This is a genomic window from Actinomyces succiniciruminis, from assembly GCF_900002405.1.
Classification (GTDB): Bacteria; Actinomycetota; Actinomycetes; order Actinomycetales; family Actinomycetaceae; genus Actinomyces; species Actinomyces succiniciruminis.
Genome location: NZ_LK995500.1, coordinates 6,424 through 59,787, shown reverse-complemented (window position 1 = coordinate 59,787; position 53,364 = coordinate 6,424). Strand labels below are relative to the sequence as shown.

53 protein-coding genes and 2 pseudogenes are annotated in these 53,364 nt (G+C 69.1%); 30 read left to right on the top strand and 25 right to left on the bottom strand.

Translation table 11 applies throughout. From position 1 onward, the window contains the following. Positions 1–454 precede the first annotated feature (454 nt). From BN1056_RS07665 to gatC, 4 genes are all read right to left on the bottom strand, one after another. Positions 455–1,840: an NAD-dependent malic enzyme gene (locus BN1056_RS07665; protein WP_073328150.1), complete on the bottom strand. Its 1,386-nt coding sequence runs from the start codon at positions 1,838–1,840 to the stop codon at positions 455–457. A gap of 208 nt (positions 1,841–2,048) precedes the next feature. After that, positions 2,049–3,545: an Asp-tRNA(Asn)/Glu-tRNA(Gln) amidotransferase subunit GatB gene (gene gatB, locus BN1056_RS07660; RefSeq protein WP_210580172.1), complete on the bottom strand. Its 1,497-nt coding sequence runs from the start codon at positions 3,543–3,545 to the stop codon at positions 2,049–2,051. A gap of 1 nt (position 3,546) precedes the next feature. Continuing rightward, positions 3,547–5,091: an Asp-tRNA(Asn)/Glu-tRNA(Gln) amidotransferase subunit GatA gene (gatA, locus tag BN1056_RS07655; RefSeq protein WP_210580181.1), complete on the bottom strand. Its 1,545-nt coding sequence runs from the start codon at positions 5,089–5,091 to the stop codon at positions 3,547–3,549. A 5-nt stretch (positions 5,092–5,096) separates the two neighbouring features. Further along, positions 5,097–5,402 (bottom strand): Asp-tRNA(Asn)/Glu-tRNA(Gln) amidotransferase subunit GatC, encoded by a 306-nt coding sequence (gatC, locus tag BN1056_RS07650; protein WP_210580170.1) that lies wholly within the window; start codon positions 5,400–5,402, stop codon positions 5,097–5,099. Positions 5,403–5,760: 358 nt separating this feature from the next. Between gatC and BN1056_RS07645 the strand changes: the two genes are divergently transcribed. After that, entirely contained in the window at positions 5,761–7,617 is a 1,857-nt protein-coding gene (locus BN1056_RS07645; RefSeq protein ID WP_210580168.1) for a L,D-transpeptidase, read from the top strand. 87 nt (positions 7,618–7,704) lie between these two features. Here BN1056_RS07645 and ligA read toward each other — a convergent pair whose 3' ends face one another. Next, positions 7,705–10,122 carry an NAD-dependent DNA ligase LigA gene (gene ligA, locus BN1056_RS07640; protein WP_210580166.1) on the bottom strand — a complete coding sequence of 806 codons (2,418 nt, stop codon included), beginning with the start codon at positions 10,120–10,122 and terminating at the stop codon, positions 7,705–7,707. A 160-nt stretch (positions 10,123–10,282) separates the two neighbouring features. Between ligA and BN1056_RS07635 the strand changes: the two genes are divergently transcribed. Together BN1056_RS07635 and BN1056_RS07630 are read left to right on the top strand one after the other, a co-directional pair. Then, a complete protein-coding gene (locus BN1056_RS07635; protein ID WP_210580164.1) occupies positions 10,283–13,552 on the top strand; it encodes an FtsK/SpoIIIE domain-containing protein in 3,270 nt (1,089 codons plus the stop codon). Between the two features lie 236 nt (positions 13,553–13,788). Beyond that, a complete protein-coding gene (locus BN1056_RS07630) occupies positions 13,789–14,037 on the top strand; it encodes a WhiB family transcriptional regulator (RefSeq protein ID WP_067939003.1) in 249 nt (82 codons plus the stop codon). Between the two features lie 77 nt (positions 14,038–14,114). Here the strand turns inward: BN1056_RS07630 and BN1056_RS07625 are convergent, their stop codons facing one another. Continuing rightward, positions 14,115–15,575, bottom strand: coding sequence for a sensor histidine kinase (locus tag BN1056_RS07625; RefSeq protein WP_210580163.1), 1,461 nt, complete (start codon positions 15,573–15,575; stop codon positions 14,115–14,117). 117 nt (positions 15,576–15,692) lie between these two features. Here BN1056_RS07625 and BN1056_RS07620 point away from each other — a divergent pair, with 117 nt between their 5' ends. The 4 genes from BN1056_RS07620 to BN1056_RS07605 all read left to right on the top strand — a co-directional run bounded on the left by BN1056_RS07620 (position 15,693) and on the right by BN1056_RS07605 (position 18,348). Next, a complete protein-coding gene (locus tag BN1056_RS07620; protein WP_210580162.1) occupies positions 15,693–16,190 on the top strand; it encodes a DUF2505 domain-containing protein in 498 nt (165 codons plus the stop codon). Positions 16,191–16,311: 121 nt separating this feature from the next. Further along, entirely contained in the window at positions 16,312–16,758 is a 447-nt protein-coding gene (locus BN1056_RS07615) for an OsmC family protein (RefSeq protein WP_210580161.1), read from the top strand. 106 nt (positions 16,759–16,864) lie between these two features. Further along, on the top strand, positions 16,865–17,761 hold the full coding sequence (locus tag BN1056_RS07610; protein WP_210580160.1) for a thymidylate synthase: 897 nt from the start codon (positions 16,865–16,867) through the stop codon (positions 17,759–17,761). Further along, the gene (locus BN1056_RS07605; protein ID WP_210580159.1) at positions 17,758–18,348 is read left to right on the top strand and encodes a dihydrofolate reductase; all 591 of its coding nucleotides are present in this window, start codon (positions 17,758–17,760) and stop codon (positions 18,346–18,348) included. Before BN1056_RS07610 ends, BN1056_RS07605 begins: the two co-directional genes overlap by 4 nt. An 86-nt stretch (positions 18,349–18,434) precedes the next feature. On the opposite strand, the gene BN1056_RS07600 is transcribed toward BN1056_RS07605, so the two are convergent. From BN1056_RS07600 to BN1056_RS07590, 4 genes and pseudogenes are all read right to left on the bottom strand, one after another. Then, positions 18,435–19,850, bottom strand: a complete 1,416-nt coding sequence (locus tag BN1056_RS07600; protein WP_210580158.1) for a sugar porter family MFS transporter — start codon at positions 19,848–19,850, stop codon at positions 18,435–18,437. Then, positions 19,847–20,671 carry a TIM barrel protein gene (locus BN1056_RS07595; protein WP_210580156.1) on the bottom strand — a complete coding sequence of 275 codons (825 nt, stop codon included), beginning with the start codon at positions 20,669–20,671 and terminating at the stop codon, positions 19,847–19,849. The genes BN1056_RS07600 and BN1056_RS07595 overlap by 4 nt, the downstream gene beginning before the upstream one ends. Then, positions 20,668–20,943 carry a Gfo/Idh/MocA family oxidoreductase gene (locus BN1056_RS15080; protein ID WP_425306115.1) on the bottom strand — a complete coding sequence of 92 codons (276 nt, stop codon included), beginning with the start codon at positions 20,941–20,943 and terminating at the stop codon, positions 20,668–20,670. Before BN1056_RS15080 ends, BN1056_RS07595 begins: the two co-directional genes overlap by 4 nt. Next, positions 20,933–21,703, bottom strand: a pseudogene (locus BN1056_RS07590) (Gfo/Idh/MocA family oxidoreductase); the annotation flags it as partial. The gene BN1056_RS15080 and the pseudogene BN1056_RS07590, both read right to left, overlap by 11 nt. Before the next feature lie 278 nt (positions 21,704–21,981). Here BN1056_RS07590 and BN1056_RS07585 point away from each other — a divergent pair. After that, positions 21,982–23,031, top strand: a complete 1,050-nt coding sequence (locus BN1056_RS07585; RefSeq protein WP_210580152.1) for a LacI family DNA-binding transcriptional regulator — start codon at positions 21,982–21,984, stop codon at positions 23,029–23,031. A 67-nt stretch (positions 23,032–23,098) separates the two neighbouring features. Here the strand turns inward: BN1056_RS07585 and BN1056_RS07580 are convergent, their stop codons facing one another. Genes BN1056_RS07580 through BN1056_RS07565 form a run of 4 tightly spaced genes read right to left on the bottom strand, consistent with a single transcriptional unit; the run spans position 23,099 to position 26,215 of the window. Further along, positions 23,099–24,040, bottom strand: a complete 942-nt coding sequence (locus tag BN1056_RS07580) for an ABC transporter substrate-binding protein (protein ID WP_210580180.1) — start codon at positions 24,038–24,040, stop codon at positions 23,099–23,101. Then, entirely contained in the window at positions 24,031–24,708 is a 678-nt protein-coding gene (locus BN1056_RS07575; protein ID WP_073328124.1) for an ABC transporter permease, read from the bottom strand. Before BN1056_RS07575 ends, BN1056_RS07580 begins: the two co-directional genes overlap by 10 nt. Next, a complete protein-coding gene (locus BN1056_RS07570) occupies positions 24,705–25,364 on the bottom strand; it encodes an ABC transporter permease (RefSeq protein ID WP_210580150.1) in 660 nt (219 codons plus the stop codon). The genes BN1056_RS07575 and BN1056_RS07570 overlap by 4 nt, the downstream gene beginning before the upstream one ends. Further along, positions 25,361–26,215 (bottom strand): ABC transporter ATP-binding protein, encoded by an 855-nt coding sequence (locus BN1056_RS07565; RefSeq protein WP_210580179.1) that lies wholly within the window; start codon positions 26,213–26,215, stop codon positions 25,361–25,363. Before BN1056_RS07565 ends, BN1056_RS07570 begins: the two co-directional genes overlap by 4 nt. A gap of 158 nt (positions 26,216–26,373) precedes the next feature. On the opposite strand from BN1056_RS07565, the gene BN1056_RS07560 reads away from it, so the two are divergent. Together BN1056_RS07560 and BN1056_RS07555 are read left to right on the top strand one after the other, a co-directional pair. Continuing rightward, positions 26,374–26,967 carry a PadR family transcriptional regulator gene (locus BN1056_RS07560; RefSeq protein WP_210580149.1) on the top strand — a complete coding sequence of 198 codons (594 nt, stop codon included), beginning with the start codon at positions 26,374–26,376 and terminating at the stop codon, positions 26,965–26,967. Positions 26,968–26,987: 20 nt separating this feature from the next. After that, the gene (locus BN1056_RS07555) at positions 26,988–27,998 is read left to right on the top strand and encodes a zinc-binding dehydrogenase (protein WP_210580148.1); all 1,011 of its coding nucleotides are present in this window, start codon (positions 26,988–26,990) and stop codon (positions 27,996–27,998) included. 16 nt (positions 27,999–28,014) lie between these two features. Here BN1056_RS07555 and BN1056_RS07550 read toward each other — a convergent pair whose 3' ends face one another. Further along, complete coding sequence (locus tag BN1056_RS07550) at positions 28,015–28,602, bottom strand: SGNH/GDSL hydrolase family protein (protein WP_244671578.1); 588 nt, start codon at positions 28,600–28,602, stop codon at positions 28,015–28,017. Between the two features lie 326 nt (positions 28,603–28,928). On the opposite strand from BN1056_RS07550, the gene BN1056_RS07545 reads away from it, so the two are divergent. Continuing rightward, positions 28,929–29,815, top strand: a protein-coding gene (locus BN1056_RS07545) for an IS5 family transposase (RefSeq protein WP_210580147.1) whose coding sequence is annotated in 2 segments (ribosomal slippage) — positions 28,929–29,120 and positions 29,123–29,815 — 885 coding nt in all. Because the reading frame shifts where the segments join, the coding sequence is not laid out codon by codon here. Between the two features lie 64 nt (positions 29,816–29,879). On the opposite strand, the gene BN1056_RS07540 is transcribed toward BN1056_RS07545, so the two are convergent. The 5 genes from BN1056_RS07540 to BN1056_RS07520 all read right to left on the bottom strand — a co-directional run bounded on the left by BN1056_RS07540 (position 29,880) and on the right by BN1056_RS07520 (position 34,980). Further along, positions 29,880–30,284: a DUF1304 domain-containing protein gene (locus BN1056_RS07540; RefSeq protein ID WP_244671577.1), complete on the bottom strand. Its 405-nt coding sequence runs from the start codon at positions 30,282–30,284 to the stop codon at positions 29,880–29,882. Positions 30,285–30,385: 101 nt separating this feature from the next. Then, positions 30,386–30,832, bottom strand: a complete 447-nt coding sequence (locus BN1056_RS07535; RefSeq protein WP_210580145.1) for a VOC family protein — start codon at positions 30,830–30,832, stop codon at positions 30,386–30,388. 145 nt (positions 30,833–30,977) lie between these two features. Continuing rightward, on the bottom strand, positions 30,978–32,405 hold the full coding sequence (fumC, locus tag BN1056_RS07530) for a class II fumarate hydratase (RefSeq protein ID WP_073328112.1): 1,428 nt from the start codon (positions 32,403–32,405) through the stop codon (positions 30,978–30,980). 149 nt (positions 32,406–32,554) lie between these two features. Next, positions 32,555–33,469 (bottom strand): purine-nucleoside phosphorylase, encoded by a 915-nt coding sequence (locus tag BN1056_RS07525; protein WP_210580144.1) that lies wholly within the window; start codon positions 33,467–33,469, stop codon positions 32,555–32,557. Beyond that, on the bottom strand, positions 33,466–34,980 hold the full coding sequence (locus BN1056_RS07520) for a purine-cytosine permease family protein (protein WP_210580142.1): 1,515 nt from the start codon (positions 34,978–34,980) through the stop codon (positions 33,466–33,468). The genes BN1056_RS07525 and BN1056_RS07520 overlap by 4 nt, the downstream gene beginning before the upstream one ends. Before the next feature lie 284 nt (positions 34,981–35,264). Here BN1056_RS07520 and BN1056_RS07515 point away from each other — a divergent pair, with 284 nt between their 5' ends. From BN1056_RS07515 to BN1056_RS07465, 11 genes and pseudogenes are all read left to right on the top strand, one after another. Next, positions 35,265–35,678, top strand: a complete 414-nt coding sequence (locus BN1056_RS07515; RefSeq protein ID WP_210580141.1) for a hypothetical protein — start codon at positions 35,265–35,267, stop codon at positions 35,676–35,678. A gap of 36 nt (positions 35,679–35,714) precedes the next feature. Then, positions 35,715–35,921, top strand: coding sequence for a hypothetical protein (locus BN1056_RS07510; RefSeq protein WP_210580139.1), 207 nt, complete (start codon positions 35,715–35,717; stop codon positions 35,919–35,921). A 2-nt stretch (positions 35,922–35,923) separates the two neighbouring features. Further along, positions 35,924–36,202 (top strand): hypothetical protein, encoded by a 279-nt coding sequence (locus BN1056_RS07505; protein WP_210580138.1) that lies wholly within the window; start codon positions 35,924–35,926, stop codon positions 36,200–36,202. A gap of 9 nt (positions 36,203–36,211) precedes the next feature. Then, complete coding sequence (locus BN1056_RS07500; RefSeq protein ID WP_210580137.1) at positions 36,212–36,442, top strand: hypothetical protein; 231 nt, start codon at positions 36,212–36,214, stop codon at positions 36,440–36,442. A gap of 22 nt (positions 36,443–36,464) precedes the next feature. Then, positions 36,465–36,848 (top strand): annotated as a pseudogene (locus BN1056_RS07495) (single stranded DNA-binding domain-containing protein); the annotation flags it as partial. 12 nt (positions 36,849–36,860) lie between these two features. Then, positions 36,861–37,040 carry a hypothetical protein gene (locus BN1056_RS07490; RefSeq protein WP_210580136.1) on the top strand — a complete coding sequence of 60 codons (180 nt, stop codon included), beginning with the start codon at positions 36,861–36,863 and terminating at the stop codon, positions 37,038–37,040. A gap of 36 nt (positions 37,041–37,076) precedes the next feature. Further along, the gene (locus tag BN1056_RS07485; protein WP_210580135.1) at positions 37,077–37,748 is read left to right on the top strand and encodes a hypothetical protein; all 672 of its coding nucleotides are present in this window, start codon (positions 37,077–37,079) and stop codon (positions 37,746–37,748) included. After that, positions 37,745–38,539, top strand: a complete 795-nt coding sequence (locus tag BN1056_RS07480) for a ParA family protein (protein WP_210580134.1) — start codon at positions 37,745–37,747, stop codon at positions 38,537–38,539. Before BN1056_RS07485 ends, BN1056_RS07480 begins: the two co-directional genes overlap by 4 nt. Continuing rightward, a complete protein-coding gene (locus BN1056_RS07475) occupies positions 38,536–38,901 on the top strand; it encodes a hypothetical protein (protein ID WP_210580133.1) in 366 nt (121 codons plus the stop codon). The genes BN1056_RS07480 and BN1056_RS07475 overlap by 4 nt, the downstream gene beginning before the upstream one ends. Before the next feature lie 133 nt (positions 38,902–39,034). Further along, positions 39,035–39,874, top strand: coding sequence for a tyrosine-type recombinase/integrase (locus BN1056_RS07470; RefSeq protein ID WP_210580132.1), 840 nt, complete (start codon positions 39,035–39,037; stop codon positions 39,872–39,874). Positions 39,875–40,743: 869 nt separating this feature from the next. Beyond that, positions 40,744–41,307 carry a recombinase family protein gene (locus BN1056_RS07465; protein ID WP_210580131.1) on the top strand — a complete coding sequence of 188 codons (564 nt, stop codon included), beginning with the start codon at positions 40,744–40,746 and terminating at the stop codon, positions 41,305–41,307. Here the strand turns inward: BN1056_RS07465 and BN1056_RS07460 are convergent. Together BN1056_RS07460 and BN1056_RS07455 are read right to left on the bottom strand one after the other, a co-directional pair. Beyond that, positions 41,288–41,551 carry a helix-turn-helix transcriptional regulator gene (locus BN1056_RS07460; RefSeq protein WP_210580130.1) on the bottom strand — a complete coding sequence of 88 codons (264 nt, stop codon included), beginning with the start codon at positions 41,549–41,551 and terminating at the stop codon, positions 41,288–41,290. The two genes, BN1056_RS07465 and BN1056_RS07460, sit on opposite strands and share 20 nt — an antisense overlap. Before the next feature lie 317 nt (positions 41,552–41,868). After that, positions 41,869–42,339 carry a hypothetical protein gene (locus tag BN1056_RS07455; RefSeq protein WP_210580129.1) on the bottom strand — a complete coding sequence of 157 codons (471 nt, stop codon included), beginning with the start codon at positions 42,337–42,339 and terminating at the stop codon, positions 41,869–41,871. Between the two features lie 266 nt (positions 42,340–42,605). Between BN1056_RS07455 and BN1056_RS07450 the strand changes: the two genes are divergently transcribed. The 5 genes from BN1056_RS07450 to BN1056_RS14695 all read left to right on the top strand — a co-directional run bounded on the left by BN1056_RS07450 (position 42,606) and on the right by BN1056_RS14695 (position 47,555). After that, positions 42,606–43,448: a hypothetical protein gene (locus BN1056_RS07450; protein ID WP_210580128.1), complete on the top strand. Its 843-nt coding sequence runs from the start codon at positions 42,606–42,608 to the stop codon at positions 43,446–43,448. A 294-nt stretch (positions 43,449–43,742) separates the two neighbouring features. Further along, positions 43,743–44,099: a hypothetical protein gene (locus BN1056_RS07445; protein WP_210580127.1), complete on the top strand. Its 357-nt coding sequence runs from the start codon at positions 43,743–43,745 to the stop codon at positions 44,097–44,099. Further along, entirely contained in the window at positions 44,096–45,679 is a 1,584-nt protein-coding gene (locus BN1056_RS07440; RefSeq protein ID WP_210580126.1) for a hypothetical protein, read from the top strand. The genes BN1056_RS07445 and BN1056_RS07440 overlap by 4 nt, the downstream gene beginning before the upstream one ends. 83 nt (positions 45,680–45,762) lie before the next feature. Beyond that, positions 45,763–46,590, top strand: coding sequence for a glutaredoxin domain-containing protein (locus tag BN1056_RS14700; protein ID WP_244671576.1), 828 nt, complete (start codon positions 45,763–45,765; stop codon positions 46,588–46,590). Then, positions 46,587–47,555: a C40 family peptidase gene (locus BN1056_RS14695; protein ID WP_244671575.1), complete on the top strand. Its 969-nt coding sequence runs from the start codon at positions 46,587–46,589 to the stop codon at positions 47,553–47,555. The genes BN1056_RS14700 and BN1056_RS14695 overlap by 4 nt, the downstream gene beginning before the upstream one ends. A 60-nt stretch (positions 47,556–47,615) precedes the next feature. On the opposite strand, the gene BN1056_RS07425 is transcribed toward BN1056_RS14695, so the two are convergent. Together BN1056_RS07425 and BN1056_RS07420 are read right to left on the bottom strand one after the other, a co-directional pair. Beyond that, the gene (locus tag BN1056_RS07425) at positions 47,616–49,037 is read right to left on the bottom strand and encodes a MinD/ParA family ATP-binding protein (protein WP_210580125.1); all 1,422 of its coding nucleotides are present in this window, start codon (positions 49,035–49,037) and stop codon (positions 47,616–47,618) included. Positions 49,038–49,052: 15 nt separating this feature from the next. Continuing rightward, positions 49,053–49,307, bottom strand: a complete 255-nt coding sequence (locus BN1056_RS07420; RefSeq protein ID WP_210580124.1) for a hypothetical protein — start codon at positions 49,305–49,307, stop codon at positions 49,053–49,055. Positions 49,308–49,579: 272 nt separating this feature from the next. Here BN1056_RS07420 and BN1056_RS07415 point away from each other — a divergent pair, with 272 nt between their 5' ends. From BN1056_RS07415 to BN1056_RS07405, 3 genes are read left to right on the top strand one after another with little or no spacing between them, the layout of a single operon-like run. Beyond that, the gene (locus tag BN1056_RS07415; RefSeq protein WP_210580123.1) at positions 49,580–49,990 is read left to right on the top strand and encodes a MobC family plasmid mobilization relaxosome protein; all 411 of its coding nucleotides are present in this window, start codon (positions 49,580–49,582) and stop codon (positions 49,988–49,990) included. Next, positions 49,987–51,789, top strand: a complete 1,803-nt coding sequence (locus tag BN1056_RS07410; RefSeq protein WP_210580122.1) for a relaxase/mobilization nuclease domain-containing protein — start codon at positions 49,987–49,989, stop codon at positions 51,787–51,789. Before BN1056_RS07415 ends, BN1056_RS07410 begins: the two co-directional genes overlap by 4 nt. A gap of 38 nt (positions 51,790–51,827) precedes the next feature. Continuing rightward, entirely contained in the window at positions 51,828–52,220 is a 393-nt protein-coding gene (locus BN1056_RS07405) for a DUF4913 domain-containing protein (protein WP_210580121.1), read from the top strand. Positions 52,221–52,266: 46 nt separating this feature from the next. Here BN1056_RS07405 and BN1056_RS07400 read toward each other — a convergent pair. Then, positions 52,267–53,364, bottom strand: a 1,098-nt coding sequence (locus BN1056_RS07400; RefSeq protein ID WP_210580120.1) for a hypothetical protein, incomplete at its 5' end; no start/stop codon positions are given.

Below are 53,364 nucleotides of genomic sequence, written 5' to 3'. Positions count from 1 at the left end.
CAAACAAACACGACACACTATCGAGATCCCAAACAACACACCCAGTCGAAGCTCCGAACCGTCTTCCGATCGGCCCTTCACTCCGGCGAGCAGCATCCGCTATCTTATGAGGAAACTTGATCGGCGTCAAGGCCGGGGAGCATCTCCCCGATCACAGCCGGTTCCTCGCGGATGCGTGGCCGCGCGGCCCGTTCCCGGTTCGGGAACCGCGTCCGACGCAGCGGGCTGTACTTTATCGCCACGGCGCGGGGCGACGTCAAATCCCGCCGCTATGAACTGGACCACGCGGTGCGACGCCGGTCCATCGCGCGCGGCAGATGCAGCGGTGGGCTGCTGGCTCCCCCGATGTCGAGGTCGAGCCAACAGCCCACGCTTCCCTGCGGTCGCCGGCCGAGCCGCCGGAGTCATCCGCCGATCCAGTTGTCACGGCGCCCGCGTTACGGGTTCCCGTGCGTCAGACGGTGGCGAACTTGCGCACCGCCTTGGCAACCGCCGCCGCAACACGCTTGTCGAAGGCACCGGGAATGATGTACACGGGGCTCAGTTCCTCATCGGCAATGACACCGGCGATGCCCGTGGCAGCAGCGCGCAGCAGCTCCACGGAGATCTCGGTGATGCCGGTGTCAAGCAGCCCCCGGAACAGGCCGGGGAAGGCCAGCACGTTGTTGATCTGGTTCGGGAAGTCGCTGCGCCCGGTGGCGACCACGGCGGCGTAGTCGGCCGCACCCACGGGGTCGACCTCCGGGGTGGGGTTGGCCATGGCGAAGACGATCGCATTCTCGTTCATGACCGCCAGGTCCTTGGGCTCGAGCAAGTTTCCACTCGACACACCGATGAATACGTCGGCCCCCTTCAGGCCCTCCTTGAGGGTACCGGAGACGTGCCGCGGGTTGGTGTTCTCCGCCAGCCACTTGCGGTGCTCGTTCATGCCCTCGGTGTGCTCGCTGTTGAGTGCGCCCGAGCGGCCGTAGCCGACGATGTCCGTAGCGCCATGCGCCATGAGCAGCTTGGCGATGGCGGAGCCCGCCGCACCGACGCCGGAGAGCACGATGCGCACGTCCTCGATCTTCTTGCCAACGACCTTCAGCGCGTTGATCAGTGCCGCCAGAGTGACGATGGCGGTGCCGTGCTGGTCATCGTGGAAAACGGGAATGTCGAGTTCCTCGCGCAGGCGCGCCTCGATGTCGAAACACTTGGGCGCGGCGATGTCCTCAAGATTGATGCCGCCGTAGGCGGGGGCGATCGCCTTGACGATCTTGATGATTTCCTCGGGATCCTTGGTGTCCAGTGCCACTGGCCAGGCGTCGACGTCGCCGAACTGCTTGAACAGCACCGCCTTGCCCTCCATCACCGGCATGGCGGCCTCCGGCCCGATGTCCCCCAGGCCGAGTACGGCGGTCCCGTCGGTGACGACCGCCACCGTGTTCTTCTTGATGGTCAGCTGACGGGCGCGCTCGGGGTGGTCGTGAATGGCCTTGCATACACGGGCGACACCGGGGGTGTACACGCGGGCGAGATCGCGCCGGTTGTGGATGGGGGTGCGCGGCGTGACCTCTACCTTGCCACCCACGTGGGCGAGGAAGGTGGAGTCGCCGACATTGTGAACGATTACGCCGTCGAGCTGCTTGAGAGCCTCTACCAGTTCACCGCGGTGCTTGGAGTCGCGGGTGTCGGCGGTCAGGTCCACGATCAGAGTGTCGCCGTCGGTGTCCGCAACGTCTACGCCGTTGACGATGGCTCCCGTTGCCGAAGCCGTGTCGACTAGCGTAGTGACGGCCTTCTGCGAGGCCGGCACCTCCAGGTGCAGGGCAACGGTGTAGCTGGGACTCGGCTGTGCCATGGGTTGGATCCTCCGTTGTGGGGTAAGTCAGACAGACCAACGACGGTCGCAGGTCTCGGCCAGATGACTGTGTATACGGAGTGAGCTTATCCCCATACTGCGCGAAACAGTTCCGGCTGTCTCTCGGCTCACAGCGGAGAGACAGCCAGATCCGCATGGCCCGCGTCAACCACGCGAGTTGTCGGTCACCGACGGCGTGGTCGGGCGGTCAGACGCCCACGCGCTCCATCACCAACTCGCGCACCCGGCGCGCGTCGGCCTGGCCCTTGGTGGCCTTCATGACTGCGCCGACGATGGCTCCTGCCGCCTTGACCTTGCCGCCGCGGATCTTCTCGGCGACATCCGGATTTGCTGCCAGAGCCTCGTCGACGGCGGCCAGCAGTGCGCCCTCGTCGGAGACGACTTCGAGCCCGCGGCCTTCCACAACCGCTTCGGGATCGCCCTCGCCGGCCAACACGCCCTCCAGCACCTGCCGGGCGAGCTTGTCGGTGAGGCGGCCGGAGTCAACCAGTGCTTGCAACTCAGCGACCTGCGCGGGGGTTATGGGCAGGTCCTCCAAGGCGACCTCCCGTTCCTTGGCGGCGCGGGACAACTCCCCCATCCACCACTTGCGTGCCGCCTGACCGGTCGCGCCGGCCAGCACGGTCGCCTCGATGAGTTCTAGCGCGCCTGCATTGACGACGTCACGCATCTCGTCGTCGGCCAAGTTCCACTCCGCCTTCAGCCGGCGCCGCTTGGCGGCCGGCATCTCGGGCAGGCTGGCACGGATCTGTTCGACCCACTCGCGGCTAGGGGCGAGCGGCACCAAGTCCGGCTCCGGGAAGTAGCGGTAGTCGTCGGCGTCGGACTTGATACGGCCGGCACGGGTGGTGCCGTCCGCCTGGCCGTGCCGGGTCTCCTGCTGGACCGTGCCGCCGTCGGCCAGAATGGCCGCCTGGCGGCTGATCTCATAGCGGACGACGGCGTCGATGCCGCGGAAGGTGTTGACGTTCTTGGTCTCGGTGCGAGTGCCCATGGGGGCGTCGGGGCGCTCGCGCAGGGAGACGTTGACGTCGGCGCGCACATTGCCGCGCTCCATGCGCGCCTCGGACACGCCCAGCGCCCGGAAGATGTCACGCAGGGTGCGCACGTAGGTGGCGGCGACCTCGGGCGCCCTGGCGCCGGCGCCCTCAATGGGTCGCGTCACGATCTCCACCAGCGGCACGCCGGCCCGGTTGTAGTCGACCAGGGAGTAGTCGGCGCCCTCGATACGCCCGTCGGTGCCGCCTACGTGCACGTTCTTGCCGGCGTCCTCCTCCATGTGAGCGCGCTCGATCGGCACGGTGAAGACCGTGCCGTCCTCGAGTTCCACCGGGAGGGCGCCGTCGTAGGCGATCGGCTCATCCGACTGGGAGGTCTGGAAGTCCTTGCACAGGTCCGGGTAGAAGTAGTTCTTCCGGGCGAAGCGGCAGGTCTCGGCGATCTGACAGCCCAGGGCCAGCCCGATTCGGATGGCGTACTCCACGCCCTTGCCGTTTACGACCGGCAGGGAACCGGGCAGGCCCACACTGGTGGGCGTCACCATGGTGTTCGGCTGGGCCCCGAACACGTTGGGGGCGGCGTCGAACATCTTGGTGGCGGTGCCCAGTTCGACGTGCACCTCCAGCCCGATGACCGGGTCGTAGCGGCGCACGGCCTCGTCGTAGTCCATCAGCTTCTCGCTCATGTCACTTCACCTCCAGCTCGGGGGCCTGGGCAAGCAGGTGACCACCCCACTTGTTCTCCAACATCTGCTCAAGCACCGCGCCCACCCGATACAGGCGGTCGTCGGCGCGCTGCGGCGCCAGGATCTGGAAGCCGACGGGCAGGCCGTCACTCAGGCCCGAGGGCAGGCTCATGGCCGGGACGCCGGCCAGGTTGGCGGGGATGGTGGTCACGTCGAGCTTGTACATGGCCAGCGGGTCGTCCTTCTCCCCGAAGCGGTAGGCCGTAACCGGTGCGGTCGGGGAGACCAGCACATCCGCCTGCTGCCATGCGGCGGCGAAGTCGCGCTGCACCAGGGTGCGCACCTTCTGGGCGGAGCCGTAGTAGGCGTCGTAGTACCCGGCCGACAGCACGTGCGTGCCCAGGATGATGCGCCGCTTGACCTCGTCGCCGAATCCGGCGCCACGGGTGGCGGACATGACCGTCTCGGCCGTCACCGGGCCCTCCGCGGGTTCGACGCGCAGGCCGTAGCGCATGCCGTCGTAGCGGGCCAGGTTGGAGGAGGCCTCGGCGGGCATGATCAGGTAATAGGCGTCCAGCGCGTACTCCAGGTGGGGCAGGGAAACGGTTTCCACCGCGGCACCCGCCTCCTGAAGCAGTTCCAGGGCGGCATGGAAGGAGTCGACGACGCCGCTCTGGTAGCCCTCGCCACCATCGAGTTCGGCGATCACACCGACGCGCAGTCCGCTCAGATCGGCTCCGGCCTGGGCGGCACGCACCACCTCGGCCATACCGCGGGGCGCGTCCGGTAACGACGTGGAGTCGAGCGGGTCGTAGGAGGCAATGACGTCGTGCAGGAGCGCGGTGTCCAGCACCGTTCGCGCCATGGGGCCGGGGGTGTCCAGGGAGGAGGCCATGGCGATCACGCCGAAGCGGGAGACCGTGCCATATGTGGGCTTCACGCCGACGGTGCCGGTTACGGCGGCGGGCTGGCGGATGGAACCGCCGGTGTCGGTGCCCACCGCGACGGGCGCCTCGAAGGCTCCGACCGCGGCGGCCGAGCCGCCGGAGGAGCCGCCGGGGATGCGCTCGAGGTCCCAGGGATTGGCGGTACGGCCGAAGGCGGAGTGCTCGGTGGAGCCACCCATGGCGAACTCGTCGAGGTTGGTCTTGCCCAGGATCGGCAGGTGCGCGGCGCGCAGGTTCTTCACCAGGGTGGCGTCGTACGGCGGCACCCAACCCTCCAGAATCCGGGAGGCGGCGGTGGTCACCTGGCCATGGGTGACGATCAGATCCTTGACCGCCGTCGGCACGCCGGTCAGCTCGGCCACCCGCTCGCCGGTGGCGTCGGCCTGCCGGCGGGCGGCGTCGGCAGCATCGGCGTCGGCCAGGGCCTTTTCGGCGTCGACGTCGAGGAAGGCGCCCACGGCGCCGTCAACGGCGGCGATGCGGTCCAGGTGGGCGCTAGTCAGCTCGCGGGAGGAGACCTCGCCGGCGGCCAGGGCGGCGGCCTGCTGCGCGGCGCTCGCCCGCACCAGGGCGGCGGCGGTTGTGGTATCGGAGTTCAGCGGGTTCACGAGGCGGAGTCCTCTCCCAGGATGCGGGGCACCATGAACGCGGAGTCCTCCGCGGCGGGGGCGCCGGCGAGCAGTTCTTCGATGTTGAGCGTTGGGCCGGGCGTGTCCTCGCGCATCACGTTGGTAAGCGGTACCGGGTGCGAGGTGGCCGGCAGTTCGGGGGTGACCACGCTGTTGACCCGAGCGAAGGCGGATGCGACCGCATCCAGTTCACCGGCCAGCCGCGTCACCTCCTCGTCACTCAGGGCCACGCGCGCAAGCGCCGCGACGCGAATGACCTCATCCTTGGAGATAGCAGACATGGGCCCGAGTGTATCCACTTGGAGGCCCCCTGCCGAGTCGGCGCCCGCTCGCCCACCCCCTGCGTTCCCACACACGGCATCGACTCTTCGTCCGGAGATATGCCACCCGCAACCTTTGCACAGCAATTGCGCTTTCATCACAATAACATTACATAGTGGTGCGACGCATACCGAAATGACGGGCATGGTGCGGCGCATACACGCACCTCATGCAAGAAGTCACAGGCGCACCGTGGCGGACAACATTGACATTCCCAGCGGGTGCCGGTGTTATTGGCGGCAGAGGTTCCGCGGTTAGTGCGGATACCCAGAACAGGACGACCCCGCCTTCGCCGGGCCGCCAGCGAATAAGGATCCTATGCACAGCGACAAGCTCCCCACCGGGCCGGCCCCGGAGGAGATCGACGAGTCGTCGGCACTGTCCGACCGACCCGCTGACACCGATGCTGCCCCGGACACCGTCTTGAAGAGCCCGTATGGTGAGACCCCCGCGGTGGCACGGGCCTCGATCCTTGCCGCAGCGAGTGCCGCGCCGACGGCGCACACCCCCGCCGACGCCGAAGCCAACGCGCAGACGCAGCAGACCGCCCCGGTGGAACCGGTGGTGGACACAGCGGCGCCCGTTTCCCCGAGCGCAATCACTCCGGCCGAGCCGGATGCAGCTCCCGACGCCGCGGAGGCCTCAGAGGTAGCACCTACCGAAACGGCGTCGACCCCGGAGGACGGGCAGGCATCACCGGCTCCCGCCGAAAGTGCTCCCCTGCCCCCGGACGCTTCGGAAAGTGAAAAGCGGCCCCACCGTCGGCGCCGCTGGGCGCTGGCATCCCTGGCCGCTGTACTGCTCCTGGTCGGCGTGGGCGGCTACGCCTATGCCGCGCACTACGCCGACGTCGCCGTGCCCGGAACCACGGTTGCGGGCACCGATGTGGCCGGCATGACTCGGAACGAGATTGTCGATGCGATCAACGCCCGGGTGCAGGCCGCCACCGTCAGCGTCACCGGTGATGTGGAGGCGACCGCCTCCCTGACAGACCTGGGCACAACCGTTGACGCCGAGGCAACCGCGGACGCTGTCATGAGCCGCGGCGCCGACGTTGTCGACCGCTTCAAGGCACTGCTGGGCGGCTCCGACATCGAAGTCGTCACCACCAGTGATGACGCCGTGTTGGAGGAATACGCCAGCGGCCTCGTGCCCGAGGACCAGGCGAAGGCGCAAAACGCCTCGGTGGTGCTCAACACCGACATCGCCGCCTTCGAGGTGAGTGCCTCCAGTGAGGGCGTGAGCGTCGACTCCGCCGATCTGGCCGCGGCCGCGGCACAGGCCGCGTCCTCGCTGAGCCCCACCTCGGTGGAGTTGACGTACGTCAACACGCTTCCCGCCGTCTCGGATGCGGATGCTCAGGCCGTGGCGGACACGGCCAACCAGTGGATTTCCCAAGACGTCACCATCACCAACGCGGACGGAACCGCGTCCTACACCGCTGACGCCGCGACCAAGGCGTCCTGGGTGGAGGTCACCGAGAATCTCGATGCCGCCCCCACCCTGTCCATTGACAGCGACCAGGTGGCCGAGTGGGTGAGCACCCAGGCGGCCGCCGCCAACGTCGAGCCGGTTGTCGGACAGCGCAACGTCAACTCCTCCGGTCAGGTCGTGGCCACTAGCGTCGAGGCCGTTGCCGGCCAGACGGTTAACAACGCCGAGACCATTACCACGGCCATCACCGACTCGCTCTCCAGCGGCGAGGCCTACGCCGGCGCCTTCGAAATGACCACCGGCGAGGAGCAGTGGGAGGAACGCGAGATCGCCGACGGCGCCGAGAACCTGGTCTACCAGGCGGCCGAGGGTGAGAAGTGGATCGACATCAACCTGTCGGCCAAGACGGTCACCTCCTACGAGGGTGCGACCGTGGTGCGCGGCCCGGTAACCATCGTCGACGGCGCCGCCGCCACCCCCACCGTAACCGGCACCTACCACGTCTACCTGCAGTACGAGACCCAGACCATGCGCGGGCAGAACGCGGACGGCACCGACTACGAGACGGAGAACGTGCCGTGGATCTCCTACTTCTACGCGGGCTACGCACTGCACGGCGCCCCGTGGTGGTCGAGTTGGGGCTTCTCCGCCTCACACGGCTGCCTGAACATGCCCGTGGCCGAGGCCAAGTGGATCTACGACTGGGCGGAAATCGGCACCACCGTCGTCTCTCACTACTGAGCCTTCGCCGCACCCCATCGCGGCTGCCCGAACGGCCCAGACTAGGCCCGCCCACCGCTTGAAGCGGTGGGCGGGCCTAGTCACGTCTCAGGCTTCTAGCGCGTCCGGGCCACCAGCCAGCAGCGTCTCGAACCCGGCCTCGTCCAGCAGCGGCAGCCCCAGCTCCCGGGCCTTGGTCTCCTTAGAACCGGCGTTCTCGCCAACGACGACGTAATTCGTCCGCTTAGACACGCTCCCGGAGGCCTTGCCGCCACGGGCCACAATCGCCTCCTTGGCGCCGTCGCGGGTGAAGTGCTGCAGGGTGCCGGTGACGACGACGGTCAGGCCCGCCAGCGTCTGGGGCGTCTGCCCGGCCGGCTCGGCGTCGTCCGCCATGCGCACCCCCGCTGCCGCCCAGCGCGTCAGGATCTGCTCGTGCCAATCGGCGCCCAGCCAGTCCTGCCAGGCGGCGGCGATGGTCGGTCCCACGCCGTCGACCTGCGCCAATTCCTCCAGGCTCGCCGCCCGCAACGCGTCCATGGAGCCGAAGCGCCCGGCCAGCGCCCGGGCCGCCGTCGGACCCACGTGCCGCACCGACAACGCCACCAGTACCCGCCACAGTGGTTGCTGCTTGGCAGCCTGAAGCTGCTTCAGCATTGCGGTGGCGTTCTTGCCGGCGGCGGCGGGACGCTTGACCGCGCCGTCCTTGGCGTAGAGCTGCTTCGACCAGAAGAAGCGCAACCGCCGCCAGTCGCCGGTGGGGACGCCGCCACGCGTAATGGGACGGTAGACGAACACGTCGCGCAGATCGTCGACCGTCAGTTCGAACAGGGCGGCCTCGCCGGTCAGGACCGGCCGCTGGGCGGGCGCGCCCCCGTCGGTGAGCAGGGCCTCGGCGGCCCCGATCCGCTCCGCGGGGTGCAGCGCCTGCAATTCTTCGGCCGGCAGGCGCAGGCGCCCCCGCTCGGTTTCCAGCACGCGGCCGGCAGCCACGGCGGCGAGTGCCTCGACGCGTCCGGCATCGGGCTGGGTCAGGGCGGAGGCGGCCTCGTCCCCCAGCCCCTCCACGTCCAGGGCGCCGCGGGAGCCGATGTGGGCGATGCGCTCGGTCAGTTGCGCCGGGCAGGAGCGAGTGTTGGGGCAGCGCAGGTCGACGTCGCCCTCCTTGGCCGGCGCCAGCGCCGTCCCGCAGGAGGGGCAATGCTGCGGCATGACGAAGTCCCGCTCGCTGCCGTCGCGCCGCTCGAGCACGGGTCCCACGATCTCCGGGATCACGTCGCCGGCCTTGCGCAGCACCACCAAGTCGCCGATCTTGACGCCCTTGCGGGCGACCTCGGCGGCATTGTGGAGGGTGGCGCGGGAGACGCGCGAACCGGCCACCAGCACGGGCTCCATGATCCCGAAGGGGGTCACCCGGCCGGTGCGACCGACCTGGACGTCGATGTCCAGCAGACGGGTGTGTACCTCCTCGGGCGGGTACTTGTAGGCGGTGGCCCACCGGGGTACGCGCGAGGTGTACCCCAGCTCGGACTGCAGCGGACGGGAGTCGAGTTTGAACACGATGCCGTCGATCTCGTGCAGCAGGTCGTGGCGGTGGTCGGCGTAGCGGGCGATATAGGCCTCCCGTTGGGCGCGGCCCCGCACCACCTCGTTATAGGGAGAGACCGGCAGGCCCCAGGCGGAGAGCAGCTCGTACCAGGCATGTTGGGAGGTGGGCAGTTGCTCCCCGGAGGCCGGGATGATGGCGCCGACGCCGTGGGCGATCATGGACAGCGGACGCGCGGCGGTCACCGCCGGGTTCTTCTGCCGCAGGGAGCCGGCAGCCGCGTTGCGGGGGTTGGCGAACACCTGCAGGCGGGGGCGGCCGTCCGCCTCCCGTTGCAGGTTCTCGGTACGGCGCCGCTCGTTGAACTCGTGGAAGGCCTCGACCGGGAAGTACACCTCGCCGCGCACCTCCAACAGGTCGGGGTGCGAGTCGCCGGCGAGCACCAGCGGGATGGAGTCAATGGTGCGGACGTTGCCGGTGACGTCCTCCCCCACCACGCCGTCGCCGCGGGTGGCGGCACGGGTGAGCACCCCGTGCTCGTAGGTCAGGGCGACCGCCAGGCCGTCGATCTTGACCTCGGCGGTCATGGGCAATTCGGCGTCGGGCACCCCGGTTTCGGAGGCCATGCGCTGCGCCCACTGCTCCACTTCGTCCAGGTTGAACACGTCCTGCAGGGAGTACATGCGCTCATGGTGCGGGGCGGGGGTGAAGTCCGTAACCGCACGTCCACCCACCGTTTGAGTCGGTGAGGAGGGCAGCCGCAGCGCGGGGTGGGCGGTCTCCAAGGCCTCCAGCTCGCGGTACAGCGCATCGTATTCGGCGTCGGACCACGGGCTCTGGGCGTCGACGGCGTCGTAGTAGGCGTCGCGGGCGCGCTCAATGTCACGGACGAGCTCGCTCCAGCGGGTGCGTATGGCGGCGGGCACGCCGGTCAGGGCGGTGGCGGACGCGGCTGGAGGCGTGGGGCGGGCTTCGCTCATGGGGTCATCTTCCCCCAAGGCCCTCCCCCGCGGTTGCCGACAGGGCGGGTGCCGGCGGGGCGTACGGCGCCGAAGTCCACAGGCGCGCTTCGCGACACCCCCTCGGCGGCGTCTCCACAGGGCCCCGGCGGCCCACCGGTGGCGAAGGCAGGCTCATGGCATGCGCTCCGACTCCTCCCCCGGCACCCGGGCCTCCGCCGCTCCCGAATCCGGCCCCACGGCGATGACCGGTGAGGTGGAAGTAGCCGCGGCGGCCGCCTATGCGGCGCTGTCCTCCACCTGGCACCTGGCCGTCCTCTCCGGCCGTGACGAGGGACTGGTGGTCCCGTTGCCCGAACGTGGCACGGTGGGGCGCGACGGCGTGCTCACCGATCAGGCGGTCTCCCGCTCCCACTTGCGGGTGCGTCAAACACCACGCGGCGTGCTGCTGTCGGACGCCGGCTCTGCCAACGGTGCGCGAGTGCGCCGCCGCTGGTGTTGGCGCAGGCTGGGGAGCCGCCCACACACCTGCCGGGAGGGAACCCGGCTGCGCCTGGGCGACACCGTGGCGGAGTTGCGGCGTCGCCCCGCCGACCTGCACCCACCAATGCCACCAACTCCGGCACAGAACCGGTGGATGGCGCTCGGCTCGGCGCTGGCCGTGCTGCTGCTGGGGGTGCTGGCGGTCGTCGCGGTGCGCACCGGCAGCCGCGGCGCCATGGGGGCGCTGGCCGTGGCCCCCATGGGCATGATGGCGGCGCTGCGACTGCTGCCCCTGCTCGGGAGGGGACGCGCCGGTCGCCAGGCCGGGACCGCCGGTTGGCGCGGGTCCCGGGCACGCACTCCCGATCCCGCCGGCATGCTGCTGGCCGTGGCGGTGCGGCACGCGGGCGGCCGCAACCAGCCGGAGATGGCCGGCAGGGCCGACGACGAGGAGGCGATCAGGGCGTGGACCGGACGGCGGCGTCGGCGCACGGTACTGCGAGTGGCGGCGGGCGACCGGATTGCCCTGACCGGGCCGTGGGCGGTCGGAGCCGTGCGTTGGTGGGGCGCGCAGGTGCTTGCCCGTGGCCTCGGGCAGGTGCAGGCCGGCGATGCCAGCGTGCGCGTGTCCTGGGGTCCCGAGGGACGTCGCAGTCAGGTGGCGGTCACGGCCGCCAGCGCCGGGGCACCGGCCCGGGCGGTCAGCGTGTTGCCGGTGCGCGGGCGGGCGCCGGACCCCGGCGGACGATGGTGGGCCACGCTGCGCGCCGTCGCCGGGCTGCCGGTACACGACGGAGCCGATGGCGCCGGAAACGGCGGGCCGCCGCCCACGGTGCGTCTGGAGGAGGTATGCGCGGAGATCGACCGCGGTCTCCTGCGGCACCGCTGGGGGCAGGCGGTGCCCGTCGGCCTGCCCGCGGTGCTCGGGGTGGGTGCGGGCGGCCCGGTGGCGGTCGACTTGGTCCGGGACGGGCCGCACGCCCTACTGGCCGGCACCACCGGGTCCGGCAAGTCCGAGCTGCTCATCTCCTGGCTGCTGCAGCTGGCCGCCGCCCGCCCGCCTTCGGCGCTGAGCCTGGTTCTGGTTGACTACAAGGGCGGCGCGGCCTTCGGTCCGCTCGCCGAGCTGCCGCATACCGCCGGGGTCCTGACCGACCTGGATCCGGCGGGCACGCGCCGGGCCCTGGCCTCCCTGGAGGCCGAGGTGCGCCGCCGCGAGCGCCTGCTGGCCCAGCACCGCGCCAAGGACGTCTCCTACCTGGACCCGGCCGACGCCCCCGCGCGACTGGTGCTGGTGGTCGACGAGTTCGCCACTATGGCGGCCGAGCATCCGGAGGTGCTGGATGCACTGGTGCGGGTGGCCGCCCAGGGGCGCAGCCTCGGAATCCACCTGATCCTTGCCACCCAGCGTCCAAGTGGCGCGGTCTCGCCCACCATTCGCGCCAACACGAATCTGCGAGTGTGTCTGCGGGTACTCGATCCAGCCGACTCGCGCGACATCCTGGGGCACGATGGAGCCGCACGCCTGCCGGCGCATCCGGGGCGGGTGATTGTCGCAACCGGGGTTCAGGGACAGTCCGAGCCGGTGCTGCAGGCTCCCTGGTGTGGTACGGAACGGCATCTGGCGGCGCTGGTCGGTGAGATCGCGGCCGCCGCGGATGCGGCGGCCCCTTGGCGTCCCTGGGCGCCGCCGCTGCCCGCGCACGTGGACCGCCAGCAGGCGCAAGCCCTCGCCACCCGCGGCGCCACGCCCGCGTCAGCGGGTGCGCCACCGCTCCCCCAGCCGGAGGCGGACAAGGCCGGGTGCACGCTGCTGCTGACGGATCTTCCGGAGAGCCAGTGCCTGGGCACCTGGGAGTGGTCGCCCTCCGAGCCCCTGTTGCTCATGGGGGCGCCGGGCTGCGGCCGCTCGACCGGTGTGTACACCGCCGCCCTGGGTGCGCTCGGAAGCGGGATGACGGTGCATGTGTGCGCACAACCCCGCTCCCCCGCTGCGGCTCTGGTCGGCCGGGCCGGGGTGGGCACGGTCGTGGGCGGCCAGGATCCACGCCGGCTCGCCCGCCTGTGGTCGCTGGCGGCCGCCGGTTCCCTACACGGGGACCTGCTGGCGATCGACGACGTTGACGTGATGCTGGCGGCCGTGGATGAGGCGCTCGGGCCGGGTGAGGGACACGCACTGCTGGAGTCGCTGGTGCGCGGTGCAACGTCGACCGGCACCGGGGTGTTGGTGGCCGCACCGTTGACGGTGGCCAATGCCCGCTGGGCCGTGCCGCTGCGACGCCGGCTCGTGCTGGGGGCGGTGCAGCCGGCACAGGCCTCGCTGGCGGGCTTGCCGCGCGGCGTCGTCACCGGCTCGGGGCCTGGGCGCGGAGTGCTGCTCGACGGCGGCGACGCGATCGCCTGCCAGGTGGTGCTGCCGACTGCGGAGGAGCGGCCCGGCCCCGGGGCGGGACCGCGCCGACTGGAGGAGATTCCCCGGCTGGTTGTCCCCGCGCCAGGCGTGTGGGCGGTGGGCGGGGATGAGGCCGCCCCGGTGCCGCTGCCGGACGGCAGTGTGCTCGTGGTCGGCCCGCCGGGGTCGGGGCGCAGCCGTGCGGTCGCTGCCCTGGCCGGCTGCATCCGGGGCCGGCTCGGCGCCGAGGAGCCGCTGGTCGTGGACGACCTGGACCTCAGCAATGCGGCGACGCAGGCACGGGTGGAGGAGGCGCTCGGACGGGGGCGTCGGGTGATCGCGGCGGCAACCACGGAGCGGGCCGCGGGAACCTACCGGGGACCGCTGGCCGTGCTGCGCGAGCGGGGCGCCGTCGTCGTGCTGTGGCCGGGGCTGGGGCCGGCGGCGCAGGCGGCGGGGCGCCAGTTGCGTGGGGCGATTGATCCGCGCGGCGCGACCGTGCCGGGCAGGGGCGTGCTGGTGTGGCGCGGTGCCATCACGCCGCTGCAGGTGGCGGCGTATGGGGCAGACCGCTAACGTAGAGCGCGTCGAGCCGAGGTTTCGCTCCTGTAACCATTGCAGAAACGACGCACGGGACTGTGACTATCACTACAGGCCGTCGGCACAGGTCTCACCTGCGAGGTCTTGCCCCGGCCCGGTCGGCGTGTGAAAGTTGGGGGCAGGACGCGGTGGTCCAGCGCCCGCCTCGGCGAACTCGGGACGGCACGTCACGCGCACCGCAGCAGCATTCACGTCCCCGAAGGGAGCCCTCTATGGACTGGCGGAGCCAGGCAGCTTGTCTCACGGTTGACCCGGAACTCTTTTTCCCCGTCGGCAACACCGGCCCCGCGATCGCGCAGATCGCGGAGGCGAAGGAGGTGTGCGCCCGCTGCGACGTGGTCGACACCTGCCTGAAGTGGGCGCTTGAGAACGGCCAGGACGCCGGCGTGTGGGGCGGCATGAGTGAGGACGAGCGGCGCTCGCTCAAGCGGCGCGCCGCCCGGGCCCGCCGCTCCTCCTGAGCCGTCAGGTGGCGCGCCGCACCCCGGTGCGCCACCGGTACCTTTCCCACCACACCGTCCGCCCCGTCGTCCCGGGTTCAGGCCTCGCCCAGCTGGGCGTGCAGGACCACGTCGGTGCCCTGCCCGCCCGGGGCGGGACGCCAGTCGATAGAGCCGCGTAGCTCACCACGCACCAGGGTGTTCACGATCCGTGTGCCCAGGCCGGTCATTTCCTTGCCGGGGACCAGGCCCACCCCGTCGTCGATGACATGCACGGTCAACTGCTCGCCGTCGCGTTGCGCCCGCACCGTCACGGTGCCGTCGCGGTCCTCCAGCCCATGCTCGACCGCATTGGTCACCAATTCGGCCAGCACGGTGGCCAAGGCCTGGGCCACGTCGGCCTCAATCACCCCGAACTTGCCCTCAAGGCGAGTAGACACCTGCCCGGTGGGGGTGGCCACGGCCGCGGCGGAACGCAGCACCGAGGAGAACACCTCGTCGAAGTTGACCTGCTCATCCACGTTCTGACTCAGCGCCGCATGCACGGTGGCGATCGTGCCCACGCGTCGCTCCGCCTCCGTCAGGGCGGAACGCGTCTCCTCATTGGTGGCACGGCGCGCCTGCATTCGCAGCAGCGCGGAAACCGTCTGCAGGTTGTTCTTGACCCGGTGGTGAATCTCGCGGATGGTGGCGTCCTTGTTCATCAGCACCTGCTCCCGACGCCGAATCTCCGAGACGTCGCGCACCAACAGCAGGGCGCCCGCCCGTGCCCCGTCACGACGCAGCGGAATCGAGCGCATTGACAGGAATACGCCACCAACCTCCACCTCGGTCAACCACGCCTGCCGCCCCATCAGCACCACCGCCATGGTCTCATCCACGGGAGTGCGCTCGGGAATGATGCTGGTGACGGCCTCGGCGAGCTGACTGCCCTCGATGTCGCCCTCCACGCCGAGCCGGTGGAAGCAGGACTGAGCATTGGGTGAGGCGTAGGTGACCACGCCGTCGTCATCCAGGCTGACCACGCCGTCGCCCACACGGGGGGTGCCGTGGCGCACAGCCGTGGCGGCGCCGTTGATGGGGAAGGTCCCCTGCGCGATCATCAGGCACAGGGCGTCGGCCAGCTCCTCCAGGGGCTTGTCCACGATGCGTCCGCCGCGCAGCACGCCGACGGCGGTCTCCCGGGTGACGACGGCAATTGCACGGGAGTTGTGAATAACCGGGACATACTCCTCGCGCACCGCCGAAGAGCCGGTCCACTCCGGGGCGGCCGCCACCACGATCTGCCCACTCATCAGTGCCTCCAGCGCCATGGCCTCGCGGGCGGCGGGCATGCGTCGACCGATCACATCCTCCAGGTGCACGGTGGCGCCGGTAGCCGGACGCGAATGCGCGGCAGCCACGAACCGGCCGGAGTCGGTGTGTACCCACAAAACCAGGTCGGATACGGACAGGTCCGCGATCACCTGCCAGTCCGCCATGAGTTGATGGAGCCAGTCGAGGTCGGCTGGGGGCAGGCTGACGACACCGCGGACCGTGGAGGGCAGAAGACTCGACACGCCCCGATGCTACCGGGTACGGGTGGGAGCTCGGCTTCCCGAGCCGTGGGACACCTCCGCAACCAGGGCCCGGCACGTCGCGGGCGCCACCCGCTGAGGCATGGCAGGATCGGGACCATGAAGCAGCGCGTCACGATCACCTACCCCGCCGGCCCGGATCGCGTGGCCGCCATGTTGGCCGATCCGGCCTACCAGCGTGGCCGCATCGAGCGATTCCAGCTGGAGGACGCCTCCGTCGACGTCGCCGCACGCGGTCGCGGCTTCGTGGCGACCATCTCCGGATCGGTATCACCCAGCCACCTGCCGGCGGCAGCCGCCCGCTTCGTCCGCTCCGCCGTCTCCTTCGGCCTGACCGAGTCCTGGGGAGAACCCGCCGACGACGGCTCACGCAGCGGCAGCCTCGACCTCGCGGTCAAGGGGGCCCCGGTAAGGGCCGGTGCCACCACCAGCATGCGCCCCGACGCCGGCGGGGCGTCCACCCGCGTCGTCGTCGACCTGGAACTCTCGGTCTCCGTGCCCCTGGTGGGGCGCAGCGTGGAGGAGAAGGCGCTGGCACAGGCGAACCGGGTTGTGGCCGACGAGGAGCGCCGGGGCGCCGCCTGGCTGAGAGCCTGAGCGGAGCCGCCGTGCCGGAACCGACCTGAAGGGACGTCCCGGCGGGCACTACCGAATATTCCCGTTCCGCCCAACGCGCATGCGCTAGTCGCCCCACCGGCCCTATGACACCATCTCCCCCATGAACGACCTCAATGACGTCATCACTCCCACCGAGTCTAACTCGGTGTGGGCGGAACGCACCGGAAATCGCCAGTACCTGGGCCACAACGCCCGCGGCGCCGAGGTGCGCGTCGGCATGGGCCCGGGCGAGTTCTCCCCGGGGGATCTCCTTAAGCTCGCCCTGGCGACCTGCAACGCGCTGTCCGCCGACCACCGGCTGGCCAAGGCACTCGGTGAGGAATTCGACGCCAACGTCATCGCCGCCTCCATTAAGCATGAGGAGGAGGAGCGCTACAGCGATCTGGACGTGCAGATCGTCGCCGACTTCGCCTCGCTGAGCCCCGAGCAGCGCCAGACGCTCGGCGAACGGGTCGACCGTGCGATCGAACGCGGCTGCACCGTCGGTCACACCCTGGAGCACGGCGCCGGCCTGCGCCTGCACCTGCTCGACGACCCCGACGCATAGCCGGTCGGTCCTGCGCCGCGTCGGCCCGCGTGCGGCACGGTCGCGACGGGAGCCGATAGAGTGCCCCCAGCGAAGGCCGGCGCGGCGTTGAGATGGAGGTTCGCACATGAGTGAAAGCGGTAAGCAGGACGTGCACTCCCACGGCGAGACCAGGCGTTATCCGCACCTGGCGCGGCTGGGCCTGGAGGCCCCTGCCGACGTGGACGTGGCCTACGAGGACCTGCTGGCCGAGGTTCTGCTCGACGGCATTTCCAAGGGCGATCGCACCGGCACGGGCACCCGCTCGGTGTTCGCCCGGCAACTGCGCTACGACCTGACGGCAGGCTTCCCACGCATCACCACCAAGTTCGTGGCCATGAAGGCCGTCAAGGGCGAGTTGTTGTGGTTCCTGCGCGGCGACATGAACGCCCGCTGGCTGCAGGAGCGCGGCATCACCATCTGGGACGAGTGGGCCGGCGCAGACGGCGAACTCGGCCCCATCTACGGCGCCCAGTGGCGCAGCTGGCCGGCCCGGGACGGTGGGGCGATCGACCAGATCACCGGGGTGATCGAGACCCTGCGCCGCGACCCCGACTCCCGCCGCATGCTCGTATCCGCCTGGAACGTGGGCGAGCTGGATCGCATGGCCCTGGCCCCGTGCCACGCCTTCTTCCAGTGCTATGTGGCCGACGGGCGCCTGTCGCTGCAGGTTTACCAGCGTTCGGCGGACCTGTTCCTGGGTGTGCCCTTCAACCTCGCCTCCTACGCGCTGCTGACCCACATGCTGGCCCAGCAGGCGGAACTGGAGGTCGGGGAACTGGTGTGGACCGGCGGGGACTGCCACATATACAACAACCACGTCTCCCAGGTCCGCGAGCAGCTCTCCCGGGTCCCGCAGGCCTACCCGTTCCCGCGGCTGCGGCTGAAGCGGGCCGACTCGATCGATGCCTACACCATGGATGACATCGACGCCTCCGCCGGCTACCAGCACCATCCGACGATCAAGGCACCGGTGGCGGTGTGAGCGGCGGTGCCGTCGGGGCGATCTGGGCGCAGGATCGCTACGGCGTCATCGGCGCCGACGGCGGCATGCTGTGGCGTGTGCCCGCTGACTTCCGCCACTTTCGGGCGGCCACCCTGGGCGGTGCCGTGGTCATGGGCCGCACCACCTGGGAGTCGATCGGGGGTGCACTGGCCGGGCGCACGAGCATCGTGCTCACCCGTAGACCGGACTGGGCCGCGCAGGACGCGGTAGTTGCCCGCGACCTGCGTGCCGGGTTGGCGGCGGCGCACGACGCCGTCGATGCGCTCGGCGAGGATCCCCGCGAGGGCATCTACCGCGCCCTGCCACGGGTGTGGGTAATCGGCGGCGGCAGCGTGTACGCGCAGGCGCTCGACGCGGGGTTCGTTGATCGCCTGGTCATCTCAACCATTGATGTCAACGCCGCCGCCCGAGCCGACGCACTCGGGCTCACGGCGGAGGCGGTGACCAGGGCGCCGGTGCTCGGCGGCGAGTGGCTCCGTGATCCCGACCGCTCCGACCCCCCTGGTTCCTGGCGTCCCGTCTCCGGTGACGCCGCATGGCGCGTGGACCAGTGGCGGCACATATGACGGCGGATGGGGTGCGTACCGTTCTACGGTGGTACGCACCCCATTGCATACCCGGCCACCGGGCTAGGTGCCAGCAGGTCCGCTCCTCAGGAGTAGCGCTCCTGGAAGATGCGCTCCAGGTCCTCCAGGGAGTGTCCCTTGGTCTCCGGCAGGAACTTGGCGTAGAAGGCCAGGCTGCCCAGGTTCACCAGGGCGAACACGAAGAACACATTGCCCTGGATGGACTCGATGAGGTTCGGGAAGGTGAAGGCGACGATGACGTTGCCCATCCAGTTGCAGAACACCGCGACGCCGTTGGCCAGGCCGCGCACGCGCATCGGGAAGATCTCGGAGAGCATCAGCCAGAACGTCACCCCGATGAAGCACTGCATGAAGAACAGGAACGACAGCATGAATACCAGCACCAGGTAGCTGCGCGCCGTCGACTCCGGCATCAGGAACACCAGCCCCAGCGCTATCAGCGAGGCCACGCAACCGGTCTGCCCGGTCAGGATCATGCGACGTCGCGGCAGCCGCTTGAGGAAGAAGGCGATGCCGATGTACACGGATATCACCGACACCACGCCGTTGGCGATGGTCGCCACGATCGAGGCCTGCGCAGCCAACCCGGTGGTAATCAGGATGGTGGGGGCGTAGTACATGATTCCGTTGACGCCGGTGAGTTGGGACAGGAAGGCCAGGCCGATGCCGATGAGGGTGATCTTGCGGATCCACGGGGTGCGCAGGTCCGCCCAGGAGCCCTTGCCCATGCGGGCCTCCTCCTCGACACGGCGCACGATGTCCTCGCCCTCACCCGCGACCTCATCGGCCATGCGGACCTGGTTGAGCACTTCCCACATCTGACTGACGCGGCCCTTGCGGGCCAGCCAGCGCGGGGACTCGGGTAGCAGGTGGATGCCGATCCACAACCCGATCGCGGGCAGGGTGGCGAGCACCAGCATCCACCGCCAGGCGTGAGCCCCGGGCCAAGCGGTGGCGATGATGGCGTTGCAGGTGTAGGCCAACAGCTGGCCGGTGACGATCATGAGCTCGTTGCGGGAGACCATCGTGCCGCGGATCTCGACGGGTGAAATCTCCGACAGGTAGACGGGAACGGTCGCGGAGGCACCGCCGACGGCCAGACCGAGGATGAAGCGGAAGGCCACGAGTGCGGGATACGACGGCGCCAGTGCGCATCCGAGCGCGCCGATCAGGAAGATGACGGCAACCGTCATGATGTTCCGCTTGCGTCCGTAGCGGTCGGACAGGCGGCCACCGACAAGCGCCCCGAAGGCCGCACCTATAGTCAATGACGAGGTGACGATCGACTCGTTGAAGGCGGTCAGTGACATTCCGCCCTGCGCGGGAGGCAGTTTCAGAAATGGCAGCGCCCCAGAGATCACACCCGTGTCATAGCCGAAGAGCAAGCCACCGAGCGTGGCGATCGAGCGGATGGTGAACAGGCGGCGATCGATGGTGCGCCGGTCGGTCGGAGGCGAGGCGGGTGGCCTGGTGGCGGTCATCGGGTCACCTCCACGGTGAAGGTGCGGATGAAGTCGTCCAGCGCGTCATCACCGGAGCCGGAGGCGAAGGCCTCCATCGCCACAGTGCCGCGGTAGCCCATGTCCGCCAACGCCAGGGCCACGGCGCGGTAATTGATCTCGCCGGTGCCGGGCTGGGCACGTCCAGGGACGTCCGCCACCTGGATCTCACCGATCCACGGCTGCGAGGTCCGGCAAAGCTCGATGAGGTTCCCCTCGCCGATCTGCGCGTGGTAGAGGTCTAGGTTCATACGCAGGTGCGGGGAATCAACGGCCGCCACGAGCGTGCGCGTGTCCCTGGCCAGGGCGAAGGGGCAGCCGGGGTGATCCACAGGCAGGTTCAAGTTCTCCAGGGTGAATACCCTTCCCTCACGCTCCCCCAGTGCGGCCAGACGGCGCAACGTGTCGGCGGCGCGCAGCCAGTCCCCGGGGGTCGGGTGCTCATTGGCCACCACGGGGATACCGCCCTCCCCCAGGCCGGTGCCGTGCACGTTCAACCGTGGGCAGTCGATCCTCTCCGCGGCGGCCAGGGACTGCTCGGCGGTGGCCAGCAACCGGGCCACGCCGTCGTCGGTGGTCAGGTCTCCCTCTACGTACCCGGTCATGGAGACGATCTCGACGCCGTCGGCGCGGCGCGCCGCGAGCGCATCGAGGTCCTTGCCGCCCCAGTCCCACATCTCCACCTTCAGGCCGCGGGCGGCGATGGTGTCTACGCGCTCAAGGAATGGCCGGTCGGTGAAGATCATCTCCGCACAGGCGGCGAGGGTGAAGGCGTTGCCTGCGGTTACGGTCATGGCGGTCATCGGGTTAGCTCCTCAATGCGGACGGTGCGGGACTGCTGGATGGAAACGATGGCGGCGCGGGCGATCTGGAGGGCCTTGACACCGTCGTCGCCAGTGGGAATGGCGGGGTCGCCGCCGCGGATGGCCTCCACGAAGGCCTTGAACTCCCCCACGTAGGCGGAGTGCAGCAGGTCGGTGTCCCCCCCCCCGTGAGGTCTCGTAGGAGACGCCGGCGGGGCCGTAGTACTCCATGTCGGTGGTGCGTCCGCTGCCGGCGGTGACCATGCCGCCATCGCCGAAAACCTCTCCGCGCACGTCATACCCGTAGCTGGCGGAGAAGCTCGCCTCGGCGGTGGCGAAGGCGCCGTTGTTGAACCGCAGGCTGACCAGCGCGGTGTCGAGGAAGCCGTCAGCGCGGGCATCAGGCCGAATCAGGGCGTCGGCCTGGGCGGTCACGCTGTCCACCTCGGCACCGGGGTTCAGCCAACGCAACGTGTCGAAGTCGTGGATGAGAGTCTCCAGGAAAATCGTCCACAACGGCGTTCTAGTGGGGTCCCCGCCGTAGGGGCCGGGGTCGCGTGTGAGCGACCGGAGCAGCTGCGGGGTGCCGACGCGGCCGGCGTCGACCGCGCGTCGGGCAGCGACGAAGCCGGGGGCGAAGCGGCGGTTGAAGCCGACTTGCAGGACGACGCCGGCGCGCCCGGCCGCTTCCACGCACTCGGCGGCCTCATTGAGCTCCGTGGTGATCGGCTTCTCGGTGAATACGTGTTTTCCCGCACGGGCGGCTTCCACGATCAGGTCGCGGTGCAGCGCGGCGGGGGTGGTTACGACCACCGCGTCTACCTGGGGATCGGCCAGCACTCCGGAGGCTTCGGCCTCGGCGCGGGCACCCAGCGGTGCGGCCAGGCCCTGTGCGGCCTCGAGTCGCGGATCGACGACGGCGACCAGTTCCGCAGTGTGGACGTCGTGGGCGAGGGCCGTGGCATGGTGCGTGCCGATGCGACCGGCCCCGATGAGGGCGATGCGAACCGGCGGGGTGGGACTGTTGGGCATGAGTGGACTCCTTCGTCGTGTGCCGCGCGCTCAGGGCGGTGCGGCGCTTGCTCACAAGAACCGCAACACCGCGGCATTTGTGATGACAAAGAAGCTAGCACGTTCTAGCTCGCAGGCACCTCCACCACCTCTTGAGCTACAACCGCACACCGCGTTATCCCCGTTATTTCAAGCCTTTATGCAGATCATCTCTCGATGCAAGCGGCTATAATTACAGAGGTTCCAGTCCTACCAGCTCGCACACGGAACAACCCGGTATGGCCCCACATGGAGGGAACATGACGCCACGGGCACGCAAACAGGTCACGCTCGCCGATGTTGCCCGCGAGGCCAATTGCTCGGTTTCGCTCGTATCCATTGTGATGCGCGACGCGGTCGGCGCATCACAGGAGACGAGGCACCGGGTCAAGGCGGTGGCCGCGCGCCTGGGCTACCGGCCCGACCAACGCGCCCGCGCCCTGAGATCAACCCGATCAGGGCAGATCGGCGTCACCTTCGACGTTCATCAGCCCTTCCACGCCGAGATCATCGACGGGCTGTATACGGCCGCAGAGGCCGGGAACCACGAGCTCGTACTCTCCGCCGTCGTAGGCGCAGTCGACGACCGTCGAGCCGCCGAAACCCTGCTGCGCGACCGCTGTGAGGCGCTGATCATGATCGGGCCGTCGCTTGGGATGGCCCGCCTGCGAATGCTCGCAGATGAGGTACCCGTCGTGGCGGTCGCACGACCACTGTCATGCCCCGGAGTAGACGTGATCAGAATCGACGACCGGGGCGGAGTCGCAGCGGCCGTCACCCACCTCGTTGGACTCGGGCATCGCCGTATCGTGCACGTCGACGGCGGCAAGGCGCCGTCGAGCCCGGAGCGGCGCGCAGGTTACCTGGAGGCCATGGCGGCGCACGGGTTGTCCGGCGAGGCGACGATCCTGCCCGGCGGACTTGAGCAGGAGGACGGGATTCGAGCAGCTGCACAACTGCTCGCAGCGCCGGAGCCGCCCACTGCCGTATCCGCCTTCAACGACCGGGTCGCCTCCGGAGTGATTCAGGGTCTCGTCTCGGCCGGAGTGAGTGTTCCGGGCCGGGTCAGCGTCGTCGGCTTCGACAACGCCAGACGCTATGAGTCCGGGCTGGTGCCGCTGACGACCATTGACCAGAATCCCGCCCTCATTGCGAAGCTCGCCCTGGAGCGGGCGATCGGGCGTGCCGCGGAACGTTACCTGCCCAGCGAGCAGGTGCTCATTCCCCGGCTGATCGAACGCGCCTCCACCGGACCGGTATCCGAGGCCGCCGGGTTACCGGCGGTAACAACTACCGACCTCGGCACGTAAGATCCACCGACCTCGGCACGTAAGATCCACCGACCTCGGCACGTAAGATCTACCGATCTCGCGCAGATCAGGCCGGCAGGATGCCCTGCTCGGTGAGCCAGTCGGTGGCGATCGTGGCGGAGTCGAGCTGCTCGTCCACCGAACGGGCGTTGAGCGCGCGCAGCGCCTCCGGCGTCAGCAGCGCCGAGACGGCGTTGATCGCGGTGACGGCGCCCTCGTCGAGGTCGGCGGCGACCAGCGGAGTCACGTTCTGCGGCAGGATCAGTGCCTCCGGATCCTCCAGGACCACCAGGTCGTTGGCGTCGATGGCGGGCGAAGAGGTGTAGATGTCGGCCGCCTGTACCGTTCCGTCCTTGAGAGCGCCGATGGTAAGCGATCCGCCGTCGTCCTCCACGGGGTAGACGTCGGCATCCACCCCGTAGACGGCCTTGATGCCCGTCGGGCCGTAGGGACGCGTCTTGAACTCGGAGTTCGCCGCCACCATCACGGTGCCGTCGAGCTTGGCCAGGTCGCCGATGGAGACCAGGCCGTACTCCTCGGCGAGTTCGCTGGTCACGGTATAGGAGTCCTGGTCGGTGGCCTCGGCATAGTCGAGCACCATCAACGAGTCCGGAAGCACGTCCGACAGGGCGGCGTGGATGGACTCAGAGTCCGTGGCGTCGGTATCGGAGTCGTAGTACTGCAGCAGATTGCCGCCGTACTCTGGCAGCACGCTGATCGCCCCCGATTCGAGCTCGGGGATGTAGACCTCGCGCTGCCCGATCTGATACTGGCGGTCGATGGTGAAACCGGCCTGCTCGAGCGCCTGGGCGTACAGCTCGGCAATGATCTCATTGGAGTAGTACTGCTGGCTGCCCACTGCGATCGTGCCGGAGGCCGTGCCCGAGGACAGCGGGTCGGAGTTGGAGCAGGCGGCGAGCGTGGCGGCCACGGCGAGCAGACCACCGCCGGCCAGGACACTGCGACGGGTGAGCACCGTGCGCTTGTCAGCATTGGGATTCACGGGGATTCCTTTCGGTTACGTGCACCGACCGGGGTGACGGCGCGCTGGAGGAGGATGAAGAGGAGTTCGGATATCAGAGCCAGGGCAATGACCATGAGTGAGGAGGCCAGCATCATGCCGTAGTCCTGGGTCTTGAGACCGAGGAACATCAGCCGCCCAAGCCCGCCGGCGCCGGTGTAGGCGGCCAGGGTCGCGGTCGCGATCACCTGCAGGGTGGCGGACCTCAGGCCGCCCACCAGCAGCGGGGCGCCCAGCGGGATCTCCACGCGGGTAAGTAGCTGGATCTCACTCATGCCGCTGGCGCGGGCGCCGTCGACGGCGACGGGATCTGCGGACTCAATGCCGGTGTAGGCACCGGCCAGCACGCTGGGCAGGGCCAGGACGATGAAGGCGAGCATGGGCGCGGACAGGCCCACGCCGAGGGCGAGCCCGAACAGGGTGATCAGGCCGAGGGTGGGCAGGGCCCGCACGGCGCCGGCCAGAGCGATGGCGGCGCCCCGCCCCCGCCCCGTGTGTCCGATCCACCAGCCCAACGGCACCCCGATGGCGGCGGCAACGGCCACCCCTAGCAGCGAGTACCCGATGTGTTGCACCAGCAGCCGCCCGATGCCGAGCGAGCCGGACCAGTTGGCGGCGGCGAAAATGTAGGCGATCGCCTCACCGACGTAGTTCACGCCATCGCCCCCTCACGCAGCCGCGTGGGGCGCGCCCACTGCAGCAGGGCGCGTCCGCCCAGCACCACCAGGCCGTCGAGCGCGACCGCGAGCAGAGCAGTGGCGAGGATTCCGGCGAGGATTTCCGCGGTGATGCCACGCTGGTATCCGTCGGTGAACAGCCAGCCCAGGCTGCGCACGCCCAGAACCGCCCCGACCGTGGTCAGCGACACTGTGGAGACGGTAACGACGCGTAGGCCGGCCACAATCGCCGGCCCGGCCAGCGGCAGTTCCACGGTGGCGAAGCGGCGCAGCGGCCCCATGCCCATGGCGGTGGCGGCGTCGAGCACCCGCTGGTCGACGGCGTCGAGCGCGTCTACGGTGGTGGGCACCAGCAGTGCCAGGCCGTAGAGCGTCAATGCGACGACGACGTTGATGGTGTCGCGGATACCGGTGCCGAGCACGACCGGCAGGATCACGAACAGCGCCAGCGAGGGGATGGCGTACAGCAGGGAGGCGCCCGAGACGAGGACGCCGCGCAGCGGCCCCAACCGCTGGGTCAGGCGGGCGATCGGGATGCCGAGCACCAGGGTCGCAAGGATCGCGGGCACCGCCTGACTCACGTGCGCGATCAGGTAGGAGCCGATCGCCGGGAGATTGTTCAGGACCCAGGTCACGAGCGCATCTCCGCGTCCGCGTCGATCCGCCCTATCGCCCGGCCGACCCGGTCCAGAACCACCCGGCCGCCGGCGACGTCGGCCAGGCGCAGGACGCGGTCGGCGTCGTCGAGCCCGAGGAAACGGGCCACGAAGTCGTCGGCCGGATCGGCGAGCAGCTGTGCGCCGGTGCCGCGCTGCGCGATCTGGGCGCCCTCACGCAAAAGGATGATTTCGTCACCGAGCATCAGGGCCTCGTCCACGTCGTGGGTCACGAAGATGATCGTCTTGGCGAGTTCGCCCTGAATGCGTAGCAACTCTCGCTGCAGGTCGCGGCGCACGAGCGGATCCACGGCGCCGAAGGGCTCATCCATGAGGAGGACGCCGGGGTCGGCGGCGAGGGCGCGGGCCACACCGACGCGCTGGGCCTGGCCGCCGGAGAGCTGCCCCGGGTAGCGGTCGGCCAGATCCTCCGCCAGGCCCAGCATGTCCATCAGCTCGCGAGCGCGCGCCCGTGCCGTGGACCGGCCGGTGCCGTTCAGGCGCGGCACCAGGGTGATGTTGTCCAGCACCCGCCGGTGAGGCAGCAGTCCCGCGTTCTGCATGACGTAGCCGATGGAACGGCGCAGGGCCACCGGGCTGCCGTCTTGGACGTCCTCACCGTCGAGGAGGATCCGGCCGGCGGTCGGCTCGACCATGCGGTTGACCATGCGCAGCAGGGTCGTCTTTCCACAGCCCGAAGAGCCGAGCAGGACGGTTATGGAGCCGGCGGGCAGCACGGCGGAGAAGGAGTCGACGGCGGCCCCGTTGCCGGCAGGTCCCGGGTAGCGCTTGGTGACATCGGAGAACTCGATCGTGCTGGCCCCTGTCATGGCCGGCCGGGAACCTGCGGTGGCAGGCGCGGACGCGTCGGTGATACGAGTCCCGGTTCCCAGTCCCATACGACTGTCTCCTCTCCTCCGCCGAGCGGCGACGTCGCCCTACCGTAACAACGCTTTGCGGATATGTCGATTCGATGTAGTGTGACGGCGTGCTTGAACTCAAGATCCTAGGGTTCCTCTCCGAGGGACCGCTGCACGGCTATGAGTTGCGCCGCCGGATCAACGAGTTGGACGGGCCCGGCAGTCATCTCTCCGAGGGCTCCCTATACCCCGCTCTGGCACGCCTGGAAAAGGTCGGTCTGCTCGTCCGCACCGACGAGCCGGGAGCCCGGGGACGCCCCCGCAAGCGGCTAGAGATCACGGCGGCCGGCCGCGAGCGCCTGCTTGATCTGCTGCGCCATCCCGCCGAGGTCGACATCGCCTCCCAGCCACGCTTCCTGGTTCTGCTCGCCTTCCTTTCCCGCCTGCCCGATCCGGCCGAGCGCGAGGCCGTGCTGCGTCGACGTCTGGCCGTGCTGCGTGAGCCGGCACCCGCATTCTTCTACGACGACGGCGCGCCGCGTCGTTCCAGCACCGAGCCCGATCCGTACCGGCGCGGCATGATCCGCATCGTGGCCGCATCCCGTCGGGCGGAGATCGACTGGCTGGAGCAGGTGCTGGCCGCCCCCGCCGACGAGGCCGGCACCACTCCGGACTCCCAGGTGCCGGAGTGCCGGCCCCGGCATCCCGAACCACTTCCCTAAAAACCCAGGAGCGTTATCCGATGACCGCCGCCATACCGTCTGACACCACCACGCCCGCGAGCATGCGCGCCGCCGTGCTGGCCGCCCCCGGCATTGAGAACCTGCACGTAATGGACGTGCCCGTCCCGCAGCCGCGGCCCGGCTGGGTACGACTCAAGGTCATGGCCTTCGGACTGAACCGCAGCGAGTACCACTCGGTGACCGGACAGGCCGGCGGCATGAGCTATCCGCGCGTGCTGGGGATCGAGGCCTCCGGCGTCGTGGACCTGGATCCCGAGGGGCGTCTGGCCCCGGGAACCCAGGCGGTCACCATGATGGGCGGCATGGGCCGGGCCTTCGACGGCGGTTACGCCCAGTACGTGGTGGTGCCGCGCGAGCAGGTCATCACCTTCCACTCGGACCTGCCCTGGGAGGTGATCGGCTCGGTACCGGAGACACTGCAGACCGCCTACGGCTCCCTGACCACCGGACTGAATCTACAACCCGGGCAGAGCCTGCTGGTGCGCGGCGGAACGTCGGCGCTGGGACTGGCCACGGCAGCCCTCGCACTTGACATGGGCTGCACGGTCTACGCGACCTCCCGCCGGGACGCCGGACTGGAGTTGCTCTCCTCCCGGGGCGTGATGGCACTGCGCGACGACGGCGCGGTGGCACAGCAGGTGCGTCGGCACGCGCCCGCGGGGGTGGACGCGGTGCTGGAGCTGGTGGGTGTGCCGACGCTGCGCGACTCGCTGCAAGCCGCCGCGGTGCACGGCACGGTGTGCTTCACCGGCATGCTTTCGGACTCGTGGACCATCAAGGACTTCTATCCGCTGGACTGGATCCCGAACGGGGTGCGGCTGACCACCTACTCCGGTCAGGCCTCCGACCTGCCGGAAACGGAGCTGCAGCGGGTGCTGGACCGGATTGAGACGGGCGCCCTGGACTTCCTGCCGGTGCACATCTACCCGCTGGAGGAAGTGGTTCAGGCGCAGCGGGACATGGCCGCCGGCGCGCGCACCGGCAAGCTGGTCGGCCTGCCCTGGGCGTGAGCGGCGTGGACGCCGGTCAGGCGGCCAGCTCGGTGATGACCGCTTCGGCGATCATGTCGGCCGCCATCGCGTAACCGGCGGCCGAGGGATGGAAGCCGTCGGCGGCCCAGAAGTCGTCGACCAGTTCGCAGTGGGCGACGTCCACATAGGGCACGCCGTGCGCCTCGCAGATCGCGGCGGAGGCGTCGGTCTGCACGTCGGTCCACTCGCGCAGCACCGCGCGCAGGGTGGGCCGCAGGGCGGGGCTCTTGTACAACTGGCCGGCGGAGCAGGCGACCACATGCGGGGCCACGGCGGCCGCGCCGTCGAGCACCGCGTTCAGGTCCTCCTCCCACTCGGTCAGCGTGCGGCGTGCCATGAGGTCGTTGGAGCCGGCGCACACGAAGACGACGTCGGCGCCGTCCACCTCCGGCAGGAAGCGGTAGCGGACGCGGCGCATGGTTGCGCCCAACCGCGCGTGTGTGGACCAGTGCACGTCGCGACCGGTCCCGGCGGCGACCTGCCGGGCGATGCGCGGCACCAGCGCCTCGGACTGGTCATCGACGCCGGAGCCGGCCACAAGCGAGTCACCAATGGCCTCAAAACGAAGCGGGGTGTTATTCACCTGGCTGTCCGCCCCCCGGCGTTGTGGCTCCGTCCGGGGTGACGACGCCGAAGCGCTCCCCCGGCGGTTCGGGCGCCAGGTGGACGGTGTGCTGCGCCAGTGCCGCCTCTGCCGCCGCAATCGGTCGGCGGGCGGCACGAAGCAGGGATACCGGGACCGTGCGGGGCCGAGATGGGTCGGGGGACATGAGATTCACGGGCTGGGAGTTTAGGGCGTGTTGCGTAAGTGGGTGGGGTGGTCGGCGTGGTGTGTGGGATGGGGTGAGGCCTTTGGGGTATCACGGGTGGTGTGAAATCAACCAGTAACACCGCCAAAGGCCTCGACCGTTGAGTATAGACGCTGCCGCTCGTCATGACCTGACCGATGCTCAGTGGGGGCTGCTTGCGCCCCTGCTGCCCGCCCCGCCTGCTCGTGGCAGGCCGCGCGTGTATCCGCTGCGGGACATGATCAACGCCGTACGGTGGAGAACCCGGGTCGGTGCGCCCTGGCGTGACGTACCGGCCCGCTACGGGCCGTGGTGGAGGGCCCTGTGCCCCGTAACCGGGCCTGGCAGACCGATGGGGTGTGGGAGCGCATCGAGTCCGCCCTTGTTGCCCAGGCCGACGCCGCCGGCAAGATCGGCTGGCGGGTGTCGGTGGATTCGACCACCTGTCGGGCGCATGTGCATGCCGCTGGGGCCCGCAAGGACAGTCCCCAGCTGGTGGAGGGGGAGCCCGAGGATCACGCCCTGGGGACCTCTCGGGGTGGCTGGTCGACCAAGGTTCACGCCGCCGTGGACGCCGCCTGCGGCATGCTGGCCGGGGTGCTGACCGCCGGACAGGTCGCGGACTGCCCGATGATGATCCCCGTCCTGCAGGCCATCCGTGTCAAGCGCCCAGCCAAAGGGCGGCCCCGCACGCGCCCTCAGATGGTGCTGGCCGACAAGGCCTACTCTTCAAAAGCGAACCGGGACTGGCTGCGCAACCACCACATCAAGGCCACCATCCCTATCAAGGCCGACCAGGCCGCCAACCGCCGTGCCAAGGGATCGGCCGGCGGGCGCCCTCCCGCCTTCGACCCGATCGCGTACAAGGACCGCAACGCCGTGGAGCGGTGCTTCGGCCAGCTCAAGCAGAACCGCGCCATGGCCACCAGATACGACAAGCTCGCCGTCCGCTACCAAGCCACCACCCACATCGCCAGCATCGACCACTGGCTCAAACGACTTACATAACACGCCCTAGTGGCCGATTCTCGAAGCCGTCGTTGGGCGAAGCCGACCGTTCGAGCAGCGCGGCTCAGTGCAAAAGCCCCAAGACCAGGAACACAACCGCGATCAGGGGGAATGCCCCCTGCTTGAGCGCGGCCTGGCGGTGTGCCGGGGACTTCAGGGCGAGTACCAGGGCGGCGGCGAGCATGGAACCGACGCCGTAGAGGGCCAGGGCGCTGCCCGCGGTGTGCCATGCGCCGGAGCTCAGGGCCATGAGTGCGACGCCGGCCAGGGCTTCCACCGCGAGGAACAGGTTGTAGAAGCCCTGGTTGAAGGCGTAGAAGGCGTGCGGCCTCGCTTCCTCGGGGGTTCCGCCGAAGGTCTTGCGGGCCAGCGGCCCCTCCCAGGCGATTGCCTCCATCCAGAAGATGAGTACGTGCAGGCAGGCGGCCAGAACTGCGGCCACGAGGCCGATGACGAGGAGTGCATTCACAAGCCGGCAGTGTAAGCCCGCACCGGCGTACAACTCGCCGGCGGCGCCCCTGGCTCGTGGCCCGTTCATAGCTCACGATGTTCCCTGTGCAAGGGCGCGCTTCAGACTCCGCGGCGCTGCGCCACTTCATCGCTGTAGTCGCCGGCAACGATCTCGACCCGGTTGCCCTCCGGGTCCAGTAGGACCGCCTCGTAGTAGCCGTCTCCGGTCTGACGAGGGCCATCGATCACCGGCACTCCGGCGGCGCGTGCCCGCCCAGCCAGGTCGTCCACACCCGCACGATCCGGTAGGGCGAAGGAGACATGCGCCCAGCCGAGCATCTCCGCGTCGGCACGGGGAACGACGTCGGGGCGGCGCATCAACTCCAACCTGGCGCCCCGACCGGCGGACGCATTCGCGCCGTCGTTGAAGGTGAGGATGTAGGTGCGCAGTCCGGTACGAGGATTGTGGTACTGGCCGTTGGCGCGTCCGCCGAACCATCGCAGGTAGAAGTCGCGGGTGGCCTCCAGGTCGGCGACCCAGAGGGCGGCATGGTCTATGCGGGGCATGGCGGTCCTTTCAGACTGTGGCGGCGTCGACTGCACACTGGCTGCAGCCGGTCTGGCAGAGACGGCGTCCCCGGCGGACCACACGGTGCCGCCGGGGACGATGTCTACTTCGACCGGCTCTGCGCTGTGCGGAGAGCCGCCCGGATCACTCGTCCGCGGCGGACGGGTGGGTCATGTCGGCGGGGACCACCCAGGCGTCGAACTCGGCGGCGGTGACGAAGCCCAGCTCGAGGGCGGATTCGCGCAGGGACAGGCCCTTCTTGTGCGCGTTCTTGGCGATCTTGGAGGCCTTGTCGTAGCCGATGTGGCGGTTGAGGGCGGTGACCTGCATGAGGTTGGAGTCCAGGTTGGCCTGGATCTTCTCCCGGTTCGGCTCGATGCCGTAGGCGCAGTGCTCGTCGAAGGACACGCACGCGTCGCCCAGCAGCTGGATGGACTCCAGCACGCACCAGGCCATGACCGGCTTGAACACGTTGAGCTGGAAGTTGCCCTGGCTGCCGGCGAAACCGACAGTGGCGTCGTTGCCGAAGACCTTCGTGGCAACCATGGTCATGGCCTCGCACTGAGTCGGGTTGACCTTGCCGGGCATGATGGAGGAGCCGGGCTCGTTCTCGGGGATGATCAGTTCGCCGATGCCGTTGCGAGGGCCGGAGGCGTACCAGCGCACGTCATTGGCGATCTTCATCAGGGCGTCTGCCAGCACCCGCAGAGCACCGGAGACCAGCACCAGGGCGTCGTGAGCGCCCAGCGCGGCGAAGAGGTTGTCGGCCTGCTTGAACTCGATGCCGGTCTCCTCACTGATCTTCTTGGCGGCCAGCTCCCCGAACTTCGGGTGCGCGTTGAGGCCGGTGCCGACGGCGGTGCCGCCGATGGCGAGCTCACGGGCGCGGGAGTCGGCGTAGCGGATGCCGTCCAGCGCGAAGTCGATCTGGGCGACCCAGCCGGAGATGACCTGGCCCAGACGGATCGGGGTGGCGTCCTGCAGGTGGGTACGACCGACCATGACGACGTCGTCGAACTCCTTGGCCTTGGCGTCCAGCGTGTCGCGCAGCTGCTGCACCCGCGGGTACATGGCCGCCAGCTCGGAGACCACGGCGATGTGCATGGCGGTGGGGAAGGTGTCGTTGGAGGACTGGCCGCGGTTGACGTGGTCGTTGGGGTGGACGGGGGTCTTGGAGCCCATCTGGCCGCCGGCCAGCTCGATGGCGCGGTTGGAGATGACCTCGTTGGCGTTCATGTTGGACTGGGTTCCCGAGCCGGTCTGGAAGACGACGAGCGGGAAGTGGGAGTCGAGCTCACCGGAGATGACCTCGTCGGCCGCCTGAGCAATCAACTTCGCGATGTCTTCGGGCAGCTCGCCGAGCTCGGCGTTGGCCAGGGCGGCGGACTTCTTGAGCACGCCCAGGGCCCGGATCAGCGGGTGGGACAGGACGAAGGTCTCGCGGCCGATGTCGAAGTTGTGCAGAGAGCGCTCGGTCTGCGCACCCCAGTAGCGGTCGGAGGCGACCTCGACGGTGCCCATGGAGTCGGATTCGGTGCGCGTCGTCGCGCCGGTGGAGTTCTCAGGTGCCATGGTCCAAGGCTAGCCGGATGCGGACGCGTGCGGGCGGGGACGGGCGTCCTATGTCCGCACTTGCGGGCCGTGAGTTGCACAGCGGTGCGCCCCGGAGGCGGACGGGGCCACTCCCCCGCCCGGGTCCGGGGCGCACCCCGCCCGCCGCTCTAAAGGGCGGCCAGCACCGCCTCAATGCCGGCGGCGAGGGTGCCGTGAGCGGCGGCGACCAGGCGCACGACCTCATCCGGGTCGGTAGGAGCAGCCGCGAAGGAGAGGTCGGACACCACGCTCATCCCGGACACGCGCACGCCCAACTGGTGCAGGGCGATCGCCTCCAGGATGGTGGACATGCCCGCGCAATCGGCCCCCAGGGACGCCAGCATGCGGGATTCGGCCAGGGTCTGGTACTCCGGGCCACGCACCATGGCGTAAACGCCGGCACGCTGGGTGTGCCCGCGCAGAACGGCGGTCAGCTGCGGATCCCACAGCTCACGCTGGTCGACGAACACGGTGCCGTCGAAGGGCGAGGCGCCGGAAAGGTTGAGGTGATCGGTGATCGTCATGACGTCACCGATCACCCAGTCGCGTAGGCAGCCGTTGGCATTGACCAGGACGGCGGCGCGCACGCCCGTGGCGGCGGCGGCCCGGGCCAGGGCGACGACGGCGCCGGGCCCGCGTCCCTCATACAGGTGGGTACGACCGTGGGCTACCAGCACGTGCAGGCTGCGGGGCGCCGTCGTCGGGCTTCCAACCTCGTCAAGACCGGAGGACGGGCGCCACTCGTAGGAGTCGAGCCGGTCTACATGCCCGGGTGCAATGGGGCCGACGACGCCGGGCAGGTCGGAGAGCGGCAGCGACGCCGTCGGCGCGCCCCAACCGTCAAGGGCGGTGTCGGCACCGGATCCGAGCACGACCAACACGTCGTGGTGGGCGGCGCCGGTGCGCCGGGCGATCTGGTGGGCGGCCTCCACGGCGGGGCCGGGACCGTCTCCGCCCCCGGACTCGGTGAGGGCGGCGAGCAACTCGGCGGGAACGCCGTCGGGCCCCGAAACTGGCTGTGGGAGTGAGCCGGTGGAGCTCATGCGCGCTCCCCCGCCCGCTCCTGGACTCGCACGCGCCGCCGTCCGAGCAGCAGGTGTCCGAGCAGGCCGATCAGCAGCGCCGCCAGCACGCCCAGGTTCGCGCCGGCCCAGGTGCCGTCGCGGCCGCCCAGCGGGCCCAGCAGATAGCCCTGCCAGCTCAGCCAGGAGGCGGCGGAGTTGACGACCAGCCCCCAGCCGACGCCGGCCCCGAGTACGACCAGCGCGATCGCCTCCAGGTTGACCGAGCCGTAGACGCCGTCGGGCGTGAACAGGGCGGCCTCGTCATAGTCGCGTCGGCGCAGGCACACCTCGGCGAGCATGACGCCCGCCCAAGCCGCGATCACCACCCCCAGAGTCGTCAGGAATCCCTGGAAGGGTCCCAGGAAGTCGTCCGCCCCGAAGATGACGGCGATGGTGCCCACCGTCATGATGGTGGCATCGATGGAGGTGGCCACGTGCCGCTTCACGGGCAGGCCGGTGGCGAGCAGCGACAACCCGGAGGAGTACAGGTCCATGATGATGCCGCCGGCGAGCCCCAGGATCGCCACGACGGCGAAGGGGATCAGGAACCAGGGCGGCAGGATGGTGGTCAGCGCGCCGATGGGGTCGGAGTCGATGGCGGTGCCGAGCTCGGGGTCGGAGCCGACCAGCATGATGCCGGCGATGACGAGGACGACGACGGGCAGCGATGAGCCGATGGTGGTCCACGCGATCACGCCGCCGGTGGAGGCGCTGCGCGGCAGGTAGCGGGAGTAGTCGGCGGCGGCATTGACCCAGCCCAGGCCGAAGCCGGTGGCGACCATGACCAGGGCGCCGATGAAGGCCGCGGCCGAGCCGGCGGGCAGCGCGGTAAGCGCCCCGAAGTCGATCTGCGGGGAGACCAGAATCAGGTAGATGACGGTGAGTATGCCCGTGGCCCAGGTGATCCATGTCTGCACCCGCATGATGGTGTCGAAGCCGAGGATGCCGGCACTGGCCGCGAGTCCCACGGTCAGCAGAAAGCCGACGATCTGTGCGCCGAGTTCGTTGTGCCAGCCCAGGGCCTGCAGCACCGTGGCGGAGGCGAGGGACGCGGACACGCACAGCACCGTCTCCCAACCGACGGTGAGCATCCAGGAGATGGCGGCGGACAGACGGTTGCCGTGGTAGCCGAAGGCGGCACGGGACAGGGCCAGGGTCGGGGCACTGCCGCGCTTGCCGAGCACGGCGATGAAGCCGCACAGCAGGAAGGAGACGATCACCCCGACGACGCCGGCGACGACGGCCTGCGCAAAAGAAAGGCCGAAGCCGAGCACCCAGGCGCCCCAGGACAGGCCGAGCACCGAGATATTGGCGGCGAACCAGGGCATGAACAGGTCGCGGGGGCGGCCCTTGCGCTCGGACTCGGCGATCACGTCCAGGCCGGCGTTCTCAATCCGGGATCTGGCTGAGTCCGCGTCGGCGGCGGTTTGAGGGCCGGGCACGGCGGCAGAAACCGGGGAATCGGGTGGAGAGGATGGGGCGTCTTTCATGGCGGGAATCTACCGCACCGGAACAGCATGCCCGGGCAGCAGAAGGCCCCGGCACCTGCTGGTGCCGGGGCCCCTGGCTCCGTGGTAGCGGGGGCAGGATTCGAACCTGCGACCTCCGGGTTGCGGGCCTGGATCTCCCGCTGCATCGTCATTGCGGAGCACATCGACGTGCTCGCGCATGCTCATTGGCTAGCCATGCTGCGATCGCTAGCCAGTTTGGCACCGCTAGCAATACTGCGAATGCTAGCCAATACAGCATCGCTAGCGACTCTGAGGGCCGACTCATGACCGCCTCCGAGGATCTGCGCGCCGCGCACCTCGCCACGGTCGCGGCGACCATCTCGAGGCTCGCCGCCGCGCAGCAGCAGGCCGTCACATGGGCTCTCACTATCAGTGCGGCGATGACCACCGCGTCCGTTGCCATGGGTTCGCCCCTGCCTGCCGTCGCAGGCGCCGTCGCCTGCACCGCCCTCTGGATGACTCACGCGGTGCACCTCACCGCCGAGCGTGCATGGCGAGCGCTCTACGCCGCCCTCCTCGACGGCGGCCCCGTCACCGCCACGCCTAGAGAGCTGTTGGGCCCCAGCTGGAGCCACGCCGGCACCTGGCAAGCAGCCCGCTCATGGTCTGTCGCGCCGCTCCATGGGGCGATCACCGCGAGCCTGCTAGTCATCGCGGCCCTTGTCTTTCTCATCTGAACCTGACCAACCCGACAAACACCAAGGAGAACCGTCATGACAAAAACCACGACCCTGAGCTTCGCACAGCAGCTACTGCTGATGGAGGCCGTCGACGAGATGGCCGCCCACGTGCGCGACCGCGTCGCCGCAGGCGACACCGCCATGCAGGACACCCTCGACGAGATCGAGACCGTCCAGGCACTCATCGAAGCCGGAACCATCCAGACCACGACCACCCGCACCCCAAAGGAGGCCGCCTGACCATGCGCACCCGCCGACAACATCCCAGCCCCCGCAGCGCCACCCAGCACGCCCACGCGCTCACCATCATGGACGTCATCGCCGCCGAAGCCGCCGCCCTCAAGCTCGCTGTAGCCGCATGCGACGACGCGGATACCGCGTACACGCTCGCCAACCTCGCCGAGCTCGTGCGCCAGACACAACGCCAGCTCCTCGACGACCACACCATTAACACCGTCGCGCCCGGCACCTGGCGCAGCGGCAGCACCTACGCACTCCCCAAGCACACCCGCAACCGGTAAGGATCACCAGTGGCGCTCATTATCTTCCCCGCCTGCTTCGCCATCATCATCGCAGGCCTCATCGGAAGCATCAGCCTCTCCGAGAATGTCATCCGCGCCTGCGAAGTGCTCTTCATCGTGGCCTACGCAGTCATCTTGGTAGCGGTCCTTTGGCAGTTCTGCAAGACGGCCATCACGGCCGTCGACAGCCTCAGTCTGACCGCTACTGCCACGCTCATCAGGCAGGGGGTCAGCTCATGAGCGCGCTAACAATCGGCTCCCTATCGCGCAGGGTCGCCTGCAGCAGCGCTCCTACACCACCCGTGAGGGCGAGAACCGCACGGTGGTGGAGATGCAGGTCGATGAGATCGGCCCGTCGCTGCGCTACGCCAAGGCGCAGGTCACCCGCCAGCCCCGCGGGGGCGGCCAGGGCGGCTTCAACCAGGGCGGTCAGGGCGACGGCTACAACGCCGGCCAGCAGCAGGGCGGTTACCAGGGCTCCCAGGGTGGCGGCCAGCAGGGCGGCTACAACCAGGGCCAGGGATCCCAGGGCGGTTACAGCCAAGGCGGCCAGCAGAGCAGCTACAACGCCCCGCAGGGCGGCGCCGCGGACGACCCCTGGGCCACCGGCGACACCACCAGCTTCGGCGACGAGCCCCCGTTCTGACAGGTGACAGCAATGATCCCCATCATCCTCGCCATCATCGTCATCATCGTCGGCACCGCCGCAAACGTGATCGGCATCCGTACCATGCGGACCGTGCCGGAGATGCGTTCCACAACGATCACAACCTTGGTCCTCATCGACGTCGCGTCGTGTCTGTCCCTGATCAACCTTTTGCTCCTGGTCATCCGGTGACCCGGGAGCCCAATCCCAAGAGAAAAGAGTGTCCATATGAGCATCAGCAATACCAACGATGCCGGTGACGCTCTCGACAAGGCGATCGCTCTCGCCTCGTCACCGACCATCATGAGCGACGACATGGAGCGTATGACCGCGCCGAAGCGGCTCGGCTACGTCATTGAACTCACTGGGCAGGCTATTCGTGATCGTGCCCACGAGGGCGCACTGCTAGCGACCATCGCGTCGATTGCCATGCAGTGGGCCGGCGACGTCGTCGAAGGATCTGACCCGCCCCACTGGGCACGCCAGACCGCCCTACAGGACGCCGATGACGCACAGGCAACTAGGCTCGCCAGGGCGAGCCACCTGACTGCTAGCGTCGCCCATCTCGCCAAGATCATCGCGGACGAGGACGCAGCGTCGGCGGACCAACTCGGCACAGCACTGATCAATGCCGCCGTGGCCGCGCTGGCGTGGCTTACCGACAATATCCACGCAGGAGCGAACGTTGACGTGCCGCGCCCCGCCAGCGACGACTATCTCGCTCGCGTCAGCGAGGAGATCTTGTCCATCCTCGACCAAAGCCCAACACTGCGCAACCTCGATGCCGACCCGTTCGCCCTGCCCGACCTGGCCGAGGCGATCACCGACCAGCTCGACATGGGCGGCTGGCTCACACCGCCCCTACCCACCGACCCGCGAACGCAGGAGCACACCGCATGACTGAGACCAGAATCATCGCTGTTGCGAACCAGAAGGGCGGCGTCGGCAAGACAGCCACCACCGTGAACCTCGCCGCCAGGCTCGCCGGCATGGGCCAGCGCGTGCTGGTGATCGACAGCGATCCTCAAGGCAACGCCACCAGCATTCTCGACGTCGAGCCCGCCCCCGAGGAACGCACGCTCAACGACGTACTCGTGGCCGTGGCCACCGGCCAGGCCGGCCCAGGCGCCATCACTGCCGCAATCACAGCCGCCGGCCCCGCCTGGCCAGGTATCGACGTCGTCCCCGCCGAGCGTGCCCTGGCCGCCCGCGAGGCAGACACCAGCGCCGGCCGCGAGCACGTGCTGCGTACCGCCATCGCGGCCGGCGCCGTCGATGCCTACGACGTCGTCCTGATCGATTGCCCACCGAGCTTGGGCGCCCTCACCCTCGGCGCGCTGACCGCCGCCGACACCGTGCTCATCATCACCGAGGCACGCGTGAGTTCCGTCGACGGGGTCGACCAGCTCATGGACACCATCGACGCCGTCCGCAAGTACTACAACCAGCACCTACAGCTCGCGGGAATCGTCATCAACAAGTGGCGCAGCGACAGGCTGGACCGCAGTGCATGGCGGGACGTGCTACGGGATAGCTACCGCAATCAGGTGATCGACCACCCGCTCCTCGAACGGGAGATCGTCGCCACCGCGGCCACCAACCGCGTGCCCGTACCCCGCGACGAAGGCAGAGACTACGTGCTCGCCCTCGACGCCGTCGCACGGGAACTCATCCAGGAGGCGCACCAGTGAAGCCACAACCACGCCCGCGCAAGCCCGTGACCATCCCCAAGGCCGGCGGCCCAGACCCCGCCACCCTCACCGCGCCCGGCATTTCGCAGTCCAGCACAGCTAGCAATGGTGCCACTGCTAGCCGCGGCAGCGAGATGAAACAGCTAAACATCCGGGTGCCCGCCGAGCTCGCCGGGCGAGCACGCACTGCGTGGCGTGTGCTCATGGCCGACGGCACCGGGCAGCCGTACAGCACATTCAGTGGCTGGGTCGCCGACCTCATCGAGCAGGCGGTCATGGACGCGGAGGAGCGTTACAACAACGGTAAGCCCTTCAATGAAACGTCTGCTGGTCAGTTGCCGCTCGGGCGGGCACCGTCCTAATCAGCCCCCGGGGGAGGTCACCCGCCAGGGCCTCTCCCCGAATCAGGTAATGGCTAGCGATGCTGGCATGGCTAGCGCCTACAGCATCGCTAGCACATGCCACCGTTACCACATCGTTGCCATCATGTTGTGCATGAGCGCTACACGATCCCCTGTTAGCAAGCCAGTGCCAGAGCGCTGGCTGCCTGCCATTGATCAGTTCGAGGTCTCTCTGCAGGCGGCTGGCCGACGAGAGACCACTGTCAGCACCCGGCTGCGGCACATTCGCCAGCTCGCCCGTGACATGCCGGACGTCGACCCGGCTGACGTCGCTGCTGATCAGCTGCTCCGGTGGGCAGCCGGCCATTCGTGGGAGCCGGAGACGCGCCACTCCTACTACGTGAGCCTGCGCGCCTTTTTCGGCTGCCTTGGGGTCTCTCCCAGCCCTGCGGACGCTCTACCCGTCATATCCAGACCTGTGCCGCCTCCGCACCCGACGCCGGAGCAGGTCTACCGCGGTGCCCTGGCGCGAGCCGATGAGCGCACCCGGGCGATCCTCACACTGGCAGGCTCCGCTGGGCTGCGACGCAGCGAGATCGTGCAGGTCCACGCCGACGACCTCGTACCCGACCTGACCGGCTACTCACTGGTGGTGCACGCCAAGGGCGGCCACGACCGCGTTATCCCGCTCACCGACGAGCTCGCCGCGCTGATCCGCACCCGCTGCGCTGCTGACCCCGACGGCTGGGCCTTCCCGTCCCGCACTGGCGGGCACATCAGTCCGAGGTGGGCGGCCAAGCTCGCCGCACGGATGCTTCCGCCCGGCTGGACACTGCACAGTCTCCGGCACCGCTTCGCCACCGTGGCCTACTCTCAGGACCGCGATATTCTTGCGGTGCAGCGGCTGTTGGGGCATGCGTCGGTGGCTACGACGCAGCGGTACACGGCGCCTCCCAGCGAGGCGATGCGGCGTGCAGTCGAGCGTGCGGCATAGCTCAGGGGCCGTCTGCGTGCTGTAAGCGATGTTTGCTTGCCAGAGAAGCACACCGGCGGGCACAATAGTGGGGAGCCACCCGGGCGCAACCGGATGGCTCCCCGATGCGGTCGGTTCTAGAACCAGCCGCGGAGGGAATCCATCAGGACGCTAACGGCCCGGACCAGACGAGCGAGCGATGTAATGAATTCGCTTGTCTGCCGGGCCGTTTCCTTGTCCTTCCGGATCTTTGCGTCTCGACCTTTCGGCTTGGACACGACCCCCACCTCCTCCCTGGCCTCCTTCTTCCCCGGCCATCAGGACGATGCGTGATCCGGGAGAGGGTGCCGGAGAAGGCAATTACAGCGTAGCAGCGGCCACCGACAACAACGCCTGTGCAGCAGCTGCCCCTAGGTGACCATGCGGGCCGCGTCGACGGGTGTGTGGACTGGGTCCCACCGTGTGACATCGGTGCAGCCCTCAGCGATGACCACCGGGCAGGAGCCACAGCGCCAGGAACGATGCGGGCCGCCAGCCACACATGTGCACGGCATCGGCAGCGGGAGGACACCGGTAGGCCACCAGGAGCACCCGCACCCCGGGCAGTGTCTCACCGGCGGAACGTCGAGCCATCCCCCCGGCTGGCGCACTCGCTCCACGCGACGCTCAACCTCGACGATGTATTCGGCATTGGTCATGCACGGGACCGTACCGCCGGGCACCGACACGATTGCCGGTTGCCGCGGAGCCTGCAGGGTGTCTCAAAACCGGCCGAAATAGGACGCCCCGCCCACCAGCCGCGACACGCCGAGCAAACCGCGTCCAAAAACCGTGACCAAAACCCTCCGCCCCCTCGACGCCGGCGCCCAGACCGGGCGCACCATAGGGCCATGACCACCATCGGCTACGCCCGCGTATCCACCGCCGGCCAGTCGCTCGACCTCCAGGTCGACGCCCTCACCGCCGCCGGCGCCCAGACCATCCACTCGGACGTCGCATCGGGTGCACTCACCGCCCGGCCTGGCCTCGACGCCGCACTAGCCCGCCTCACGAGCGGAGACACGCTCATCATCTGGAGACTCGACCGGCTAGGTCGCTCCCTAGCGCATCTCGTGGCCACCGTCGACCAGCTCGCCGCCGACGGTGTCACCCTCCGCTCCCTGCATGAGGCCATCGACACATCCACGGCCACCGGCCGCCTTACGCTCACGATCTTCGCAGCCCTGGCCGAGTTCGAGCGCCAGCTCACGGCCGAGCGAACCGCCGCCGGCCTAGCCGCAGCCAGAGCCCGCGGAGCCCGCATCGGCCGGCCGACCGTATGGACTCCCGAGCGAGACCAGGCGGCCCGGGCAATGCAGGCGGCCGGAGCGACAGTCACGGAGATCTCCCGCGCTCTCGGCGTCAGCCGGGCATCCGTATACCGGCATATTGCGGTTACTCGTGCGACTCTGTGAGAGCGCGGCGCATTAGCTCCTCCATGCTTTGCCTGTGCGCCGCCTCGCGCGCCAGCCAGACCTGAGTCGGCGTCCCGGTAACCTCTTCAAGTCGACGTGCCAGGTCGGGTGTCACTTCTACTTCGCCGTTGATCAGATCCAGTATGAGCTCGGGTTTGAGCTCAAGTCGGCGCGCCATATCACTCTCGATCCAGTCCCAGAGGTACTGCCCCGGAGCTGTGTCATTCTCTTCCGTGTCCGCCATGATGCACCTCGCAGATGTCGCCTTGACCCACAGACTACACGCGGGGAGTGCCACACGACGCGGGTGTCTCACCCCGCATTAGCTACCGGCCAACGCGTCGCGTGGCGCATAATCGGCGACACATGGGTACTGGCCGACGCGATCTGCGTAAGGGCGAGGGCGACATCGTCACCGTCGCCCGCAGGGATGGCAAGACCAGCACCGAGATCGAGCCGCCCGACTCCGAAAACGAAGTCGGGCGGCTCCCCTACCTACTACGCGGCCAGCGCGACCGTCGCGCAGATCTCACGTACCCTCGGTGTAAGCCGGGCAACCCTCTACCGACGCTTAGGGGCATCCCGACCTTCACTGATTCTCTCGGTTAGTCGGCTACCAACCGCTCGAATCAGCCCAAGCCATGTGTAGAGCAGCACGAGGGACAAGAAGGCCCCGTCAAGCGTGTCGATCAGCTGATCCATTCCGTCAATGCCGAGCCAGATCCCTAGCACGAGCAGCGTCACCAACATCCAGGGGGCGAAAACGTTGTCACGGAGAATCTTCTTCGAATCACTGTTCTGTGAAACGTCCTCGGCGAACACCATCCACAGCGACGCTGCCAGGAGCGGAACGTAGAACACGAACGCTTCCAGCCCGGTGAGGTACCCCGATTCGCCGGGCTCAGGACCGTCGATACGCGATGCAGCTAACGCCCCGAAGACCGCTAACGCGCAGTAGACCAAGTACGCGACTGGGTGCTCCTTCCATCGGTCCAGAAGCTTCGGGGATGATGTCAATTGGCTGTTGGTCACAGATGTCGCCTCATTTCTCGAGAGAGGATTCTTACGCCGACGTAACCGACCAGCAATGCGTCATATTCCCTGAAGTGACACATGTGCCAACAACCTCATAGTCTTCAGCAGACCTGTCCGTAGGTCTCATCGGTCGTACCGGGACACCATTCAGACGTCCGTGCTCCGGCTCTGTCCCCAGGCATACCCCAGAACACCCCCTTCCTCCCGTGCGCGCACGCTCCACGTCACCGGCGACCAACCCCAACCAGCCCTTGGAGGACACGATGGATCTCAAGATGACCGATGTCGAGACGATCGCCGACGTCGTGACGATGGGCGTGCAAGGCCATGACGCCCAGGCAGTCGCCGAGCGGGCGCGCCGCACCCAGGACACCCTGCAAGCACTGCGCGCCGGCACGGCCCAGAGCGCGCTGGCCGAGACATGGTCGGCGCGCGAGGTGGAGCCCACGCTAACCGCAGCGGGAGGCGACCTACGCAAGCTCTTCGACGACAGGTACGCCATGGGATACCTGCACAGCGACCTGGCGCGCCACGTCGACGACGATGTTTACTACGGCCTCGATGAGGACGTTGACGAGGAGGGTAACGCCATCACAGTCGTGGCCCCGTTCGGCGTCGGCGCCTCGGAGCGGGCGCAGGACGCCATCACCGAGCTCGAGCGCGTGCTCGAGGAGCGGGGCGCGATCCCCGACACGCAGCAGCGGCGAGCCGCCAACAGGGCGCTGTGGGCGCAGGCGGAGGCTACGGCCGCACAGCTGCTGCCGGAAGCGTCCCAGGACACCCTGCACATCGAGGTGGACGCCATCGCCGGCACGGCCCGCATCCGCCCCGACGCCCCCGGCCAGGAGGAGCAGCACACCATCACCGTCACCACCAGCGGCATCATCATGATGGGCGCGCCAGCCGACGACTACGACAGCTACGACGACTACATGGACAACGACGAGGCGCCCGCGCAGGGGTACGACGCTGGCCGTATCAGGTCCATGGTCGCCCTGGCATCTAGTCCCGACCCGACCCAGACCACCACCGCCGGCAGCGCAGACCTCGCCACACCGCCTGCAGCGCGCGTCCAGGAGGCACAGCTACGGGGCGCGACACTGTGAGCGCCGAGACACCACGCCCGCGGCGTGATGCCCTTGAGCGCTGGGGCGACCCGATCGCGGCCGAGCTGACGCCTGGCGAGCTGGACCGCCGCGGCGATGGCCGCCGCTGAGGCCGGGCTGCCCGAGGCCGTGATCGTCGCACGGCTCAGCCTCACCGTCTCTCTACCCACAGGCGCGTAATCGTGAGGGAGCCCGGCGAGGTAATCCACAGGCATCGTGGCGGGCCAGCACCGGGCCCGCCACGATTAATGCAAGTCCACCCACATCTACTCATCTACTCACCTGGAGGCCCAAATGACTACCACCCCCGCTGTCGCCACTCGGAGCGCGTCGCCGGCGATGCGCCGCGTCGTGGCCACGCTCGACGCCACCGCCTGGGACGACAACCGTGACGCGCGCCCCGGCCAGGTCGCCGAGATCGCCGAGGCCCTGCTCGACGTGCTCGCCTACCCGACCATTGCGCCGCCCGTGCGCGGAGATGAGGCCGCGCCCGTGCCCGCGGACGTCGACGAGCTCGCTGCTCTACTGGACCAGCCCGATGGTGAGCTCGATGCCGGCGAGTCGACGATGCTGCTGCAGGCCGCGATGGAGCTGCGACGCCTGGTTGACGAGGACCGCGCCATGACCGAGCTGCTAGGCGGCCTCTCGTGAGCCTGCGAGACGCCTCGTCCCGCGTGGCCATCGCCATGGTCCCGCTGATCACCACGCGGTCGAGTCGCAATCTCGATGCCGCGGGCGTGGAGCTCGCAGCCGTGACCCAGGCCGCCGTGCGCACCATGGCCTGGCGCATGGTCACCGCCGCAACCAGGGAGGTGCACTCGCCTCAGCGGCGCGCCCAGCGGTGGGTGCAGTCGCGCGCCCTGACGGCACTTGACACGTCGCCGGCCACGCTGCTGCGCGACATGCTGCAGGATGACCTGGTGCGGATCCGTTGGACGCCGGACGTGCGGCACACGGGCACCTCCGCCATCCGGCCCCTGTCGGACATCCTGACTGACCAGGCCGACACGCCGCAGGCCGACGCTTGGAGGCGCGTCATGGCCGCCGCCCTCAGCTCCGAGCAGGACGCCGCCGCCTTCCAGTTCCGCGACCGGCAGCTTGAGGGACTGACCCGGGATGACATGCCGCTCGACGACGCGCAGCGGTGGGCGATGGTGGCGGATGCTGCCGCCATCGCCGCCGCATCCAGCGCCCTGGACGCAGACCTGGTCGTGGCCGCCGGCCACCACGACCGCGGCATTGAGACCATCTTTGAGGCGTCGTCGACCTCAGGGCTGCGGGCCGTGGCCGACCGAGCCCTGCAGATTGCACAGGCCGGCCCACTGCCCGACTGGGGCACAGCGGCCAGCGACGACGCAGCCGCAGCACGCCGCCGCGCAGCGCTGCCCCAATACACGCCCCCTGCACGAGTCCAGCCCGTGCAGGTCACCGACGCCTGGACGGCGGTCGAGGCCGCCCGGGGCATGCCTGCGCTCATCTCACAGTCCGACGGCATCACACCGGCACAGGCCCGCAGGCTGTGCAGGCGGCAGTCACAGCTTCTGACCTACGCCGGGCGCGTACTGGCTCAAGCCGACCCGGGCAGGGCTGCCGTCGCGGCCCGGATGGCGTCCCCGCTGAGAATGGTGGTCGGCCGCGGTGATACTGCGTCGCTGGTGCCCGGATCAATGGCCCTCGAGCAGCAGCAGGCAGGCATCGTCCAGGCCCTACGCCAGTCACGCGGCGACGAGCGCGCGGCGCAGGCGATATGCGCAGCCATCGTCGACCACACGCCCGACACCATCCGCTCCCTCGACGACCGAGTGCGCAGGGAGATCACGGCCGGCCGGTGGGCGATCGCCGACGGCACCAGCCGGGATGAGTCCATGTGGGTGCCGACCTCACAGCGGCCGCGCTATATCCCCACTATCAGCGGGCACCTGCAGCGCGCACGCGAGGGCGTAGACGCGATCGCGGCGCAGGCGCCCGGACGGCAGCCTGTCGCCCTGCGGTCTGCTCGGGACGTGCTCAGCCCCGACCTGACGACCATGCAGCGGCCTGTACGCCCGGGCGTGGTGGTGGCCGGCGGGCACGCCCAGGAGCAGGCCCGGACCGAGTCGCCAGCACAGGAACGCACCCAGGCAATCTTCGATCTCGCCCGCGGACGCAGCGCGTCGACTGGGGAGGCGGCCGCGGAACCACAACGGCGGCCGCCGCAGCCGCCCGAGGCGGGCCAGCGTCACACGCTCTAAGCACGGCGGGCCAGGGCGGCCGTGCGCGCACGACCCACGTCCTGTCCGAGACCACACTGACGGTCTCGGAGAGGAGCCCTGACATGTCCGAAAACCCATGGATCACCGATGAGGACGAGCTGCAGGATGCGGAGGAGACCGCGTGGGCTGCGCTGAGCCCCTACGTGCGGCGAGTGGAGCACCTGGTCGGCTTCGACGACATGGATATCGAGGATCCGACCTTCGGAGAGGACGGGGCGGTGTCCCTGCTAATCCACCCGTCATGGACCGGACCGACCGCCGAGCAGTCCGTCCACCTGACCATGAGCTCGGATGACGTCCTCAGCGTCCAGGCCGGGGGCACGCTGACCGCCCAGGCGATGGCTGGCCAGCTCGACCCGGCGTCACTGGACTCCAGGCAGCTGGCCGGTCTCACCCCCGAATTGGCCTCAGACGCGCCTCTGGGCATCAGCAGTGTCGAGGCAGGGGCGCTGATCCTCGGCGTCGACGCCACCACCATGCAACAAGCCATCGACAGTCTCCGTCCAGGAATGGCGGCGGCACGCGCCGCCTACGCACAGGCGTCTCAGGCAGCGGACGCACCTATCACCATCTACACCACCCCCCATTGCATGGGGTGCGAGATGACCCGCCGCCAACTCGACAAGGCCGGCGTCGACTATCAGGTCATCGACTTGACGACCCGACCCGACCTCGTCGCACAGTTCCGCGGCGAGGGGCTGACCTCAGCGCCGATCGTTGAGTCCCCCGACGGGGAGCGAACGGCCGGGTTCAGACCGGACCGCATAAAAGCAATGGTGTCCGCGGCTACCAGCCCGACCCCGGCGGCCGCGCCGACACCGCCCACGGCCGAGACCGCTCCTCACGCATCACAGCCAGCTACCGGCCACCGGCGCGGAGCGGCACTGTGAAGAAGACCGGGCTCATCGCCGTGCTGCCGCTGCTGCTCGTGCTGCCGATCATCATCATGGGCGGCGGCGACAGCAGCGCGCAGGAGCCCACCACGGCCGGGAGCGTGAGCGTGACTGGCGTGCCCGACGAGTACCTGGACGTGGTCACCCGCGCCGGCGGCATGTGCGACGCGATCACAGCGCCGCTGCTGGCCGCGCAGATCCAGGTTGAGTCCGGGTGGACCGCAGTCGTCAGTTCTGACGCTGGCGCCAACGGCATCGCACAGTTCATCCCCAGTACGTGGGCGCAGTACGGGATGGACGGCGACGGCGACGGTGTCGCCGACGTCAACAACCCGCAGGACGCAATCATGGGCCAGGCCAACTACATGTGCGTCCTCTCGGAGGTGATCCAGGGCTGGCTCGACCAGGGCGTCGTGAACGGTAGCCTCACGGAGCTCACCTTGGCTGCCTATAACGCCGGCGAAGGCGCCGTACACGACCACGGTGGAATCCCGCCGTATAAGGAGACGCAGGAATACGTACCTGCGATTTTGGAGTTGGTGCCGCAGTACACGGCGGAGGGTGGCACCGTCACCGCTGCCAGCTCCGGCGGTGACAGCAGCACCGCGCAGACGGCGATCGTGGCCGCCAAGGCCCAGCTCGGTATCCCCTACGTGTGGGGCGGCGAGTCGGACGCGGGCGTGGACTGCTCCGGCATGGTCATGCGCGCCTACGCGGCCGCCGGCATCGCGCTGCCGCATGACTCACGCCAGCAGTACGGTTCAGGCACAAAGATTCCGCGAGCCGAGGCGCAGCCCGGCGACCTGCTGTTCTGGTCCTACACGGGCCAGCAGGCCGATATCTACCACGTGGCCATGTACCTGGGTGATGGCATGCTCATCGACGCCAACTTTACGCCCGGCGTGAGTATCCGCGCCGTCTGGGAGTCTGAGATCATGCCGTACGCCGTGCGCCCCTACTGACCCGAGCATAGAGTTGTGCCCCCGCCAGCCAAACGCTGGTGGGGGCACAACTGTTTGCGCTTAGAGTGCGGCGGCGACGGCCGCGGCGGCGGCGAGCCAGGCGCGTCGCGTGGCCGGGGCGAGTGAATCCAGGATCAGCGGGCGCCCCGCCATGGCCGGGTCGTACGGGATCCCCACCGCCTGCCGTGCGATGCCGGAGAAGGTGTTGACGAGCTCGGTCGGGGCCGGCTCGCCACGCGAGCCCTGGGAGACGATCACGAGCGCCTCATCGGCGAGCTGGGCGGAGTGCTCGTCCGCGCCTGCCAGCTCGGCGAGCAGCAGCCGCGCGGACTCTGCGTGCTCCGGCCGCGTGATCGTGGGGACCACGATGGCGTCCGCACGATGGATCATCGCCTTCCAAGACGCGGCCGACTCATCGTTACCGCTGTCGATGAGCACCAGGCGGTAATACTTGGTCAGCACATCGTGGATCCGACCGAATGTGGCCGCGTCGCCGGGATTAGCGTCGGCGAGCACTTCAGGGCGCGACCGGAGTACGTCATAACGGTCCTCTCGCTGGTGATGGGTAAAGGCCGCCATTTCGGCCGCCTGCGCCGACGGCGACAACAAGTGATCGACATGCGGCAGGAGATCCAGCACGGTCGAATCGTGCGGTCCCTGCTCGGTACGCCAGCCGAGTGTGCCCCTGGTGGGGTTGTTGTCCCAGCTAACGACACCTGCGCCTCCGTTGCGGGCGAACACGGCAGACAACAGGATCGTCGTCGGTGTCTTCGCCGCACCACCCTTGCCATTCACCACCGCCACCGTCCGCGGGCCGGGCCAGTGGCCCGACACCGCAGCGATGTCCGCGCGTTCGGCGCGCTCCGAGTCCGACGGCGCCAGATGCATACCCAGTATGTTCAGCACGCCGCGCAGGCCAGTCTTAGCGGGCGCCTCGTTGGTGATTTGGTCCAGCAGTGTCTGCTGGCGTAAATCCGCTTGCCGCTCACGCCGCGTGGCCGGACGCAGCTCGTTTGCGGACTCAGATTCCACGCGCTCGACGTGGTCGGTGGGCGCGGGCGGCTGCTCGACCAGGCGCAGCGGTGCAGCGTCAGGCGTCGACGTGTTGAGCGGCGCCGCCGGAATCTGCGCCACGGAAAGCGGCGACGGCGGTGCTGGCTGCTCAGGTGGTGTCGGCGCGCTGTGCACAGGCGCCGGGGTACGCGCGGCGGCCGGCGCAATGGGGGCAGCAGGCATCGTCTGCTGTGCTGGCTCGACGGCGGTCATGCGCCCGTCAGGATGCACGGAGATCCAGTATGTGCCGGCTGGCTCGGCGCAGACCATGGTTACGGGCTGTCCGGCTTGCTCGGCTCGCGCGGTCAGCTCGCGCTTTACGCGGTCGCGCGCGTCGGCGAGGTCGGTGCCGCGGATCGGCCGAACGGTGTCGCCGATGGTGATTGAGCCGGCGCCGGACTCATCGAGAGTCACGGTGGCAGTCGTCATGGCTTATCTCCTTCCTCAGTCAGCAGCCGACGTGTCAGTTGTTGCGCTTGCGGCGTTGCTCGCGGCGCGCGCACGCGGCAACCGGGACGGGTCCGTGAATCCAGCACGCGCGAGATCACGTTTAGCCCAGCCGCCCGCGGTCGCGGCCTTCCAGCCAGCCCGGTACTCCTCGATCACATGCATCAGACTCGTGTGCTTCTCGCCCAGGGCGCGCGCCAGCGCCGCCCGATCGCTCTCAGCCTGCAGCAGCTGCGCAGCGGGATCAGTCATCGTCAATTCCTCTCAGCGGTTTCGTCCTGGCTCCTCCAGGTCCGTCATCCCTCACGTGAGATGTGCGCGCACACTCCCGACCGGACCTAACCGCTCCTCGTGTCACCAGCCCGCGCTCACGCGACGGGCCTGCTGCCGCGGAGCGGAGCAAGATGGGATTTAGTACAGGTACTAAAGGGTTTTCCGCTGGACTGACGTCGTCCAGCGGTGCACACTTGTCGTGTGATCCCTAACGGGTCGCTGCGCTGGGCTAAGCAAGGAGGGAGACGGTGATGACCGACACCCATCCTGCCGAGTCTGCGCCTCGCCGTGACCGCCGCCGCAGCCCGCGCATGCGCAACGGCGAGCAGCGGTCGCGGCTGACCGTGTACCTGTCCCCCGACGAGCGGGCGCTGCTTGAGGCGCGCGCCGCGAACACTGGCGAGTCAATGGCGCGGATCCTCGTCCAGTCGGCTCTGCACCCTGCCGCCGCCGAGATCCAAACCGCCGCGGATATCACGTTAGCTGTCGAGCAGCTGCGGTGGCACCGCCGACAGCTAGCAGGCATAGCGACGAACCTCAACCAGGTCGCGCACCACGCAAACGCCGCGCACGAGGTGCCTGCCGACTTCGCCCGCGTCGTCGCGCAGGTCGACGAGCTCACCGACACGCTGAGCGCTCTGCTCGCGGAGGTGCGCAGATGATCGCAGCGATCGTGGAGGGCGGATCAACGCCCGGGCTTATCAACTATCTTGTCGGCCCCGGAAGGTCGAACGAGCACAGCTCGCAGCATTTGGTGGCGGGCTCAGGCGTGATCATGCGCCGCTGGGGCGACTGGGAGCAGCTGACCAGCTCGCAGGGATACGAGATCGCCAAATATGTCGACTCCTACATGAACGAGAACGGGGCGCGCCCGGTAGGGAATGTGCGCCGGTTCAATCACGAGACCGGACGGCGCGAGGTCGTAGGTGAGTCCCCCACCCACGTGTGGCACTGCTCGCTGTCCTTGTCGCCGGATGAGGATCCACTGTCGGATGCGCAGTGGCAGAAGATCGCCGACGACTTCATGCGCGAGCTCGGCTTCACCGGCGCGGACGGCAAGGCACCCTGCAGGTGGGCGGCGATCCGACACGGGCAGTCTAAGAGCGGCGGCGACCACATCCACATCGTCGCCAATATTGTGCGCGAGGACGGCACGCGCTGGTCCAACTGGCAGGACCAGCGTCGCGCCGGCCGTGCCTGCAACAAGCTCGAGCACAGGTACGGCCTGCGCGTGCTGGAGTCGCGCGAGCACGCGCGCGGCGCACGCGCTGACTCCGCGCAGGACTTGCGCGCCTCCGAGCGGCGGCAGGAGCGCGCGACCGATCGCGCGCGTCTGGAGGGGCGCGTGCGCGCCGCCGCCGTCGGCGCGCGCAGCGAGGCCGACTTCGTGCGCCGGCTGCGTGACTACGGCGTACGCGCGCGGCCACGATTCGAGTCCGGGCGCACCGACGTAGTGGTCGGCTACTCGGTCGCGCTGCACTCCTACGACGACACGGCGCGCGTGCAGTGGTACGGAGGCGGCCGGCTCGCGCGCGACCTGACGCTGCCGCGGCTGCGCGCCAGGTGGGAGGACACTCCCGACAGCGCTGACCGTGCCGTGCGCGCGTGGCAACACGCCTGGCGTGGGGACACCCCGCGCACGCCGGCCCACCGCAAGTCCGCGGCACGCGATGTCCGCACGCGCACACCGGGCACGGGCGACTGGCAGGCGCGCACGGCCGCGCTGCGCACCTACCGCGAGCGGCTACGCGGTATTGATGCGTCCGACCCGGTGGCGCTGGCCGACGCGACCCGGGACATCTCCGGCATGCTGTCCGCCCAGGCGCTAGCGCGTGCGGACGTGCGTGAGCGTGAGCTGCTTGACCGTGCGGCGCGCGCCGTCGGTCGGCACGCCCAGACTCATGCGCGCCCCGCGCCCCCGCGTCCTGTGCCGGACGCGATCATGCTCGCCACGCAGGCGGCGTCCATCGCGCTCGTCACCGACCCGCAGGCCGCGCAGACGCTGCTGGCCATCGAGATGATGCAGCTCGTCCGCTCCCTGGCCGCGTTGTACGACCAGGAGCAGCAGACCAACACTGCGCGCATGATCCTTGCGGACACGGCCGAGGCATTCGCCCTCATTAACCGCGAGGAGGTTCGGCCGCTAGGCGATCGCCGGCTGCAGATGGCCACGGCCTCCCAGACCGCCCAGCATGCCTCGTCGACCGTCGACGGTGCAGGCTCCGGTGGCGCTGTGCGGCGGGACGTGCCGGCACACACGATCCCCGCCGCCAGCCGCACCGACAGCAATAGTGGCCGCACAGTATCTGAGGGGATGGAGCGTACGCGGAGGATCTTCGAGCTTGCCGCTGGCATGCCCGCCGGACAACAGCCGAAGCAGCCGCCCGCAACAAGCAGCGACTCGCCCGAGCAGCGGCCACCCAAGCAGACACAGGCAAGGCGCACCGACCGCCGCCTGTAAGCCTCTCACGTGGTGCGCGCACGTCCCACGTGGTGGGCATGAGTGGAAAGCAACAAGATCCTCCGCCGCTGCAGTTCCCGACCCTGGAAACGTTCGTCAGCGGCCTCATCGCCGTTATCTACGAGTTGCCTACCGACCGGTCGCAGACGATCACCTGGTGCCCCAAGTGGTGGCTGCACGACGGCGCCGTATTCAGGTTGACGGCGTTGTGGCAGGCATGGGAGAACATGCACGTCAACGAGGGACCGCAGGCCGCCGCCAAGTGGCTGACGTTCTATGCGGATCCGATCATGGACCGCCTGCTGCGCCAAGACGGCCCATTCGCGAGCTGCACCAGCGACCGCGGCCACGAGCCCGAACGGCCACACCAGGACGCCAAACTCCCCTGCACTCCCCCGCCCGAGGGACTGTTCACCCCCAGGGAGCTGTGAGCCTCCCTGGGGGTGAACAAGCCAGCTGGCGGACGGACCAGCCGCATTAGCGGGTGAGTGTGTGCTCGCGCCCCTGCTTGGGCGCCGGCGGCCGGCGTCCCGACGTCAACGACGGCGCCTCGGCCGTGGCCATGGCCGGCGGCTCATGCAGCGCCAAGTCGCCAGTCTTCGCAGCCCGTACCGCCTCCGCCGGAAGGCCCGCCCTCAGCTTCTCCGCCTCCCACGCCTCACGGGCAGCCTGAGTGTCCCACGCGCTAAGCCGTGCAGCGGCCGCGGTGGCCGCTGCACGCTCGCGCCTGTGCTCCTCGAACTCCGCGAGGGTCGCAGGATCGCCCCAGTACTCGCGCGAAGCAGCCTGCTCCTCTGGAGCGACGTGCGTTGCGGCAGCGGACTGCTCAGCAGCCGCATCAGCGCTCAGCAGCACTTCACGCTCGACATCACGTGCAACGTGGTCATCTGCCATCGTGTCCGCATCCTCCTCATGCTGCGCGTCTGGGCGTGGCTTGGTGGCGACCCGCATGAGCGGTGTCGATGCCTCCCGCATGAAGTCGTCCCGGCTGAGCGACTTGCCGCCCATTCGGGAGGCAATAAGGGCCGGCGTGGTCGCCGCGGCCTGAGCCGCATTCAGCCGACCCGATGCATCCGCCAGCTCCCTGCCGTCATCGTCGAGCGCGACGAACTGCACGGATCCGTCGCCCGTGCTCGTGGCGCGGACTTGGGCTACCTCCGGTGTCTGCTCGACCACGGCGGCGAGGGCGCTCAGCGAGGTCTCGGCCTCGCGGGCCTCCTGCTCTGCGCCATCGCCGGAGGCCGTCTCGGCACGATTACTCGCGGCGGACTCATCCAGCGCCTGCGACCAGTCACGGGCTTCCTCGCCGTCGACCGCCGGGGCCACCGCCTCGACGGTCTCCTCGTCGACGTCCTCAGAAGTCACCGGCTGGTCGCTCGCGTGCTGAGAGTCCCCGGGGCGCAGATCCACACCCCACCGGTCGCGGGCCTCCTGCTCACACCGCCTGGCCGCCATCCGCGCCAGCGGATCAACCGTGGCAAAGCGGGCGGCCGTGCCGTAGACGAATGCGGCCTCTTCCTGGCTGGTCTCGGACCAGAAGCGGTCATCCAGCGCCCGCCGGTAGACCGGCTCGGC

Bases quoted from the DNA above. Each gene is read 5' to 3' on its own strand.
- BN1056_RS07665 (WP_073328150.1), bottom strand. From the start codon at position 1,840: ATGGCACAGCCGAGTCCCAGCTACACCGTTGCCCTGCACCTGGAGGTG.
- gatB (WP_210580172.1), bottom strand. From the start codon at position 3,545: ATGAGCGAGAAGCTGATGGACTACGACGAGGCCGTGCGCCGCTACGAC.
- gatC (WP_210580170.1), bottom strand. From the start codon at position 5,402: ATGTCTGCTATCTCCAAGGATGAGGTCATTCGCGTCGCGGCGCTTGCG.
- BN1056_RS07645 (WP_210580168.1), top strand. From the start codon at position 5,761: ATGCACAGCGACAAGCTCCCCACCGGGCCGGCCCCGGAGGAGATCGAC.
- ligA (WP_210580166.1), bottom strand. From the start codon at position 10,122: ATGAGCGAAGCCCGCCCCACGCCTCCAGCCGCGTCCGCCACCGCCCTG.
- BN1056_RS07635 (WP_210580164.1), top strand. From the start codon at position 10,283: ATGCGCTCCGACTCCTCCCCCGGCACCCGGGCCTCCGCCGCTCCCGAA.
- BN1056_RS07630 (WP_067939003.1), top strand. From the start codon at position 13,789: ATGGACTGGCGGAGCCAGGCAGCTTGTCTCACGGTTGACCCGGAACTC.
- BN1056_RS07620 (WP_210580162.1), top strand. From the start codon at position 15,693: ATGAAGCAGCGCGTCACGATCACCTACCCCGCCGGCCCGGATCGCGTG.
- BN1056_RS07615 (WP_210580161.1), top strand. From the start codon at position 16,312: ATGAACGACCTCAATGACGTCATCACTCCCACCGAGTCTAACTCGGTG.
- BN1056_RS07610 (WP_210580160.1), top strand. From the start codon at position 16,865: ATGAGTGAAAGCGGTAAGCAGGACGTGCACTCCCACGGCGAGACCAGG.
- BN1056_RS07600 (WP_210580158.1), bottom strand. From the start codon at position 19,850: ATGACCGCCACCAGGCCACCCGCCTCGCCTCCGACCGACCGGCGCACC.
- BN1056_RS07595 (WP_210580156.1), bottom strand. From the start codon at position 20,671: ATGACCGCCATGACCGTAACCGCAGGCAACGCCTTCACCCTCGCCGCC.
- BN1056_RS15080 (WP_425306115.1), bottom strand. From the start codon at position 20,943: ATGGCGGCATGGTCACCGCCGGCAGCGGACGCACCACCGACATGGAGT.
- BN1056_RS07585 (WP_210580152.1), top strand. From the start codon at position 21,982: ATGACGCCACGGGCACGCAAACAGGTCACGCTCGCCGATGTTGCCCGC.
- BN1056_RS07565 (WP_210580179.1), bottom strand. From the start codon at position 26,215: ATGACAGGGGCCAGCACGATCGAGTTCTCCGATGTCACCAAGCGCTAC.
- BN1056_RS07555 (WP_210580148.1), top strand. From the start codon at position 26,988: ATGACCGCCGCCATACCGTCTGACACCACCACGCCCGCGAGCATGCGC.
- BN1056_RS07535 (WP_210580145.1), bottom strand. From the start codon at position 30,832: ATGCCCCGCATAGACCATGCCGCCCTCTGGGTCGCCGACCTGGAGGCC.
- fumC (WP_073328112.1), bottom strand. From the start codon at position 32,405: ATGGCACCTGAGAACTCCACCGGCGCGACGACGCGCACCGAATCCGAC.
- BN1056_RS07525 (WP_210580144.1), bottom strand. From the start codon at position 33,469: ATGAGCTCCACCGGCTCACTCCCACAGCCAGTTTCGGGGCCCGACGGC.
- BN1056_RS07520 (WP_210580142.1), bottom strand. From the start codon at position 34,980: ATGAAAGACGCCCCATCCTCTCCACCCGATTCCCCGGTTTCTGCCGCC.
- BN1056_RS07515 (WP_210580141.1), top strand. From the start codon at position 35,265: ATGACCGCCTCCGAGGATCTGCGCGCCGCGCACCTCGCCACGGTCGCG.
- BN1056_RS07510 (WP_210580139.1), top strand. From the start codon at position 35,715: ATGACAAAAACCACGACCCTGAGCTTCGCACAGCAGCTACTGCTGATG.
- BN1056_RS07505 (WP_210580138.1), top strand. From the start codon at position 35,924: ATGCGCACCCGCCGACAACATCCCAGCCCCCGCAGCGCCACCCAGCAC.
- BN1056_RS07490 (WP_210580136.1), top strand. From the start codon at position 36,861: ATGATCCCCATCATCCTCGCCATCATCGTCATCATCGTCGGCACCGCC.
- BN1056_RS07485 (WP_210580135.1), top strand. From the start codon at position 37,077: ATGAGCATCAGCAATACCAACGATGCCGGTGACGCTCTCGACAAGGCG.
- BN1056_RS07480 (WP_210580134.1), top strand. From the start codon at position 37,745: ATGACTGAGACCAGAATCATCGCTGTTGCGAACCAGAAGGGCGGCGTC.
- BN1056_RS07470 (WP_210580132.1), top strand. From the start codon at position 39,035: ATGAGCGCTACACGATCCCCTGTTAGCAAGCCAGTGCCAGAGCGCTGG.
- BN1056_RS07465 (WP_210580131.1), top strand. From the start codon at position 40,744: ATGACCACCATCGGCTACGCCCGCGTATCCACCGCCGGCCAGTCGCTC.
- BN1056_RS07460 (WP_210580130.1), bottom strand. From the start codon at position 41,551: ATGGCGGACACGGAAGAGAATGACACAGCTCCGGGGCAGTACCTCTGG.
- BN1056_RS07450 (WP_210580128.1), top strand. From the start codon at position 42,606: ATGGATCTCAAGATGACCGATGTCGAGACGATCGCCGACGTCGTGACG.
- BN1056_RS07445 (WP_210580127.1), top strand. From the start codon at position 43,743: ATGACTACCACCCCCGCTGTCGCCACTCGGAGCGCGTCGCCGGCGATG.
- BN1056_RS14700 (WP_244671576.1), top strand. From the start codon at position 45,763: ATGTCCGAAAACCCATGGATCACCGATGAGGACGAGCTGCAGGATGCG.
- BN1056_RS07425 (WP_210580125.1), bottom strand. From the start codon at position 49,037: ATGACGACTGCCACCGTGACTCTCGATGAGTCCGGCGCCGGCTCAATC.
- BN1056_RS07420 (WP_210580124.1), bottom strand. From the start codon at position 49,307: ATGACTGATCCCGCTGCGCAGCTGCTGCAGGCTGAGAGCGATCGGGCG.
- BN1056_RS07415 (WP_210580123.1), top strand. From the start codon at position 49,580: ATGACCGACACCCATCCTGCCGAGTCTGCGCCTCGCCGTGACCGCCGC.
- BN1056_RS07410 (WP_210580122.1), top strand. From the start codon at position 49,987: ATGATCGCAGCGATCGTGGAGGGCGGATCAACGCCCGGGCTTATCAAC.
- BN1056_RS07405 (WP_210580121.1), top strand. From the start codon at position 51,828: ATGAGTGGAAAGCAACAAGATCCTCCGCCGCTGCAGTTCCCGACCCTG.